The organism is Streptomyces fildesensis (assembly GCF_016107395.1).
In the GTDB taxonomy this organism is placed as follows: Bacteria; Actinomycetota; Actinomycetes; order Streptomycetales; family Streptomycetaceae; genus Actinacidiphila; species Actinacidiphila fildesensis.
In genome coordinates this window covers 228,443-286,113 of sequence record NZ_JAAIKO010000002.1, presented here as the reverse complement: position 1 = coordinate 286,113, position 57,671 = coordinate 228,443, and the positions used below count along the sequence as shown (strand labels likewise).

Here is a 57,671-nt window from a genome sequence, read left to right as displayed (position 1 = left end):
GCAGGACCGGTGCGCCGCGGCCGAAGAACCCGACCAGGAAGACACCGGCGCCGACCACCGCGATGGCCACTCCGAGGCTCAGGAAGGTGATCGACTTGTTGTAGTTGATCTCCACCTGGTCGACGGTGAACCCCATCATGGCGATGAAGTGCATCGTCCAGATGCCCGAGCCGATGGAGACCGCGCCCAGGGCGAGCCAGCCGGCCCGCCGGGACCGCTCCATCACGAGCGCCCGGACCGTGCAGCGCAGTCCGAGAGCGGCTCCCAGGCAAGCCATGACGTAGGCCACCACGGGGGTGATCCAGCCGTACGTGAATCCGTTGACCGTTCCGTACATGCCGTCCACGGCGGGCCCTTCCGGCGCATCGAGTTGGCACACGATAGGACGGCCAGGGGAACATCTGACCGAGTTTCAGATTCCCTTTACCGACCCGTGATCCGGGTGCACGGTGACGCGGTCCAGCGGTCCGTGCGGCCCGGAGCCGAGCGCCGCCCGCAGTGCCGCCACGACCTGCGCCGGACTCGCCGTCAGGGCCTCCGGAGGCACCCGGACGATCCGCAGGCCGCAGGTGTCCAACGGGTTGGGGCCGGCCGCCGGTCCGATCACCAGAGCCACCCCCTCGCGCGCCCAGTAGGCGTCCGGAGACGCCAAGAACACACCGTCCAGGCGGAGTTCGGGCCGCCACAGCGGTGGCCGCGACCCCGAGAGCGCGACGAGCGAACGCAGCTGGCCGCCCAGCGGGCGGCGGACCCGTCCCGGAAGCGCCAGCTCCCGCAGCGTCTCGTCGATCCCGGGCTTGCGGGACAGCGACGCGGTACGCAGCTCGCCCGCCAGCTCCGCCGGATCGACCCCGCGGTCCCACACCAGCTCGCGGAGCACGGCCCGCACCCAGTCCGGGTCGCACGACGCCCGGACGCCGTCCCCCGCGGCGCGCACCAGGGGCGCGACGGGCAGCTCGTCCACCAGCTCGGGGCCGGGGAGGGTGCGCGCGTGGTGGACCCGCACCCAGGTGTGCGTCCTGAGCGCGCGCCCGGCCGGCACCAGGACGTCGACCACCCGCACCTCGGCGGGCACCAGGACCTCGCGCATCCCGTGCAGGGCCAGCGCCGCGATCCCCGTCAGCTGCGCCTGCGCCGCCGGGTACCCGGCGTAGGCCAGGGCCGCCCGGCAGCGCTGCCAGGCGGACAGCGCACCCCGCCGCAGCACCACCACCCTCGGCAGCACCCGCTGCCAGGGGCCGCCCGGCCCGCAGCGCTTGCGCAGCGCCACCTCCGACACCCCGATGCCGGACAGCTGGCCGACCGTCACCACCTGCCGCTGGTCACGGGCGAGAATGCGCAGGGCCTGGGCGAAGTCGTTTCGTGTCATGACGGCCCCCTCCCCCACCGGAACCGCTCAACTACCCGCTGTGACAAGGCTGTCGAAGAGCGGCACCCGGGCGAGTGATCGCTGCGGCCCCGGCTGACGGGCCCGGCCGGCCGGTCCGGCCGAAGGACCGGCCCGGCGGATCCGGCTCGAGGAATCTGCTCCCGGGCCCGTTGTCAGTGGCCCGGCATACGCTGGCGGTATGACGAACACCGAGCGGCACGAGGTGGCGGACCGGACCGCCACGGTGGCCTGGACGCGGCTGGACACCCCGATCGGCCCGCTGCTGCTCGCCGCGACCGACCAGGGGCTGGTCAGCGTCGTCTTCCGGGCCGACGACGAGGTGACGGAGACCTTCCTGGAGCGGCTGGGGCGCCGGCTGGGCGCGGATCCGGTCGAGGAGTCCGGGGAGTCGGGGCGGCTCGCCCCCGCCGTCCGCCAGCTGCGGGCGTACTTCGACGGGGAGCTGCGCGACTTCACCCTCGATCTGGACTGGTCGCTGACCGCCGGCTTCAACCGCCGCGTCCAGCGGGAGCTCGCCACCGGCGTGCCGTACGGCTCGGTCGTCGGCTACCAGGACCTCGCCGACCGCGTCGGCGAGCCGGGCGCCGCCCGCGCCGTCGGCACCGCCATGGGAGCCAATCCGCTGCCGCTCGTCGTCCCGTGCCACCGCGTCGTGGAGAGCAACGGGGGCATAGGCGGCTTCGGCGGCGGCCTGGAGATCAAGCGGACGCTGCTGGCCCTGGAGGGCGTGCTCCCGCCGCCCCTGTTCTGACGGGGCGGCCGGGGCCACCGGGCGACGGCGGCGCCGTCACCCGGTCAGTAGTGGTGGCAGCCCGGGTCGGGGGCGTCGACCGACAGCGCGTCGCCCTCGGGCAGGAGGTACGTGACGTACAGGACGACCGGCACCGTGCCGAGGTTCTGCCCGTTGTGCACCTTGCGGGCGCCGTCCGGCTCGATGAACGACTGGCCTGCGCTGCTGCGCACCACCGAGCAGTCGGCCAGCGTCCTGGTCAGCGTGCCCGACTGGACGACGGCGATCAGCGGCCCCTGGTGGTAGTGCCAGCCGGTCTCACCGCCCGGCGCGATGGTGACCGTGCGCACCACGACGTCCGTACGCCCCTGGGTCCTGACCTTCAGCCCCTCGGCGGAGGTGCCCTTGGCCAGGACCGTCGCCGTCACCCCGCTGCCCGGTGTCGCCAGGGCGCCCGACGGCACCAGTCCCAGCGCCACCACACATCCGGCCACCGCCGCCGCTCTGCGGATCCGGCTCCAGCGCCTGCTGCTGTCCATGTGCGGGGTCCCTCCGGAACGGTTCAGGGAGCGTCGAAACGAGCCGCCTCAACATAGTCCGGCCGCGGGTCCAGAGCGGCGGCCAGCCGGAAGTGTCGCAGCGCTTCATCCGGACGGTTGGCACGCTGCAGCGTCCGGGCGAGCGCGAAGTGCGCGAACGCGTTGTCGGGTTCCCGTTCCAGCACTATCTGGAACTCGAGCTCGGCCGGGCGCAGTTGGGCGGCGGCGAAGAAGGACCGGGCCCGCAGCAGGCGCGCGGCGGTGTTCTCCGGGTGGGCGGCGATGACCGAGTCCAGCAGCTTCACCGCTCCGCGCGGGTCGCGGGCTTCCAGCAACTGCTCCGCGGCACGGAAATCGATGACGTGGGTCTCGGGGGTCTGCTCGGGCACGGCCGCCTCCCTTCCATGGCTCGGGTGACGACTGATCGTCGGCACAGACATACCCAACGCGGCCCCCGGCAATCACATTCCGGGCGGTCCCGCCCGGGGCCGCACTAGGGCGCGAGGCGGTCGCGCAGCTGCTGCCAGACCCGTTTGACCTGGGGTTCGAGCGCCTCCAGGGGGCCGTCGTTGTCCAGCACGACATCGGCGACGGCGAGCCGCTGCTCGCGGGTGGCCTGGGCCGCCATCCGCGACCGGGCCTCGCCCTCGTCCATGCCGCGCAGCCGCACCAGGCGGTCGAGTTGGGTGGCGGGGGACGCGTCCACCACCACGACGAGGTCGTAGAGCTCGGCGAGGGCGTTCTCGGTGAGCAGCGGGACGTCATGGATCACGATGTCGTCCGGGCCGACGGCGCCCTCCAGCTCGGCCGACCGGCGTCCGACGAGCGGATGCACGATCGCGTTCAACGCCTGCAGCCTGGCGGGGTCGGCGAAGACGATCGAGCCCAGCCTGGGGCGGTCGAGCGCACCGTCAGGAGTGAGGACCTCCGTGCCGAACTCGGCGACCACGGCGGCCAGCCCCGGCGATCCGGGCTCCACGACCTCCCGGGCGATCTTGTCCGCGTCCACCACGACCGCCCCGTACGACGCGAGCAGCCGTGACACTTCGCTCTTGCCGGCGCCGATTCCGCCGGTCAGGCCCACCTTCAGCATGGCGACAGCCTAGGGCCTGCCCGGACGGACAGGCCCTGGGTCGTGTCGTCAGTTTCCGTCGTCCTCCCGGTCCGCGAGGAACCGTTCGAACTCGGCCCCGAGGTCGTCGGCCGACGGCAGGTCGACCGGCTCGGCGATGAGGTTCTCCCGGGTCATCGAACCGGCGACCGCGTCGTACTGGCTCTCCAGCCCGCGGACGACCGAGACCAGCTCGCCGTCGCCCTCGGCGACCTGGCGGTCGATCTCGCCGCGGACCGTGTGCGCCTCGGCACGCAGTGCGTGCGCCACCTCGGGCAGCACCAGGCCGGTGGCGGCGGTGATCGCCTCGAGTACGGCGAGCGCCGCGTCCGGGTACGGGGAACGCGACAGATAGTGCGGCACGTGGGCGGCGACGCCCAGGACGTCACGGCCGGCCTCCGCGAGCCGCAGCTCGATGAGGGACTCGGCGCTGCCGGGCACCGTCGCCTCGTCGAACCAGCTGCGGTGGCCTGGCATCAGGTCCACCCGGTTGCCGTGCGGGGTCAGCCCGACCGGGCGGGTGTGCGGAACGCCCATCGGAATGCCGTGGAAGTTGATGGCCAGCCGCACCCCGAGCCGTTCGACGACCTGCAGCACGGCCGCGGCGAAGCGCTCCCACTCCACGTCCGGCTCGGAGCCGGTCAGCAGCAGGAAGGGCGTCTCCGTGGTGTCACGGACCAGATAGAGGGCGATCTCCGGTGCCTCGTACCCCGACCAGTGGTCGCGTTCGAAGAGCATCAGGGGCCGGCGCGCGCGGTAGTCGACCAGCCGGTCGGCGTCGAACCTGGCCACCAACTGGTTGTCGAGGCGGTCCAGCAGCTGCTCCGAGATCTGCTCGCCGGTGTCACCCGCGTCGATGTACCCCTCCAGGTGGTACAGCAGAACGGGGCCGGTCTCCCCGACCGCCTCGTCCACGGCCTCGGCACCGCCCGGCACGAATTCGTACAGCCCCTGCGGATCCAGCACTGTGATCGTTCCTCCTCGTTCTTCCTCCTCGGAAACGTGCGAGGAGCTGGGAGCATTCCCGCATCCGGGCCCGCTTCACCCCCTGACAACGCGGAAGGCCCGCTCCCCTCTCGGGGAACGGGCCTTCCGTCCGTACGGCTACCTGCAGGTCAGAGCGTCAGCTCTGGCCGCCGGCCAGCTTCTCGCGGAGCGCGGCCAGTGCCTCGTCCGACGCCAGGGCGCCGGAGTTGTCGTCCGACTCCGAGGAGTACGAACCGCCGCCACCGAGACCGGCGGAGCTGGCGGCACCGGCGGGAGCCGCAGCACCCTCGGCCTCCGCCTTCTCGTCGGCCTCGCGGGACTTGATGACCTGGGCCTGGTGCTGCTCGAAGCGGGTCTGGGCCGTGGCGTACTGGCCTTCCCACGCCTCGCGCTGGGTCTCGAAGCCCTCGAGCCAGTCGTTGGTCTCGGGGTCGAAGCCCTCGGGGTAGATGTAGTTGCCCGCGTCGTCGTACGAGGCAGCCATACCGTAGAGGGTCGGGTCGAACTCGACCGTGGCCGGGTCGGCACCGAAGGCCTCGTTGGCCTGCTTCAGCGAGAGGCTGATGCGGCGGCGCTCGAGGTCGATGTCGATGACCTTGACGAAGATCTCGTCGTTGACCTGGACGACCTGCTCCGGGATCTCCACGTGGCGCTCGGCCAGCTCGGAGATGTGGACCAGGCCCTCGATGCCCTCGTCGACGCGCACGAACGCACCGAACGGAACGAGCTTGGTGACCTTACCGGGAACGACCTGGCCGATCTGGTGCGTCCGGGCGAACTGCTGCCACGGGTCTTCCTGCGTCGCCTTCAGCGACAGGGAGACACGCTCGCGGTCCATGTCCACGTCGAGAACCTCGACGGTGACTTCCTGGCCGACCTCGACAACCTCGGAGGGGTGGTCGATGTGCTTCCAGGACAGCTCGGAGACGTGCACGAGACCGTCGACGCCGCCGAGGTCCACGAACGCACCGAAGTTGACGATCGAGGAAACGACGCCGGAGCGGACCTGGCCCTTCTGCAGGGTCGTGAGGAAGGTCTGGCGGACCTCGCTCTGGGTCTGCTCGAGCCAGGCACGGCGGGACAGGACCACGTTGTTGCGGTTCTTGTCCAGCTCGATGATCTTGGCTTCGAGCTCCTTGCCCACGTACGGCTGGAGGTCGCGGACGCGACGCATCTCGACGAGCGAGGCGGGCAGGAAGCCGCGGAGGCCGATGTCGAGGATGAGACCACCCTTGACGACCTCGATGACGGTACCGGTGACGATCCCGTCTTCTTCCTTGATCTTCTCGATGGTGCCCCAGGCACGCTCGTACTGAGCGCGCTTCTTCGAGAGGATCAGGCGGCCTTCCTTGTCCTCCTTCTGGAGAACAAGGGCTTCGATCTCGTCGCCGACCTTGACGACCTCATTGGGGTCGACGTCGTGCTTGATCGAAAGCTCGCGGGACGGGATGACGCCCTCGGTCTTGTAACCGATGTCGAGCAGGACCTCGTCCCGGTCGACCTTTACGATCACGCCTTCGACGATGTCGCCGTCGTTGAAGTACTTGATCGTCGCATCGATCGCTGCGAGGAAGTCTTCCTCGGAGCCGATGTCGTTGACCGCCACCTGCGGGGTGGTGCGCGTTGCCTCGGTGCTGCTCGTCATATGGGGAAGGACTCCGGTACGGACAGAAGTTGTAGGTACTGCTACGCCAGGACCCGTTATCGCACAGCCGAAGCCGGACAGCCTTGAGTCGGACCTTCCAAATGAATCGGAGAGTCGCCTCAAGGACCGAGGGGATACAAGCCAGTGCGAGCGCAACCTGCTACGTCTGAGGTGCGCAGGCCCGCAGCGCAACTTGTAGCATACGGGGGCAGCCGGACACGGTCAATGCGCGAAGGGCCCACCTGGGGCAGAACGGCCCATACCCGGCGCAAGTCCCCCCGTCACAGGTCCAACCAGAGAGTACGACGACAACCGCGATGAGCCAAGGACCCGAACCAGTAGCCACCCGGCGTACCGCAGGCGTCACGGAAAGCAGCCGGGCCAACCGGGGCTGGTGGGACCGGAACGCGGACGAGTACCAGGTCGAGCACGGAGCCTTCCTCGGCGACGGGAACTTCGTCTGGGGGCCGGAGGGACTGGACGAGTCCGACGCCGGACTGCTCGGCCCCGCCGCGGAACTCGCGGGCCTGTCGGTGCTCGAGATCGGCGCCGGCGCCGCGCAGTGTTCGCGCTGGCTGGCCGCGCGCGGCGCGCGCCCGGTCGCCCTCGACCTCTCCCACCGGCAGCTGCAGCACGCGCGCCGGATCGACGAGGAGTCGGCGGACGGCGGCTTCCCGCTCGTCCAGGCCGACGCGGGGACGCTGCCGTTCGCGGCCGCGTCGTTCGACCTGGCGTGCTCGGCGTACGGCGCGCTCCCCTTCGTCGCCGACCCCGAACGCGTGCAGCGCGAGGTGCACCGCGTGCTGCGGCCGGGCGGGCGCTGGGTCTTCTCCGTCACCCACCCGATCCGCTGGGCCTTCCCCGACGAGCCGGGCCCCGAGGGGCTGACCGCCGTCTCCTCCTACTTCGACCGCACCCCGTACGTCGAGCAGGACGGGCGCGGGCTCGCCGAGTACGTCGAGCACCACCGGACCCTCGGCGACCGCGTGCGGGAGATCGCCGCGGCCGGCTTCCGGCTGGTCGACCTCGTCGAGCCGCAGTGGCCGGAGTGGAACACCCAGGAATGGGGCGGCTGGTCGCCGCTGCGCGGCGGGATCCTGCCCGGGACGGCGATCTTCGTGTGCGTGCGGGACTGACGGCGGCGCCCGCCGCCGGACCGACGGGCACACTGGGCGGGTGATCCGCGCCAGTTCCCTCGACCTGCCCGTACAGACCGTCGTGCCCGCACTGCTGCGGGCGCTCGACGAACGGGGCTGCGCCGTACTCGCCGCGCCGCCGGGAACGGGGAAGACCACCCTCGTACCGCTCGCGCTGGCCGGGCTGCTCCCCCAGTACGGGGAGGTCCCCCGCCGGGTGCTGGTGGCCGAGCCGCGCCGGATGGCGGCGCGGGCCGCCGCCCGCCGGATGGCGTGGCTGCTCGGCGAGGGCGTCGGCGCCCGGATCGGCTTCACGGTGCGCGGCGAGCGGAAGGTCTCGGCGGAGACGGTCGTCGAAGTGGTGACGACCGGTGTGCTGCTGCAGCGGCTGCAGCGTGATCCGGAGCTGGCCGGTGTGGACACCGTCGTACTGGACGAATGCCATGAGCGGCATCTGGACGCCGACACCTCGATGGCCTTCCTGCTGGACGTACGGGCCGCCCTGCGCCCGGAGCTGCGGGTGGTCGCGGCCTCCGCCACCACGGACACCGCCGCCTGGGCCGCGCTGGTCGGGGGCGAGGACGGTGCCGCCCCGGTGGTCGAGGCGCAGGGCATCCTGCATCCGGTCGCCGTGGAGTGGGCCCCGCCGGTCCGCCCGGTGCGCCCGCCGCACGGGATGCGGGTCGATCCGGCGCTGCTGGAGCACGTGGCGGCGGTGGTACGGCGGGCCCTGCGCGAGAAGGAGGGGGACGTGCTGTGCTTCCTGCCGGGCGTCGGGGAGATCGCGCGGGTCGCCGGGATGCTGAGCGGGCTCGACGTGGAAGTGCTGCAGCTGCACGGGCGGGCGCCGGCCGCCGTGCAGGACGCGGCGCTCGCGCCGGGAACCGGCCGCCGGGTGCTGCTGGCCACGTCGGTGGCCGAGTCGAGCCTCACCGTCCCCGGGGTGCGCATCGTGGTGGACGGCGGGCTGGCGCGTGAGCCGCGGGTGGACCACGCACGCGGCCTCGACGCGCTGACGACGGTGCGGGTCTCGCACGCGGCGGCCCGCCAGCGGGCCGGGCGCGCCGGGCGCGAGGGTCCCGGCACGGTGTACCGCTGCTGGTCGGAGGCGGACAACGCCGGGCATCCGCGCTGGCCGGCACCGGAGATCTCCGTCGCCGACCTCGCCGCGTTCGCTCTGCAGACGGCCTGCTGGGGCGACCCGGACGCCGCCGGCCTCGCCCTGCTCGACGCCCCGCCGGCCGGCGCGATGGGCGCGGCCCGCGAGGTGCTCCTCGCGGTCGGCGCGGTGGCCGCCGACGGCCGCGCCACCGACCGGGGCAAGCGGCTCAGCCGGCTGGGCGTGCACCCGCGGCTCGCCCGCGCGCTCCTCGACGGGGCACGTGCGGTCGGTGCGCGGCGCGCGGCCGAGGTCGTGGCGCTGCTCAGCGAGGAGCCGCCGCGCGACTACGGCGACGACCTGGCCGCCGCCTGGCGGCAGGCCCGGCGCGGCGGCGACGGTTACGCGGCCCGCTGGCGCGCCGAGGCCGGCCGGCTGGAGTCGTCGCTGCGGCAGGCCGGGACCTCCGGCGGACCGGACGGGCCGCGCGGGTCCGGGGCCGCCGTCTCCGCTGGTGACGACGCGGCGGCCGGGCTGGTGGCCGCGCTCGCGTTCCCCGAGCGGGTGGCCAGGGCCCGCGGCGCCGGTACGTATCTGATGGCGTCGGGAACGGCGGCGGAGCTGGGCACCGGCTCCCGGCTCGGGACGCCGGGCTGGCTGGCCGTCGCGGTCGCGGACCGGCCGGTGACGGCGGTCTCGGCGCGGGTGCGGCTGGCCGCGGTGATCGACGAGGCCACCGCCCGTACGGCGGCGGCCCCGCTGCTGGCATCGGGCGAGGAGGTGCGCTGGTCGGACGGCGACGTGGTGGCGCGCAGCGTGGAACGGCTGGGCGCCGTGGAGCTCACGGCGCGGCCGCTGCGGTCGCCGGACCGGGCGCTGCTGCGGGCCGCCGTCGCCGAGGGGCTGCGGCGGGAGGGCACGGGGCTGCTGCGCTGGTCGCGCGACGCGCAGGACACCCGCCGCCGGCTGGCTTTTCTGCACCGGGAGTTGGGCGAGCCGTGGCCGGACGTCTCGGAGCAGGCGCTGCTGGACGGGATGGACGACTGGCTCGGCCCTGAGCTGTCCGCGGCCCGCCGGCGCGCCGATCTGGAACGGACCGACGCCGGCGGCCCGCTCAACCGGCTGCTGCCCTGGGCGTCCGGTGCCGCCGCCCGGTTCGGCGAGCTCGCTCCGGAGCGGATCGAGGTGCCCAGCGGTTCACGGATCCGGGTGGACTACGAGGGGGACCAGCCGGTGCTCGCGGCCAAGCTCCAGGAGCTGTTCGGCTGGCAGGAGACACCGCGGATCGCGGGTGGCCGGGTGCCGCTCCTCGTCCATCTGCTGTCCCCCGCCGGCCGGCCCGCCGCCGTCACCGCCGACCTCGCCTCGTTCTGGCGGGGCGGCTACCGCTCGGTCCGTGCCGAGTTGCGCGGCCGCTACCCCAAGCACCCGTGGCCGGAGGATCCGGCCGCCGCCGCGCCCACCCGCCGGACGAACCAGCGGCGTTGACCCCTCCAGGACGGCGCGGCGGCGGGCTCAGACGGCGATCGGACGCGGGTCGGGATCCGGGTCGCGCACCGTGTCGTCGGGGGCGGGGTCGGCCGGGCGGCGGCCGCGCGCCTCCAGGAACAGGGAGAGTGCGAGCAGGACGACGCCCAGGATCAGGAATCCCCAGGGAAGGTAGCTGGTCAGCAGCAGGATGAGCTGGCGCTGGGACTTCACCAGTTCGACGGTGGAGTCGATGTAGTCCTCGCGCATCTTCACATCACCGGCGAAGACGGTCACCGGCTTGGTGTCGGGTGTCTGCGGGAACCGCAGCTCCTCCTGGTGGACCTCCTCGCCGTTGACCGGGGCGCCGGTGGTGGGGTCGACCCAGAACATCCGCTTGGTGGTGTACCAGCGCTCCACCGAGCCGCCGAGTGCCGCCGGGGTGATGCCGCCCGGCATCGTCTTGGGCAGCGGGACCTTGACCCAGGGCACGATCTGCTCGAAGTAGTAGACCTTGAGGCCGCGGAAGTTCTGCGTCGCCTTGTAGTGGATGGGCGCGGTCGTCCGTGCCTGCGCGTCGTAGTAGAAGTAGTCGCGCTTCTCGGTGAGGAACGGGAACTTGAACTCGATGCCCTCCCGGTGCACGGGGTCGCCGTCGACGCTCTCGCTCGCGGTGTGCACCGGGTCCTGGGAGTGCGCGTCGAAGATGTAGCGCTCGGGGACCTGGCTGACCATCTTGCCGTCCGGGCCGACGATGTAGGACAGCGAGTCCCAGACCACGACGTCCCGGCCGGTGTCGGCCTTGACCTTCTTGGACTCCTCGACGTTGCCCTTCAGCGTCTGGATGACGCTGAGCTTGGGGACGACCTTGGGGACCAGCGACGTGTCGGTGAGCAGGGTGGCGTTCTTGGCCTCCAGAACCACCACCTGGTACTGGTTGGCCGGAACCTTGGCCAGCCGCGGGAAGGCGTACCAGCGCATCAGGGGCGACAGGGCCGCGAAGAAGACGGCGAAGGCGAGCAGCACCAGGCTGGACTTGCGGCGCATCGGGACGCTTCCCCTCCTTTGTAGCTACGGACGTCCTGTGTGGCGGTGGACGACGACCGGCCGGGAACGACCGGCTACGGGTGGCTGGGGACCGTGGTCACCAGCGGCTTGGGCGAGGTCTTTCCGGCGGGTGCGCCGACCGCGGTCATGGTGAGGACGAGCGCGAGAGCGGCGGCGAGTCCGATGGCTGCGGCGATCAGGGCACGCATGGCCGGACCTCCCTTGTGGACGACGACGTCGGCTGGGCCGGGGCACCGTAGCAATCGGGGGATCAGATGAGAACAGGTTCTACCGATCGAATGCGGCCACCGCGCGAACGAGCCCGGCCCCGCCGTGGAGGGCGGGGCCGGGCTCGATGGGTGCGGGGTACGTCAGTCGGCGGGGTGCGTCAGTAGGCGACGGCCGCCGGGCTGGTCGACGGGGACGCGCTCGGACTCGCGGCCGCGGTCGTGGCGTCCGTCGCGGTCGGTGACGGCGTCGGGGACGTGGTGGGCGTGGGGGTGGGGCAGGAGCCGTCGGTCGGCGTGGGAGTCGGCGTCGGCGTCGGCGTGCCGGTCGGGGTGGGCGTCGGCGAGGCGGATCCCGTCGGGGTGGGCGTCGGCGTCGGGCAGCCCGGGGTGGGGCTCCCGCTGTCCGTGGGCGTCGGCGTGGGCGACGGCGAGGCGGTGCCGGTCGGCGTTCCGGTGGGCGTCCCCGGGCCGGTGGTCGGCGGCGTCGGCCGGCCGGTGGTGGTCGGCGCCGGCGAGACGGTGCCGGTGGCCGTCGCGGACGGGCTGGCGCCCGGCTTCGGCACGCCGGTGGCCGGCGGCGAGGTCCTCGGGCCGACGCCGGCGCCGGGTGTGCGGCCGCTGTCCGGGACCGCGACGGCTCCCTGGTCCTTGAAGTGCTGGAACCAGGCCCGGACGGTGTGCAGGTACTCCTGCGAGTGGTTGTAGCCGAGGATCGCGCGGTCGATGTCCGCGGAGACCGAAAGGTCGCGGTTGTCGGCGCACAGGTAGTGGCCGGCGGCGAGGGCGGCGTCGTAGATGTTGTTCGGGTCCTTCACGCCGTCCGCGTTGCCGTCGGCTCCCCAACTGGCCCAGGTCGACGGGATGAACTGCATCGGTCCCACCGCGCGGTCGTGGACGGTGTCCCCGTCGTAGGTGCCGCCGTCGGTGTCCGAGATGTTCGCGAAACCGGCGCCGTTCAGCACCGGTCCCAGGATCGGCTTGTACGTGGTGCCCTTCGCGTCGACGGCACCGCCGCCGGCCTGACCGGATTCGACCTGCCCGATCGCGGCGAGCAGTTCCCAGGGCAGTTTGCAGCCCTGGTCGGAGGTGGCGATGGCCAGCTGCGCCCTGCGGTAGGCGTCCAGCACCGTGCCGGGCAGGCCCGTGCCGCCGGTGTCGATGCCCGTGCCGGTGCCGCCGGTGGGCGTGGGGGCCGAAGTGCCGCCGACGGCCAGGCCGCTGGAGCCGTCCTCGGGCGGCAGCGCGCTGTAGAACGGCGACCCGCCGTCGATCTGCGGGCCGGGCGGCGGCTTGGGGACGGCATTGCGGGCCCGCTCCGCCTGGGCGAAACCGGGTGCCTGCGAGGCGCTGAGCGCCGCGACCGCCAGGGCCGCGACCGCCGTGCCCGCCGCCCCCCTGCGCATCGCGCGTATCCGCCGTCCGTATCGCGCTGCCATGTCCGCGGTCCCTCCCACGTGCGAGCTGAGCGCGTTACCGCGCCGCAACCCCACGGACCCTACGGGAACTTCCGGCGCGCATCCACCGTGCGGTACTCCGCATACTGGTCGGAAAGGATCACTTCACGAGGGGGTTTGATGCCGTTCACCCTGAGCCACGCGGCAGCGGTCCTGCCGGGGCTGCGCCGGGACGGATCCGCCCGCGGGCCGCTGGTCGCGGCGGCGCTCGTCGCGGGTTCCTTCGCCCCCGACATCCCGTACTTCGCCGCGTCGGTGGTGTCCGGTGTCTTCCGGTTCGGTCACGTCACGCACTCGCCGGCGGCGGTCCCGACCCTCGATCCGCTGATCGCCGCGGGCCTGGTGGGCGGCTGGCTGTTCCTGCGCGATCCGCTGCTGGCGCTGCTGCCCGAGGGGTGGCAGGGGCGCACCGCGACGCTGTTCAGCGGGGACCGGCGGCCGTGGTCGGCGCGCACGGCGGGCTGGTTCTGGCTCTCCGCGACGATCGGCGCGACCACCCACGTCGGATGGGACACTTTCACCCATTACGGGCGCTGGGGGGTGCGGATGCTGCCGGTGCTGAACACCGTGGTGCACGGGCAGCAGCTGTACCAGTGGCTGCAGTACGGCAGTTCGGCGACGGCGCTGCTGGTGCTGGCCGCGTTCACCGCCCGCGCGCTGCGCGCCGCCCCGAAGGAGCCGCCGCCCGCCCGGCTGCCGCGGCTGACGCCCCGCGGGCGCGGCGGCGTGGTCACACTGCTGGCCGGCTGCGCGGTGGCCGGCTCCGTCGTCCGCTGTCTGCGGGAGTACGCCGTCAGGGCCCCGTCATCGCTCGGCGACGTCGTGCCCACGGCGGCCTTCGGCGCGGGGGCCGGGCTGGCGGGCGGCGCGCTGCTGTACGCGGCCGCCGCCCGTCTGCGCCGCAGGCGGCGCCGTCAGTGGGCCGCGGACTCCCAGTCCTTGCCGACGCCCACCGAGACATCGAGCGGGGCCCGCAGCGGGTAGGCGCCGGCCATCTCGCGCCGCACCAGCTCCTCGACGCGCTTGCGCTCGCCGGGCGCGATCTCCACCACGATTTCGTCGTGCACCTGCAGGAGCATCCGCGAGGCCAGCTTCTCCTCGGTGAGCGCCTCGCCGACCCGGAGCATCGCGAGCTTGACGATGTCGGCGGCCGAGCCCTGGATCGGCGCGTTCAGCGCCATCCGCTCCGCCATCTCGCGGCGCTGCCGGTTGTCGCTGTTGAGGTCGGGCAGATAGCGGCGGCGGCCGAGCAGCGTCTCGGTGTAGCCGGTGCCGCGGGCCTCCTCCACAACGCGCTGCAGATAGTCCCGCACCCCGCCGAACCGCTCGAAATAGGTGTCCATCAGCGCGCCCGCCTCACCCGGGGAGATCCCCAGCTGCTGCGACAGGCCGAACGCGGACAGCCCGTAGGCCAGGCCGTACGACATGGCCTTGATCTTGCGGCGCATCTCGGCGTCCACCGCGTCCTTGGGGACGCTGAACACGTGCGAGCCGACGGTGGTGTGCAGGTCCTCGCCGGTGTTGAACGCGTCGATCAGGCCCGCGTCCTCCGACAGGTGGGCCATCACCCGCAGTTCGATCTGGCTGTAGTCCGCCGTCAACAGCGACTCGAAGCCCTCGCCGACGACGAAGCCCCGCCGGATCTCCCGGCCCTCGTCGGTGCGGACCGGCACGTTCTGCAGATTGGGGTCGGTGGACGACAGCCGGCCGGTGGCGGCCACGGTCTGGCTGAACGTGGTGTGGATGCGTCCGTCGGGCGCGATCGTCTTGATCAGGCCCTCGACCGTCACCCGCAGCTTGGCCTGCTCCCGGTGGCGCAGCATGATCACCGGCAGCTCGTGGTCGGTCTGCGCGGCCAGCCACGCCAGGGCGTCGGCGTCCGTGGTGAACCCGGTCTTGGTCTTCTTGGTCTTCGGCAGGCCCAGCTCCCCGAACAGCACCTCCTGGAGCTGCTTGGGCGAGCCGAGGTTGAACTCGTGGCCCACCGCGGCGTGCGCCTCGGCCACCGCCTGCTGCACGGCGTCGGCGAAGCGCTGCTCCAGGCCCTCGAGGTGCTCGCGGTCGGCCGCGATCCCGGACCGCTCCATCCGGGCGAGCAGCGCCGACGTCGGCAGCTCCACGTCCCGCAGCAGCCCCGTCGCGCCGTCCTGCTCCAGCCGGCCGGTGAACGCCGTGCCGAGGTCCAGGACGGTGCGCGCCTGCGCCATCAGGGCGTCCAGCGCGGCGGAGTCCTCCTGCTCCTCGCCGAACGCCAGCTGCCCACTCTCGGCGCCGGCCGGTGCCAGCTCACGGCCCAGGTACTCCACCGACAGCGCGTCCAGGGCGAAGGAACGGCGGCCGGGCTTGATCAGATAGGCCGCGAGGGCGGTGTCCATGCTGACGCCGGCCACCGTCCAGCCGTGCTCGGCGAAGACCCGCATCACGTTCTTCGCGTTGTGCAGCACCTTGGGGCGGGCGGCGTCCGCGATCCAGGCCGCGAACACCTTCTCGTCCGCCTCGCCCAGCTGCGCGGGGTCGAACCACACCGCGGGGCCCTCGGCCCCGGCCAGCGCGACCTGGGTGACGGTGCCGCCGCCCAGCGCCCACGTGTCGACGGTGGCCATGCCGAGCGGCGCGCTGCCGTGCCCCTCCAGCCACTCCTGCAGGCCGCCCTCGGCGAGCTGCGCGCCCTCCACGGCGACGCCCTCGGCGACCTGGGCCTCTTCCTCCCGCGCGCCCGGATCCACCGCGAACAGCCGGTCCCGGAAGTTCTGGTTACGGAACTCCAGGGTGTCCAGCACGATGTGCAGCGCGTCCCGGTCGTACGCCGCGCGCTCCAGCTCCACCGGGCCGCACGGCAGCTCCACGTCGCGCACCATCTCGGTCAGCCGGCGGTTGAGCTTGACCGCGTCCAGGTGCGCGCGCAGGTTCTCCCCCGCCTTGCCCTTGACCTCGTCGGCCCGCTCCATCAGCGCCGCGAACGACCCGAACTGGGTGATCCACTTGGTGGCGGTCTTCTCCCCCACCCCGGGGATCCCCGGCAGGTTGTCCGACGGGTCGCCGCGCAGCGCCGCGAAGTCCGGGTACTGCGACGGCGACAGGCCGTACTTCTCCTCGACCTTCGCCGGGGTGAACCGCGTCAGCTCCGAGACGCCCTTGGTCGGGTACAGCACCGTCGTGTGCTCGCTGACGAGCTGGAACGCGTCCCGGTCACCGGTCACGATGAGGACGTCGAACCCCGCGGCCTCCGCCTGGGTGGCCAGCGTGGCGATGATGTCGTCCGCCTCGTACTTCTCCACCGCGAACCGCTTGACGCCCATCGCGTCCAGCAGCTCGCCGATCAGCTCCACCTGGCTGCGGAACTCGTCGGGGGTCTTCGAACGGGTCGCCTTGTACTCGGGGAACTCGTCGAACCGCCACGTCTTGCGCGAGACGTCGAAGGCGACGCCCAGATGCGTCGGCTTCTCGTCACGCAACGTGTTCGCCAGCATCGACGTGAAGCCGTACACGGCGTTCGTCGGCTGGCCGGTGGCGGTGTTGAAGTTCTCCACCGGCAGGGCGTAGAACGCCCGGTACGCCAGGGAGTGTCCGTCGAGCAGGAGCAGCCGCGGCCGGTCTCCCGCCGTGGATGCCGTGCCGGTCGCTGCGCTCGTCTTCGATGCCTTTGCTGCCACGTTCTCGATACTCCCATGCCCCACTGACAACCCCGGCCAACCCCCGCCAACGCCCGGCGGCCGACCGGGACGCGCCGGAGCGGCCGCCCCTCCCGCGTGGCAGGATCGGAGACATGGCAGCGAAACCCCCCGCGGGCGACCCCGTACAGGACGCACCCGACGTCACAGCCCCGCAGCACGCCGCCGCAGGGCTTCCCGCGGTCGCGCACAGCCTGCGCATGGCCCAGCAGCAGATGGGAGTGCGCCGCACCGCGCTCACCCTGCTCAAGGTCAACCAGAAGGACGGCTTCGACTGCCCCGGCTGCGCCTGGCCCGAGCCCGAGCACCGTCACAAGGCGGAGTTCTGCGAGAACGGCGCCAAGGCCGTCGCCGAGGAGGCGACGCTGCGCCGGGTCACACCCGACTTCTTCGCCGAGCACCCGGTCTCCGACCTGGCACGGCGCAGCGGCTACTGGCTGGGCCAGCAGGGCCGGCTCACCCAGCCGATGTATCTGGCGGAAGGCGCCGACCACTACGTGCCGGTGCCCTGGGAGCGGGCCTTCGACATCGTCGCGCAGGAGCTGCACGCGCTCGCGTCGCCCGACGAGGCGGTGTTCTACACCTCGGGGCGCACCAGCAACGAAGCCGCCTTCCTGTACCAGCTCTTCGCCCGCCGGCTGGGCACCAACAACCTGCCGGACTGCTCCAACATGTGCCACGAGTCCTCGGGCTCCGCGCTCACCGAGACCATCGGCGTCGGCAAGGGCAGCGTGCTGCTGGAGGACCTGTACCGCGCCGACCTGATCATCGTCGCCGGGCAGAACCCGGGCACCAACCACCCCCGGATGCTCTCCGCCCTGGAGAAGGCCAAGCAGCAGGGCGCGCGGATCGTCACCGTCAACCCGCTGCCCGAAGCGGGCCTGGAGCGCTTCAAGAACCCGCAGAACGCCCGCGGCCTGGCCGGCTCCGGCACCGCGCTGACCGATCTGTTCCTGCAGATCCGGCTCGGCGGGGACCAGGCGCTCTTCCGCGCCCTGAACCGGCTGCTGGTCGAGGCCGACGCCGTCGACCGGCCCTTCATCGACGAGCACACGCACGGCTACGAGGAGTTCGCCGCCGCCGCGCGCACCACCGACTGGGACGAGGTGCTGCGCGCCACCGGCCTGGAGCGCGCGGAGATCGACCGGCTGCTCGCCATGGTCCTGGACGCGAAGAGCGTCGTGGTGTGCTGGGCGATGGGCCTGACCCAGCACAAGCACGCCGTCCCCACCATCAAGGAAGTCGTCAACTTCCTGCTGCTGCGCGGCAACATCGGCCGCCCCGGCGCCGGGGTGTGCCCGGTGCGCGGCCACAGCAACGTGCAGGGCGACCGCACCATGGGCATCTTCGAACGCCCCGCCCCCGCCTTCATCGACGCCCTGGAGAAGGAGTTCGGGTTCGCCCCGCCGCGCGAGCACGGCCTCGACGTCGTACGCGCCATCCGCGCGCTGCGCGACGGCACCGCGAAGGTCTTCTTCGCCATGGGCGGCAACTTCGTGGCCGCCTCCCCCGACACCGCCGTCACCGAGGCCGCGATGCGCAACGCGGCACTGACCGTGCACGTGTCGACGAAGCTCAACCGTTCGCACGTCATCACCGGATCGCGCGCCCTGATCCTGCCCACCCTGGGACGCACCGAGAAGGACACCCAGGCGGGCGGCGACCAGTTCGTCACCGTCGAGGACTCCATGGGCATGGTGCACGCCTCGCACGGCGCCCTGCGGCCCGCCTCCCCGCACCTGCTGTCGGAGACCGCGATCGTCTGCCGGCTGGCCCGCGCCGTCTTCGGCGACGACACCGCCGTCCCGTGGGCCGCGCTCGAAGCCGACTACGACCTGGTGCGCGACCGGATCTCCCGCGTCGTGCCCGGCTTCGACGACTTCAACACCAAGGTCCGGCACCCCGGCGGCTTCACCCTGCCGCACGCCCCGCGCGACAGCCGCACCTTCCCCACCGCCACCGGCAAGGCCAACTTCACCGCGTCGCCGGTCGAGTACCCGGCCGTCCCCGAGGGCCGGCTGCTGCTGCAGACACTGCGCTCGCACGACCAGTACAACACCACGATCTACGGCCTCGACGACCGCTACCGGGGCATCAAGGGCGGCCGCCGCGTCGTCATGGTCAACCCCGCGGACGCGGAAGCCCTCGGCCTGCCCGACGGCTCCTACGCCGACCTCGTCGGCGAGTGGACCGACGGCACGGAACGCCGCGCCGACGGCTTCCGGGTGGTGCACTACCCGACCCCGCGCGGCTGCGCCGCCGCCTACTACCCGGAGACGAACGTCCTCGTTCCGCTCGACCACACGGCGGACACCAGCAACACCCCGGCGTCGAAGTCGGTGGTCGTCCGCCTGGAGCGGACGGCCCCGGTGCACGGATCGTGACTACCGTCAGGTAGAAAGCTGACCAGTACACCGATTCACTGATCCACCGACACCACCGAACGATGACGATCGGAGCCGGCCGCATGGGCGAGCAGACGAGCACGCAGTTCCCGCAGGAGATCCTGGCGCAGTGGTCCGGCCTCGGCCTCGACCTGCCCGCCCTGTTCTCGGCCGGCCACCTCGGTGACCGTATGAGCATCCAGATCACCGAGGCGTCCCCCGAGCGGGTGGTCGGCACCATGCCCGTCGAGGGCAACACCCAGCCCTACGGCCTGCTGCACGGCGGCGCCTCCGCCGTCCTCGCCGAGACGCTGGGCTCCGTCGGCGCCATGCTGCACGGCGGTCCCGGCAAGCTCGCCGTCGGCGTGGACCTGAACGCCACGCACCACCGCGGCATCCGCTCCGGCAACGTCACCGGCGTCGCCACCCCGGTCCACCGCGGCCGCTCCTCGGCCACCTACGAGGTCGTCATCACCGACGAGAACGGCAAGCGGGTCTGTACCGCCCGCCTCACCTGCATGCTGCGCCCCGCCAGCCCCGGCGCCACCACGGTCTGACCCACCGGCCGGGCCCGCACCGTTGTCGCGCGGGCCCGGAGGCCCTAGCGTTTTCGGCAGGGGGGCGGCCATGGCAGCAGCACGGATCCGGCACGTGCGGCGCCTCTGCGCGCCCGCCCACGCCCCCACTCCCGTCCACCGGCCCGACCCCGCTCCGCCCGGCCGCACCGGGGTCCTGGCGCGGTGAGCGGCATCGGCCCGGTGGAGGGTCCCGCCGGCGGAACACCCAGCGTCAACTCCCTCCACCCGCCGGTCCATTGGACCGACCGCTGGACCGACGGCCGGGTCGGACGCTGGGCCGGCCGCTGGCAGGTGCGCCGGGCCGCACTGTCCGACCGGGGGCGCCGTACGGTCCTGGCCGCCACCGCGGCCCTCGCCACCGTCGCGGTCCTCTGCCTGGGCCACGCGATGCGCACCCCGGAGCCGGTGCCGGACCCCGGCCCGTGGCCTGCACAGGTCACCTACATCGCCTACGAGTCGGGACATCTGCAGCCCATGTCCGCACCCGCGTCGGGGGTGTTCGGATTCGTGGTCAGCGTGCGGGACGGAACTCCGGTGACGATTCTCCGCGTTACTCCCTCATTCGAGGGACTCGGTGCCGAAATCGACCCCTCGACACCATTAACGGTGAAGCAGGGAACTACCCGGCACATCACGATAAAGATGATCGTGCGCAAATGCGCGGGACTGCCACTCGACGTCGATCTGCCCGTGATCGACGTAACGCTGCGTAACACGCGCGCAATACAGAATCAGAGCTTCATCTTCGGCGGCGGCTACCCCCGCGACCTCTCGGCTTTCCTGCACCGAATCTGCCGCCCAACCCCCACCAGCAGCTCTTCCACCCCGTAGCGGAAGTGCGGGTTCTCGCTATCCGGACATCGCCATAAAACATGCGGACAGGGTGACAAATCTACGCAAATACCTCACTGAACCTCAACAAAACCTCAAGAGTTTCCATCCGGCATAACAAGACAGTCACACTCTTCCCGCACCGCTGCCCGAGTTCCCCACACAGGCCTAGAGTCACGGCCAGTCACCGCGCCACCGGATTTGTCAGTTCGGGTTCCAGCGCACGACTCGGCCTCTCACCAGAGCAGGCCGCGCCAGGGGAAAGGACTGATCGTGCGACACCGTTCCTTGCTGATACTGACCTCCGTGCTCACCACTGGGGCCCTCACACTTACCGCCTGCGGGTCCCGCAGCGACGACGGCAAGAAGGACGACGGCGCGACCACCACCGTCGTCATCGGAGTCGACGCCCCGCTCACCGGCGCGAACTCGGCGACCGGCCTCGGCATCCAGTACGGCGTGCAGATCGCGGTCGACGACGCCAACGCCAAGAAGCTCGTGCCCGGCGTGACGTTCAAGGTCAAGGCCCTCGACGACAAGGCCCTGCCCGCCTCCGGCCAGCAGAACGCCACCGCGCTCGTCGCCGACAAGAGCGTCATCGGCGTGGTCGGCCCCCTGAACTCCGGCGTCGCCCAGTCGATGCAGCAGGTGTTCAGCACGGCGAACATGGTCGAGATCTCGCCGTCCAACACCAACCCCACGCTGACGCAGGGCAAGACCTGGGCGACCGGCGACAAGGTCCGCCCGTTCAAGACGTACTTCCGTACCGCCACCACGGACGCCCTGCAGGGCGGCTTCGCCGCCGACTACGCCTTCAACACGCTGCACAAGCAGAAGGCGTACATCGTCGACGACAAGCAGACCTACGGAGCCGGCCTCGCCGGCATCTTCAAGGGCAAGTTCACCGCGCTCGGCGGCAAGTCCGCGGGCGAGGACCACGTCAACACCGGTGACACGGACTTCTCCACCCTCGTCACCAAGATCAAGAACTCCGGCGCCGACATCCTCTACTACGGCGGCCAGTACGACGAGTCCGAGCTGATCACCAAGCAGCTCAAGGCCGCCGACGTCAAGATCCCGCTGATGGGCGGTGACGGAATGTTCTCCGACACCTACATCAAGACCGCCGGCGCAGCCGCCGAGGGCGACCTGTCCACCTCCGTCGGTGTCCCGGTCACCACCCTCCAGGGCGCCAAGGACTTCATCGCCACGTACAAGTCCAAGGGCTACCCGGGCGACTACGGCACCTACGGCGGCTACTCCTACGACGCCGCGACCGCCATCATCAAGGGCGTCAAGGCCGTCATGGACGCCAACGGCGGCAAGCTCCCCGCCATGGACGACGCCCGCGGCAAGCTCGTCGAAGCCGTCCAGAAGACCGACTTCGACGGCATCGCCGGACACGTGTCCTTCGACCAGTTCGGCGACACCACCAACAAGCAGCTCACCGTGTACCAGGTCAAGAGCGGCAAGTGGGAGCCCGTGAAGAGCGGCACCTACACCGGCTGACCGTCTCTCGCACCACCCGGGCCGCGCGGCTGGTCACCACCGACCGCGCGGCCCGCGCATACCCGGACCCACCTTCTGTTATCCCCCTGCTCCCCTCAGCGACATGGAGGCCATGCGGTGAACACCCTGCCGCAACAGCTGGCCAACGGGCTGTTCCTCGGCTCGATGTACGGGCTCATCGCCATCGGTTACACGATGGTGTACGGCATCGTCCAGCTCATCAACTTCGCCCACGGCGAGATCTTCATGACCGGCGGGTTCGGCGCCCTCACGGTCTACACGAGCCTCCCCGACGGCACATCCATCTGGGTCGCGCTGCCACTGATGGTGATCGGCGGCTCCCTCGTCGCCGTCCTCATCGCCATCGGCGCGGAACGCTTCGCCTACCGACCGCTGCGCGGAGCCCCACGACTCGCACCACTGATCACCGCCATCGGACTCTCCCTCGCACTCCAGCAGGCAGTCTTCAACTGGTACCCGAAGGCCGACAACGCCCTGTCCTTCCCCCAGCTGCCCGGCGGCCCGTTCCACGTCGGCTCCATCAGCATCCAGAGCGGTGACATCTTCCTCGTCGTCGTCGCCGTGATCTGCATGTCCGGCCTCGCCGCCTTCGTCCGCACCAGCCGCACCGGCCGCGCCATGCAGGCCACCGCGCAGGACCCGGACACCGCGCAGCTCATGGGCATCGACACCAACCGCATCATCGTCATCGCCTTCGCGATCGGCGGACTCTTCGCCGCCGTCGCAGCCGTCGCCTCCGGCCTCAAGTACGGCCAGGTCAAGTACGACATGGGCTTCCAGGCCGGCCTCAAGGCGTTCACCGCGGCCGTCCTCGGCGGCATCGGCAACATCTACGGCGCCATGCTCGGCGGACTCGTCCTCGGCATCGCCGAATCCTGCGCCTCCGCCTACATCTCCAACATCCCCGGAATGGAACAGCTCGGCGGCGGCAGCTGGGCCAACGTCTGGGCCTTCGTCCTCCTCATCGTCGTGCTGCTCGTCCGTCCCCAGGGCCTGCTCGGCGAACGCGTCGCGGACAGGGCGTGATCGTATGACCGACATCTCCCTCACCGCCGTGGACACCCTCCCGGCCGCGAAATCCAGGACCGCCCGGCTCATCCCGCTCCCCCTCGGCGCGGCACGAGCCGTCACCCTGGCCGGCGCCGTCATCAGCGCCGTCTCCACCTTCCTGTCCTGGACCTACACCACCGCCTTCCCCGGCGACCTCACCGTCACCGGCTACCCCGGCGGACTCCAGGTGCTCACCCTCGCCGGAGCCCTGCTCACCACGCTCTTCGCACTCTCCGCGTTCGGCGTCAAGGGCCTCGGCTGGCTGAACCCCAGCCACTCGCAGAACTCCGTACTGCTCCTCGCGCTCGGCACCTTCGTCACCACCTGGTACACGGTGATCGCCATCGCCTACGAGCTGAAGGGCCTCGCCAACCTCGACCCCGGCGGCGTCATCGCCGCCGTCGGCACCCTGGTGCTCGTGATCGGCGCCCTCGGCCTGCCCCTCGACCGGCAGCCCGCGCTGCCCGCCGACGGCGAGTTCTACGAACTGGGCCGGTTCGCCGAGAACGCGTCTGTCCGCCGCGGCTACCGGGCCCTGCGCGACCTGCGCCTCGCCCACAGCGACCGCCCCGTCAACGACCCGCGCACCCTCCCCGGCTGGGTCCAGCGCCTCATCATCACCCTCGCCGCGGCCATCGGCCTCAGCCTGCTCACCTTCGCCATCGGCACCGAGTACTCCGAGATCTTCATCGGCCTCCTCATCCTCATCGCCTTCGGCGCCTGGGGCCTGGGCGCCTCCGGACTCGTCCGGCAGTTCTCGCAGCTCACCGCCGAACACCGCAGCTTCGCCTCCGCGATGGGCTTCACCGCCGCCCTGGCCTACCCGTTCGTCCAGAACGACGAGCACTACGCCAACCTCGGCGTCAACATCCTCATCTTCGGCACCGTCGCCCTCGGCCTGAACATCGTCGTCGGCCTCACCGGCCTCCTCGACCTCGGCTACGTCGCCTTCCTCGGCGTCGGCGCCTACGCCGCGGCACTCGTCTCCGGCTCCCAGTTCTCCATCTGGTCCGGCGTCCAGTTCCCGTTCTGGGCCGCCGCCCTCACCGGCATGGCAGCCTCACTCGTCTTCGGCGTCCTCATCGGCGCACCAACCCTGCGACTGCGCGGCGACTACCTGGCCATCGTCACCCTCGGCTTCGGTGAAATCTTCCGCCTCGCCGTCAACAGCCTCGACGGTGTCTCAGGACCGAAGATCACCAACGGCCCCAACGGCATCGCCCAGATCCCCGATCTGGAGCTGTTCGGCTACAACCTCGGCGACGCCCACGACATCGGCGGCTTCACCCTCGGCCGGTACGCCAACTACTACCTGCTGATGCTCCTGATCACCGTCATCGTGGTCCTCGTCTTCACCCGCTCCGCCAACTCCCGGATCGGCCGCGCCTGGGTCGCCATCCGCGAGGACGAGACCGCCGCCACCGCCATGGGCATCAACGGCTTCCGCGTCAAGCTCATCGCCTTCGCCCTCGGCGCCTCACTCGCCGGCCTCGCCGGAACGGTCAGCGCACACGTCACCTACAACGTCGTGCCCAGCCCGTACCAGTTCGCCGGCGCCGCACCCCCCAACTCCGCCTTCCTCCTCGCCGCCGTCGTCCTCGGCGGCATGGGTACCGTCAGCGGCCCGATCCTCGGCGCCTCACTGCTCTACCTCATCCCCGAGAAGCTCGGCTTCCTGCAGAACTACGAGCTGTTCGCGTTCGGCATCGCCCTGATCCTCCTCATGCGATTCCGCCCCGAGGGCCTCATCGCCAACCGGCGCCGCCAGCTCGAATTCCACGCGGACGACGCACTGGTCCTCCCCGGCAAGGCAGGGGCGTGAAAGACACCATGACCACGACCACCCAAGCCCCCGCCGGGACCCCGCTCCTCGAAGCCAGCGGCGTCATCATGCGCTTCGGCGGCCTCACCGCCGTACGCGACGTCGACCTCACCGTCAACACCGGTGAGATCGTCGGCCTCATCGGCCCCAACGGCGCCGGCAAGACCACCTTCTTCAACTGCCTCACCGGTCTCTACGTGCCCACCGAAGGCACGGTGAAGTACCAGGGCAACGTCCTGCCGCCCAAGCCCCACCTCGTCACCAAGGCCGGCATCGCCCGCACCTTCCAGAACATCCGGCTCTTCGCCAACATGACCGTCCTGGAGAACGTGCTCGTCGGCCGCCACACCCGCACCAAGGAAGGCCTGCTCTCCGCCCTCATCCGCGGACCCGGCTACCACCGCGCCGAAGCGAAATCCCGCGCACGCGCCATGGAACTCCTCGAGTTCACCGGACTCGCCGACAAGGCCGAGCACCTCGCCCGCAACCTGCCCTACGGCGAACAGCGCAAGCTCGAAATCGCCCGCGCCCTCGCCAGCGAACCCGGACTGCTGCTCCTCGACGAACCCACCGCGGGCATGAACCCCCAGGAGACCCGGGCGACCGAAGAACTCGTCTTCGCCGTCCGCGACCAGGGCATCTCCGTACTCGTCATCGAGCACGACATGCGCTTCATCTTCAACCTCTGCGACCGCGTCTCCGTCCTCGTCCAGGGCGAGAAACTCGTCGAAGGCACCAGCGAGGTCGTCCAGCGCGACGACCGCGTCATCGCCGCGTACCTCGGCGAACCCTTCGAAGGCGCACCCGAGGACGAAGCCGGCGCCGAGATCGAAGCCGCGGAAGCGCGCAACATCAGCAAGACGGAGGACGACCAATGACCGCACTTCTCGAAGTCGAGGACCTGCGCGTCGCCTACGGCAAGATCGAGGCCGTCAAGGGCATCTCGTTCAGCGTCGAGGCCGGCCAGATCGTCACCCTGATCGGCACCAACGGCGCGGGCAAGACCACCACGCTCCGGACCCTGTCGGGGCTGATCAAGCCCGTCGCCGGCCGTATCGTCTTCGACGGCCAGCCGCTCGCCCGGGTACCGGCGCACAAGATCGTCTCCCTCGGGCTCGCACACTCCCCCGAAGGCCGGCACATCTTCCCGCGCCTCACCATCGAGCAGAACCTGCAACTCGGCGCGTTCCTCCGCAAGGACTCCGCCGGCATCACCAAGGACATCCAGCGCGCCTACGAGCTCTTCCCCATCCTCGGGGAACGGCAGAAGCAGGCCGCCGGCACCCTCTCCGGCGGTGAACAGCAGATGCTCGCCATGGGCCGGGCCCTGATGTGCCAGCCCAAGCTGCTCATGCTCGACGAGCCCTCCATGGGCCTCTCCCCGATCATGATGCAGAAGATCATGCACACCATCGTGGAACTCAAGGCCCAGGGCACCACGATCCTGCTCGTCGAACAGAACGCGCAGGCCGCGCTCTCGCTCGCCGACCAGGGCCACGTCATGGAGATCGGCAAGATCGTCCTGTCGGGCACCGGCTCCAACCTCCTGCACGACGAATCCGTGCGGAAGGCGTACCTCGGCGAGGACTGACCCGCCACGACGAAGGGCCCGCACCGGGAAACGGTGCGGGCCCTTCGCCATGTCCAGCGCGCGCTACTTCTCCGGAACCTCGTCGATCACGGCCTGCGCGACCTGCTGCATCGACATCCGGCGGTCCATCGACGTCTTCTGGATCCAGCGGAACGCCGCCGGCTCGGACAGCCCGTACTTCGTCTGCAGCACACTCTTCGCCCGGTCCACCAGCTTCCGGGTCTCCAGCCGCAACGACAGATCCGCGACCTCGAGCTCCAGCGCCCGCAGCTCCTGGAAGCGGCTCACCGCCATCTCTATGGCCGGCACCAGATCGCTCTTGCTGAACGGCTTCACGAGATACGCCATCGCCCCGGCATCCCGGGCCCGCTCCACGAGCTCCCGCTGGGAGAACGCGGTCAGCATCAGCACCGGCGCGATCTTCGCCTTCGCGATCAGCTCGGCGGCGGAGATCCCGTCCAGGACGGGCATCTTCACATCCAGGATCACCAGATCCGGCCGGTGCTCCTCGGCCAGCTTGACGGCGGTCTCACCGTCGCCGCAGTCGCCGACGACGGAGTAGCCCTCTTCCTCCAGCATCTCCTTGAGATCGAGCCGGATCAGTGCCTCGTCCTCGGCGATGACGACGCGCGTCGTCATCGGCGGTACGTGCGACTGCTCGTCTATGGGCTCGGCGGCGCTCAACGGGACTCCTCGATCATGGCGGGGGGTACTGCCCCCTGAGCCTACCTAGCTCCTGTATCTTTGGAGCACGGAGGGATTCCGCTACCCTTTGTTTCGAAGGGGGCCCCGGTAGCCCAGCGGTAGAGGCCATGGATTCAAAACCCATCCAGCGTCGGTTCGAATCCGACTCGGGGCACTTTCCCTTCAATTCCAAGGCCTTCGCGGCTTGGCGATCTTCACCAGTCGGAGTGAACAAGGCTTCGATTCGGCTTGCTGGCACAAATGCCAGGCCAAGATCGCCCGTGTGTACGACATCGAAACCAGGCATCGAGTGCTCGCCCTGGTCGCCGAAGGGCGCAGCCTCAACTCCATCAGCGGCCTGACCGGGATATCCCGCGCCACGATCCGCGATTGGCACGTCTGCGTTGAGCCGATCCAGCGGAAGGCCGAATGCTTTCGCTGCACCACATCTACCGCTCTCCGACGCCCTGCCTACACCTATCTTCTGGGCCTTTACCTCGGCGACGGATGCCTCAGCGCCCAGCCGCGCGGCGTCTTCGCCCTCCGGATCGCCTGCGCGGACTCATGGCCGGGTCTCATCGAGTCCTGCGAAGCGGCGATCCGCGCGATTCACCCGGACAACGCCGTCTGCCGCGTACGCAGGGCGGGTTGCACCATGGTGACGTCCACCAGCAAGCACTGGCCGTGCCTCTTCCCGCAGCACGCCCCGGGCAAGAAGCACGAGCGGCGCATCGTCCTCGAACCCTGGCAGCAGGAGATCGTCGACGCCCACCCGTGGGAGTTCATCCGGGGGCTCATCCACTCCGACGGGTGCCGGATCGCCAACTGGACCACCCGGATCGTCGGCGGCGAGCCGAAGCGCTACGAGTACCCGCGGTACTTCTTCACCAACAAGTCGGACGACATCCGCGCCCTGTTCAGCGACACCCTCGACAAGGTCGGCGTCGAATGGAAAGTCACCCGTCGCGGCAAGGACCCGTACAACGTTTCCGTCGCGCGCCGCGCGTCCGTCGCGTTGATGGACCTGCATGTGGGGCCCAAGTACTGAGCCCCACGGAGTGGTCCGGCTACTTCGGGGAGTCGTCCTCGCCGATGTGGTGCACGCGCACCATGTTCGTCGTGCCGGGCACGCCCGGCGGGGAGCCGGCGGTGATGACCACGACGTCGCCCTTGCGGCACTTGCCGATGCGGAGCAGCGCTTCGTCGACCTGGTCCACCATCTCGTCGGTGGTCTGGACCATGGGGCCGAGGAGGGTTTCGACGCCCCAGGTGAGGTTGAGCTGGGAGCGGGTGGCGGGTTCGGGGGTGAAGGCGAGGAGGGGGATCGGGGAGCGGTAGCGGCTGAGGCGGCGGACGGTGTCGCCTGATTGGGTGAAGGCGACGAGGTACTTGGCGCCGAGGAAGTCACCCATTTCGGCGGCGGCGCGGGCGACGGCGCCGCCCTGGGTGCGGGGCTTGTTGCGTTCGGTGAGCGGGGGGAGGCCGGAGGAGAGGATCTCTTCCTCGGAGGCGCAGATGATGCGGCCCATGACCTTGACGGTTTCGATGGGGTGTTTGCCGACGCTGGTTTCGCCGGAGAGCATGACGGCGTCGGTGCCGTCCATGATGGCGTTGGCGACGTCGGAGGCTTCGGCGCGGGTGGGGCGGGATGCGTCGATCATGGAGTCGAGCATCTGGGTGGCGACGATGACCGGTTTGGCGTTGCGCTTGGCGAGTTTGATGGCGCGCTTCTGGACCATGGGGACGGCTTCGAGGGGCATTTCGACGCCGAGGTCGCCGCGGGCGACCATGATGCCGTCGAAGGCGTCGACGATCTCTTCGAGGTTGTCGACGGCCTGCGGCTTCTCGATCTTGGCGATGACGGGGACGCGGCGTCCCTCTTCCTTCATGATGCGGTGGACGTCGATGACGTCCTGGGCACTGCGGACGAAGGAGAGGGCGATGATGTCGGCGCCGATGCGCAGGGCCCAGCGGAGGTCTTCGATGTCTTTTTCGGAGAGGGCGGGGACGGAGACCGCGACGCCGGGGAGGTTGAGTCCCTTGTTGTCGGAGACCATGCCGCCTTCGATGACGATGGTGTGGACGCGGGAGCCCTGGACTTCGGTGACTTCGAGGGTGACGCGGCCGTCGTCGACGAGGATGCGTTCGCCTTTGGTGACGTCGGCGGCGAGTCCTTTGTAGGTGGTGCCGCAGCGCTGGCGGTCGCCTTCGACGTCTTCGACGGTGATGGTGAATTCGTCGCCGCGTTCAAGGAGTACGGGGCCTTCGGTGAAGCGGCCGAGGCGGATCTTCGGGCCCTGAAGGTCGGCGAGGACGCCGACGCTGCGTCCGGTCTCTTCCGAGGCTTTGCGTACGCGGTGGTAGCGGTCCTCGTGGTCGGGGTAGGAGCCGTGGCTCAGGTTGAGGCGGGCGACGTCCATTCCGGCTTCGACGAGTGCCTTGATCTGGTCGTAGCTGTCGGTGGCGGGGCCCAGGGTGCAGACAATTTTTGCTCGGCGCATGTTTCGAGCCTATGACTTACTGACGGGTAGGCAGATGGGTGGAGGCGACTGTCCAACGTCGGCTGGATTAACGGTTGTTGACAAGTGTCGAACGTGCATGGCAGTGCTCATGTGAGCAGCGTGGCGGGTCCCGGTGGGGGCCGGGTGGAGGGCCGCCGGGTCAGCCGAGCGGGGGCGGGGTCATGGTGAAGTGTGCGGTGACGTGTGCGGAGACGTTCTGCCGTTCGGGTTCGAGGTCGAGGGACTGCGGGGCGAAGTCGGCCATGCCGGGGCCGCCGGCGGCGCGGGAGCTCATGGCGCCGAAGGCCTGTCGGGGGTAGGGGGTGGCCTGCTGGACGCCTTCGTCGGCGAGTTCGATGAGGGCGGTGAGGGTGGAGCCGAGGGCTTCGGCGTATTCGCGGGCGCGTTGGACGGCGTCGTGGACGGCTTGCCTGCGGGCTTCGCGGTAGATGGTCGACTGGGGGCGCAGCGACCACCAGGGGCCGTCGACGGAGGTGAGTTCGAGGTCGGCGAGGCGGGTGGTGAGTTCGCCGAGGGCGGTGAAGTCGGTGAGGGTGGCGCCGATGCGTACGACGCCGTGGTAGGCGCGGATCTTCTCGCCGCGGTCGCGGCCTTTTTCGCGGAGTTCCGGAGTGAGGCCGAAGGTGCCGGTTTCGATCTTCTCGACGGCTTCGCCGTAGCTCTTGATGAGGTCGAGGGCCTGGGTGTTGCGGCGGGTGAGGTCGTCGAGGGTGTGGCGGCGGTCGGCGCCGCGGGATCTGACGGTGACGGCGATGCGGGCGAGTTCGGGTTCGACCTCGAGGGTGGCTTCGCCGCGGACGCCGACGTGCGGAGCTTCGGCGGTCGGGTGGGTCCTGTCCGTTTCTGTGGCCATGTGCCCCACTGTCGCAGGCGGGGCATTCTCCGGCGGGACATCTGATGGAAATGCCTGGGGGGTGTTGCGGGGTGGTGTTCCTGCGCCAGAATCTACGCGCGTTACATCACCGGACAGACCAGGAGCCGACATGCCGCTCAACCGAAGGACCTTCCTCAACCGTTCCGCCGCCACGGGTGCGGGGGTGGCGCTCGCGGGCGCCACGGGGGCCGTTGCCGGCGCCGCGCCGGCGCAGGCGCACGACGAGGGGCGTGGGCACGGACACGGCCCGAAGACGTACTCGCTGCGGGTGCTGGGCACGACGGATCTGCACGGCCATGTCTTCAACTGGGACTACTTCACGGACAAGGAGTACGACGACAGCACCCACAACGACGTGGGTCTGGCGAAGATCTCCACGCTGGTGGAGCAGGCGCGTGCAGAGAAGGGCTGCGACCGCACCCTGTTGATCGACGCGGGCGACATCATCCAGGGCACGCAGTTGTCGTACTACTACGCGCGGGTGGACCCGATCACCGGCACCGCCGGCAAGCGCGCACCGGTGCACCCGATGGCGCTGGCGATGAACCACATGCGGTACGACGCGGCGGCGCTGGGCAACCATGAGTTCAACTACGGCATTCCGGTGCTGCGCAAATTCCAGGAGCAGTGCGACTTCCCGCTGCTGGCGGCGAACGCGGTGGACGCGAAGACGCTGAAGCCGGCGTTCCCCCCGTACACGATCAAGCGGATCAGGGTGCACGGCGGGCAGGACATCAAGGTCGGGATCCTGGGGCTGACGAATCCGGGGATCGCGATCTGGGACAAGGCCAATGTGCAGGGGAAGATGGCGTTCCCGGGTCTGGTGGAGCAGGCGAAGATCTATGTGCCGAAGCTGCGGGCGCTGGGCTGTGACGTGGTGATCTGTACGGATCACTCGGGTCTTGACGGCAGTACGTCGTACGGGGACGCGCTGCCGTATCCGGAGAACGCGTCGTCGCTGGTGGCGGAGCAGGTGCCGGGGATCGACGCGATCCTGGTGGGGCACACGCACAAGGAGGTCGCGTCGCGCACGGTCGTCAACACGGTGTCCGGCAAGAACGTGGTGCTGTCGGAGCCGCTGATGTGGGGGATGCGGCTGAGTGTCTTCGACATCGGGCTGGAGTTCTCGCGGGGCCGCTGGTCGGTGACGTCGGTGGTGGCGGAGGTCCGCAACGCGAACGCGGTGGCGGAGGACCCGCATGTGGTGAAGCTGGTGAAGGCGGAGCACGACAAGGTCGTGGCGTATGTGAACCAGGTGGTCGGTACGTGCACGGTCGCGATGGCGGCGACCGAGGCACCGTACAAGGACACGCCGATCATCGACTTCATCAACGCGGTGCAGAGCCAGACGGTGAAGGCTGCGTTGGCGGGGACGGCGTACGCGGCGCTGCCGGTGCTGTCGCAGGCGGCGTGTTTCTCGCGGACGGCGGCGATTCCGGCGGGTCAGGTGTCGTTGCGGGATGTGGCGGGTCTGTATGTGTACGAGAACACGCTGGACGCGCGGGTGCTCACGGGTGCGCAGGTGAAGGACTATCTGGAGTTCTCGGCGAAGTACTTCGTGCAGACCGCGGCGGGTGCGGTGGTGGATGTGTCGAAGCTGACGAACGCGGACAGCACTCCGGACTACAACTACGACGTGGTGGGCGGGGTGTCGTACGAGATCGACATCGCGAAGCCGGTGGGTTCGCGGATCACCAATCTGACGTTCCAGGGCGCGCCGCTGGATCCGTCGGCGAAGTTCGTGCTGGCGGTGAACAACTACCGGGCGAACGGTGGCGGCAATTTCCCGCATGTGGCGGCGACGCCGTCGGTGTGGGCGAATTCGGACGAGATCCGGAACACGATCATCGCGTGGGTGAAGGCGAACGGTTCGATCGATCCGTCCGCCTTCGGCGGTGACAGCTGGAAGCTCACCCGCGACGGAGTGCCGCTGTTCTAGTCGGCACGTTGGAGGCGGCCGTCCCGTCGAGGCCGAAGGTGGTGAACGACGTTCTGGCCGGCAGGGGGTAGGGCTCCTTGCCGGTCAGTGCGTTGAGGATGACGGCGGAGCGCCAGGCGACGAGGCCGAGGTCGGGGGCGCCGACGCCGTGGGTGTGGCGGTTGGCGTTCTGGATGTGGACGGCGCCGCTGATGGACGGGTCGAGGGCGAGCCGGTGGTCGGCGTCGATGCGGGGCCGGCCGGCGGCGTCGCGGCGCAGGTAGGGGTGGAGCGGGGCGAGCAGTTGGTCGACGGAGCGTTCGCGGTAGCCGGTGGCGAGGATGACGGCGCTGGTCTGCAGGCGGCTGCGGGTGCCTTGTTGTTCGTGTTCGAGGTGGAGTTCGATGCCGGTGCTGCCGAGGCGTCCCGCGGTGCGGACGGTGACGCCGGGGGTGAGGGTGGCGTCGGGCCAGCCGCCGTCGAGGGTGCGGCGGTAGAGCTCGTCGTGGATGGCGTTGATGGTGTCGTGGTCGATGCCTTTGTGGAGTTGCCACTGCTGGGGGACGAGCTGGTCGCGGACGGGTTCGGCGAGGCCGTGGAAGTAGCGGGTGTAGTCGGGGGTGAACTGTTCGAGGCCGAGTTTGCTGTATTCCATGGGTGCGAAGGCGGGGGTGCGGGCGATCCAGGTGAGGCGTTCGCGGCCGGCGGGGCGGGCGCGCAGCAGGTCGAGGAAGACTTCGGCGCCGGACTGTCCTGATCCGACGACGGTGATGTGGTCGGTGGCGAGGAGCCGGGCGCGCTGGTTGACGTAGTCGCTGGAGTGGATGACGGGGACGGTGGGGGCTTCGGCGAGGGGGCGCAGGGGTTCGGGGACGTAGGGGCTGGTGCCGATGCCGATGACGAGGTTGCGGGCGTGGGTGCGGCCGAGGGCTTCGGCTTCGCCGTTGCGGTCGAGGTGGGTGTGGTCGACCTCGAACAGGGCGCGGCCGGGGTTCCAGCGGACGGTGTCGACCTGTTGGCCGAAGTGGGTGGTGGTGAGGGTGTCGGCGACCCAGCGGCAGTAGGCGTCGTATTCGGCGCGGTGGATGTGGAAGCGCTCGGCGAAGTAGAAGGGGAAGAGGCGTTCGCGGGTTTTGAGGTAGGAGAGGAACGACCAGCGGCTGGTGGGGTCGGCGAGGGTGACGAGGTCGGCGAGGAACGGGACCTGGAGGGTGGCGCCGTCGATGAGCAGGCCGGGGTGCCATTGGAAGGAGGGCCGTTGGTCGTAGAAGGCGGCGGTGAGGTGGGGGATGCCGTCGGCGAGGGCGGCGAGGGAGAGGTTGAAGGGGCCGATGCCGATGCCGAGGAGGTCGAGGGGTTCTTCGGGGGTGGCGGGTTCGGTGGGTTCCGGGGTGGGGGGCGCTGTCGTCATCGGGCCGTGGTGCCTTCCGTGGTGAGGTGCAGGAGCGCTGTGAGGTCGGCGGGCCGGGTGTGCGGGTTGAGCAGGGTGGCTTTGAGCCAGAGGCGTCCGTCGGCGTGGGCGCGGCCGAGTACGGCGTGGCCTTCGTGCAGGAGGCGGCGGCGGAGGGCGGCGACGTGGGTGTCGTCGGCGTGGGTGGGGCGGAACAGGACGGTGCTGATCTCGGGGCGGCCGCGCAGGGTGAGGGCGGGGTGGGCGTCGATGAGGTCGGCGAGGTGCTGGGCCTGGTCGCAGACGGTGTCGACGAGGGCGCCGAGTCCTTCGCGGCCCAGTGCGCGGAGGGTGACGGCGATCTTGAACACGTCGGGGCGGCGGGTGGTGCGCAGGGAGCGGCCGAGGAGGTCGGGGAGGCCCGCTTCGGTGTCGTCGTCGGCGTTGAGGTAGTCGGCCTGGTGGGCGAGCGGCCGCAGGGCGGTGGTGTCGCGTACGGCGAGCAGGCCGGCGGCGATGGGCTGCCAGCCGAGTTTGTGCAGGTCGAGGGTGACGGAGTCGGCGAACGGCAGGCCGTCGAGGCGGTGTGCCGCGCGGTCGCTGAACAGCAGGGGTCCGCCGTAGGCGGCGTCGATGTGGAGTTCGGCGCCGTGGGCGGCGGTGTGGTGGGCGATCTCGGGGAGCGGGTCGATGGCGCCGGTGTCGGTGGTTCCGGCGGTCGCGACGACGAGGACGGGGCCGGGGTCGCGGAGCTCGCCGAGGGCGGTGTGGAGGGTGGCCGGATCGAGGGTGCCGGCGGGGGTGGGCAGGACGTGGGCCGGTGGCAGGCCCAGGAGCCAGATGGCGCGCTGGATGCTGTGGTGGGCGTTGGCTCCGCACACGACCCGCAGGGCCGGTCCGCCGGGGTGGCGTTCGCGGGCGAGCAGCAGGGCGAGGTGGTTGGACTCGGTGCCGCCGCTGGTGACGAGGGCGTCGGGGGCGCGGTGGCCGGGGTAGACGAGGGCGGCGAGGGCGGCGGTGGTCTCGGCTTCGAGGGCGCTGGCGGCGGGTGCCTGGTCCCAGGAGTCGAGGGACTGGTTGAGGGCGCTCGCGGCGAGGTCCGCGGCGACGGCGAGGGCCAGCGGCGGGCAGTGCAGATGGGCGACGCAGCGCGGGTGCGCGGGGTCGGCGGCTCCGGCGGCGAGGGCGTGGACGAGGGTGCGCAGCGCGTGTTCCGCGCCGGTTCCGGTGTGTGGGATGACGGGGGCGCACGCGTCGCGTACGTGCCGGGCGACGGTGTCGGGGCCGCCGGCGGGGAGGGGTCCGCCGCGGGCGGTGGCGCCGGCGGTCAGTGCGTCGAGGACGGTGTCCAGCAGGGGGCGCAGGTGGCCGGGTCCTGTGATCCCTCCGGCGAGCTGGGGTGGCATGGGGTGGCCCCTTCGCGGTCGCTGCCTGTCGGGCGGGCGGTTCCGCCCGGTGTGCTCAACGAGAGCCACCGGTCAGGGGTATTGCGGGGCCGGTGCGGAGGATCGGATTCCGGCCGTGCGGGGGGGTGGTCAGGGCGGTGTGATCGGGCAGGTCGGACGCTTCGTGGCAGGGTTTGGCGCAGGGTGCCCGCCCGGCCGGCGGGCACCCTGGTGGAACGGTCCTGGGCCGTGGCGTCGCCGTGGCCTAGCCGCGGACGGTGTCGTCGGCCGGCTCGGGGTATGTCGCCCGGATCTTCAACGCCCTTTGCAGGTCGTGGAGTTGGTCGGCGAGCTGGCGGCGCAGGGCCGGCAGCGGGTTCGCGTCGCGCAGGCATTCGCCGCCGAGCCGCAGGGTGGACATGTCGGTGGCCGTGGTGGGGAAGGCGTGCCGGCCGGCGGCGGTGGCGAGCGCGGGTCCGCGGCGGGCGGCGACGGCGGTGGCCGCCGCGAAGTAGTGCGGTACGTACCCGTGCAGCAGATGGTGCTGTTCCGGCTGCCAGAAGCCCTGGGCAGTGGCGGTGAACAGATAGACCGACAGGGAGTCGTCGCCGAACATCGAGGTCCAGGCGGCGTGTTTGGCCTGCGGGTCGGGGAGGGCGGCGCGGCAGCGGGCCGCGCCCTCCTCGCCGGAGGCGCTGGGGTCGCGGGCGAGTTCCGCGGCGATGTCCCCAGGGGTGGCGGCGCCGAGGACGGTGAGGCGGAGCAGCAGCTGCCAGCGCAGTTCGGGGTCGAGGGCGGGTCCGTCGGTGATCCGGCCGGCGGTGAGCCAGTCGCGCAGCCGTGCGGTGTCGGATCCGGTGACGGCGCAGTCGATGAGGGTGCGGGCAGCGCTGAGGTGCAGGGCGGTGTCGGCTCCGTACAGAAAGGTGCGGCAGACACCGGCGAGCAGGGTGAGGTCGGCGGTGCGGCGGGCGGGGCCGCGGTAGCGGTCGATGAGCTGGCCGCGGGTGAAGGCGAGGACGCCCTGGACGATGGCGGGGTCGGTCTCGGCGGGCAGGTGCCGCAGCACGAGCTCGAAGTAGTCGCCGGGCGGCAGTTCGCCGTCGCGTACCAGGTCGCGGGCGGCGTTCCAGACCACGGCGCGGGAGAGCGGGTCGGGCAGGCCGCTGAGGCATTCGGTGACGGTGGTCCACGACTGGTCGTCGAAGCGGATCTTGGTGTAGCTGAGGTCGCCGTCGTTGAGCAGCACCAGGTCGGGGCGGACGGGGCGGCCTTCGGGCAGCAGCGGGACGCGGGGGGCGGCGAGGTCCGCTGCGAGGCGTTCGCGCAGGACGAGCCGGCACGGGTCGGTCACGGCGCGGTCGTACAGGCCGACGCCGATGCGGTGCGGGCGGCTGCCGGTACGGGCGATGAACGGTGCGGCGGGGCCGTCGAAGTGCGGCTGGAGGGTGTCGACGCCGGTGGTGCGCAGCCACTGCGCGGCCCATTTGCGGACGTCGCGGTCGGTGGCGCCGGCGAGGGACTCGATGAAGTCGTCGAGGGTGGCGTTGCCGAAGCGGTGCCGGGCCATGTGGTCGTTGACGCCCGCGAGGAAGTCCCTGGTGCCGAGCCAGGCGACGAGCTGCCGCAGTGCGGAGGCGCCCTTCGCGTAGGAGATGCCGTCGAAGTTCAGCATCGCGGAGGCGGTGTCGGGGACGGCTTCCGGGGCGACGGGATGGGTGGAGGGGCGCTGGTCGGCGTCGTAGCCGTAGATCTTGCGGGCGATGGCGAAGTCGGTCCAGGTGCTGGTGAAGCCGGTGGCTTCGGCGAGCACCTGGTAGCCGAGGTACTCCGCGAAGGACTCGTTGAGCCAGATGTCGTCCCACCAGCGCAGGGTGACGAGGTCGCCGAACCACATGTGGGCCATTTCGTGGGCGATGACGACGGCCCGGCTCTGGCGTTCGGTGTGGGTGACGGCGGAGCGGTAGACGTATTCGTCGCGGAGGGTGACGAGGCCGGGGTTCTCCATGGCGCCCCAGTTGAGCTCCGGGACGAACGCCTGGTCGTAGGAGTCGAAGGCGTAGGGCTCGTCGAAGATCTCGTGGTAACGGTCGAAGCAGCGGCGGGTGGTGTCGAGGAGCTCGGCCGCGTTGCTCTCCAGGTGCGGTCCCAGGCTCTTGCGGGCGTGCAGGCCGAAGGGCAGTCCGGCGTGTTCGGTGCGGATGCTGTACCAGGGGCCCGCGGCGACCGCGAGGAGGTAGGTGCTGATGGGCGGTGTCTTGGCGAGCTGCCAGTGCCCTTCGCCGGCGCGGGTGCGCTGCGCTATGCCGTTGCCGAGGACGGTCCAGGCGGGCGGGGCGGTGACGGTGACGTCGAAGACGGCCTTGAGGTCGGGCTGGTCGAACGTGGCGGCGAACGCGGGGCTGTGGTCGAGGCCGAGCTGGGAGTACGTGTAGACCTCGCCGTCGGCGGGGTCGGTGAAGCGGTGCATGCCTTCGCCGGTGCGGGAGTAGTGCATGTCCGCGTCGATCCGCAGTTCGTTGTCGGCCCGCAGCCCGGTGAGCGGGAGCCGGCCGTCGTCCAGGGTGCCGGGGTCGAGCGCGTGGCCGTTGAGTGCGGCGCTGTGCAGTGCGGCGGGCCTGAGGTCGATGAAGGTGGCGGCGCCGGCTTCACGCGCGCTGAAGCGGATCACCGTGGTGGAGCGGAAGGTCGCGTCGCCGCGGGTGAGGTCCAGGTGGATCGCGTAATGGTGAACGTCGATCAGGCGGGCGCGGGTCTCGGCCTCGGCGCGAGTCAGGGCTGGCATGCCGGACATGCTGCCGTACGAGGTGGTCCAGGTCACGGCCCGGGGTGATCTGCGGCCTGCCGGGTGATCTTCCGGGGGTCGAGGTGGTCGGTGGACCAGCCGCCGGGGACGGTGCGGTACTGCTGTTCGCGGAAGCGTACGGGGGCGGCGCCGACCCGGCGGGTGAACAGCCGGCTGAAGTAGGCGGGGTCCTCGTAGCCGACGCGGCGGGCGACGGCGGCGACCGGCAGGTCGGTGGCGGCGAGGAGTTCCTTGGCGCGGCCGAGCCGGATGCCGAGCAGGTAGTCCTTGGGGCTGCAGCCGGCGCTGCGGCGGACCGCGGCGCGCAGTTCGGCCAGCGTCATGCCGTGCCGGGCGGCGTGTTCCGCGATGGTCAGCGGCAGGAACGCGTCGCGGGCGAGGGCGTCGAGCACCCGGTCGCCGTCGCCGGTGGTGTCGGCGCGGGCGCGGCGCAGGGCGACGAGGAGTTCATGGACGGCGGCGGAGCTCTCGACTTCCAGGAGCGGGTTTCCGGGGCGGGCCGCGCGGGCGATGCGGGCGATGACGGCGCGCGGTCCCGTGGTGTCGCTGAGCGGGACGATGGGCCGGTCGGGCTCGATGTAGCCGAGTTCGGTGTAGGTGGCGGCGGCCGGTCCGGTGAAGTCGACGAAGCTCTCGTCCCAGCCGCTGCCGGGGTGCGGCGCGTAGTGGTGTTCGGCGTCGGGGGTGAGCCACAGCAGGGTGGGCGCGGTGATCTCCACGGCGTCGCCGCCGCGGTGCCGGAACCAGCCGGAGCCGGCGCTGATGACGACGGCGACGTGGTGGTCGATGGTGCGCGGCCCGACGGTGGGCAGCGCTCCGTGCTGCATGCCGACGCCGAGGCATACCAGGCCGAGCCGGTGGTGGACCGGGTTCGGGGAGAAGTAGCGCATCCATGTGTGGAACATCGAGGACTGATCTTGGCTCATGGAGTGCGGTGCTGGCCAGGGGGTCGGGGCCACGCCCCCGGCCCCCTGGCGGTTTGGGGTGTTATGCAGGACCGAGGTCCGTGACGGTGAAGGTGTCGAGGGAGAACTCGGCGGTGCCGCTGTCGCCGGCCTTGCGCAGCCCCACCCAGGCGTCGCCGTCGGCGGGGGCGGTGAACTCATAGCTGTGGGTGGCGGGCGTCCGGGCGGCGGGCAGCAGCGTCCGGGACAGTTCGGTGGTTTCCGGGCGGTCGGTGGCGGTGATCCAGGCGTACTGGCCGGCTTCCTCGTTCTCGTAGCGGAACGTGACGCGGTAGCGGCGGCCGGGGGCGAAGCGGGCGGTGTGCGGGACGGTCCGGTAGATCAGCCCGTCGTTCTCGCCGCGGGACTTGAGGGACTGGGTGCCGTCGATGATGTCGTCGATCACCTTGCCGTTCCAGCCGGCCTGGGTGAACGGGGAGTGCCGCTGCGCGATGTGGGTGCGGGGGTCGGTGACGTCGCCTGCGTCGCCCTTGACGAAGGCGCCCCAGCCCTGGGGGACGTTCTCGAAGTCCTCGTGGACGAGGGCGCCGGGGCTGCGGGTGGGGAGGGCGGCGACGACACGGACGTTGTCGAAGGTGACGCGGGCCGCTCCCTCGTCGGCGCGCAGGGCGAGGGTGACCGGGCCGCCGCCTTCGGGGACGGTGAACCAGGTGAACATCCGCTGCATGCGGGAGCCGTGCTTGCGGTCGGCGGCGACGTAGTTGCCCGCGGTGGAGGTGTCGGTCCAGTTGACGGCGGTGACGCCGTCGGCGGTACGGACCTCCAGGGCCGCCCTGCGCCGCTCCCCCGCGGTGGCGCCGACCTCGACCTGGACGGAGGCCGCGTAGCTGCCGGGCCGCAGCCGCGTCAGGCGCTGGCCGACGAAGGCGGCGGGGCCGGCGCCGATGACGAGTTCGTAGTCGCCGATGGGGTTGCGGACGACGGTCGCCGGCCCGTTGACGTGCCAGTCGTCGAGCCGGCCGGAGTGGAAGCCGGGGTCGTGGATCACGGTGCCCTCGCCCCAGCCGGGGGCGGCCTGGCGGGGCGCCCGGTCGCGGTACACGACGTAGGGCTGTCCGGCCTCGGCGGGCACGGTGACGGAGCCGGACCGGACCGGCAGGTCGCCTTCGAAGCGGCGGCCCTGGTCGGTGAGGCGGTAGAGGCTGACGGTGCGGGCCGCCGCCCAGCCGGCCGGCAGCCGCCAGGTGGAGGCGCCGCCCGCCGGGTTGTAGTGGTAGAGCTTCGGCGGGTTTTTGGCCTGCCGCGGCTCCCAGGGCAGCAGGTAGCTGCCGCCGCGGTAGACGGTGCGGCCGTCGGTGGTGATGGTCTTCGTGCCGTCGGCGTCGGTCACCGAGGTGGCGGTGGGTCCGGAGAAGGTGATCTCGTGGTCGGTCCAGGTGCTGATCGGGTACGCCTGGAGGTACTTGGCGGGCAGGTTCTCCGTCCAGACGGTGCGGTAGAAGGCGTTCCAGTCGGTCTTGCCGACCCAGCCCTCGAAGGTGCCGAGCTTGGCGGTGCCCAGCAGCGGCCACTTGTCGGCGAAGACGTCCTTCTGATGGTGCCGCACCATGCGGATGAGCTGCGAGTTGATGCCGCGCGAGGTGTCGCCGCCGTAGTCGGTCTCGTTCGCCCAGTGCGACCACAGGGAGGAGCGCTCCAGGCCGTGGCCCCATTCGCTGGTGACGTTCCAGCCCTGGGCGCGCAGATGGCGCTGGAGCCGGTCGGAGGTCCAGCCCGACTCGCGGAACACGTCGAGGTAGATCGTGTTGAGCGCCGGGTGGGTCTCGTCGCGCAGCTGCTGGAAGCGGGCGGCGATGTCGCCGCTGATCAGGTCGCGGCGGGCGTTGATCCGATAGGACTGGTCGAGCCAGTCCCACTGCTGGTCGGTCTTGTCGACGAGCTGGTCGGAGAAGGCGTTGGCCACCGGGTAGGACTCGGTGGCGTTGACGTGGACGGCGAAGTCGCTGTTCCAGCGGGCGCCGCGGGCGACGAGGGTGTTGAGGTCGGCGAGGCCGCCCGCACGCCGGTTGTAGTTGCCGCCGTAGTCGGGGTGCGCGGAGTCGTGGCCCTCGGACTGGTAGCCCTTGAGGAGGGTGAACTGCCGCAGCCCGTCGGTGGCCAGGGAGATCCGCTTGACGTTGTCGAGGGTGGCCAGGAACGGGTTGGTGGCCTGGCTGGCGAAGTTGAACGGGATGTGCGGGACGACCCGCAGGTGCTGGGTGTCGGCGCCGAGCGGGGTGACGGCGATGTCCCGCAGTGCGATCGCCGCGTCCTGCCAGTCGGCCTTCCCGTCGCCGTTGCGGTCCCGGGTGACGATGACCTTGGCGTACGGCAGCGGCTCGGTGTCGGTGGTGGCGGCGCCGGCGGCCCGGTACGTCCACTGGCCGGGCGCCAGCCCGGATTCGATCCAGCCGTCGCCGGCCAGGGTCTGCCGCCAGAAGCGGCCGTTCTCCCAGGTGGTGCCCTGCGCGCCGACCGGCTTGTCGTAGACGGTGTTGCTCTCGATCGCGGCGCCGAGCGCGTCGGTGGCGACGACCGCGTACGCGCAGCCGGTGGCCGCCGCCTCGGCGGGTGTGGTGGCGGTGACGCGGACCAGGGTGTCGCCGCTGGTGGCCTTGTCGAGCTGCAGCTTCGCGGCGAGCAGGGTGGCCCCCGGCTGGTCGCTGCGCACGCTCAGCAGCCGCAGTCCGGGGATCTGCAGGGTGCCCACGCGCAGGCTGTCGGTGTCGGCGATGGCGGTGACACGGAATTCGGCGGTCCAGCCGTCGACGGCGATCTGCGCTTCGATGCGCGTCCCGCCGTCGAAAGTGAGGGTGTACGCGATGCGGTGGGCGCGGACCGCGCTGGTGACCTGCGGGGTGTGGACGGCGCCGTCGATGAGGACGGTGCTCGCGGGGGCGGGCGCGCCGTGGATGACGGCGCCGGTGCCGCGGTCGGTGTAGGAGGCGATGCCGGGGAAGGCGGTGTGGACGCGGACGTCCAGCTGCGCCGAGCGGATCACCGCTCGGCCCGCGGCGGCCGTCGCGGCGGCGGCGCTGCCCTGTCCGGGGACGAGCGCCGCGGCCAGTCCGGCGGCTGCGGTGGAGAGCACCACCGCGCGGCGGCTGGGACCGGCTTCCATGCTGGTGTCGGGGGCGGACATCGCACTCCTCACTACGGCATAACTACGGCATCGCCACGGCATGGCGGTGCTGCTGGACGCACCGCCGGTTGCCGTGGGCGGCACAGCCGGTGACCACCGGCTGTACAGCTGCTTCACAGGTCGATCGCCCTACACCTTGCGTCGCGGGGACCCGGCGCGCCCATGGACAAAGGTGGGCCGCTGTTGGACTCATGGGTCGGGCCGGAATCGACTGCCCGCGCATCCGCCGGGTGCACGCTTCCGGCCGGGTCCGCGCGGCCGGCGGGTTCACGCGTCGAGTGACAGCGTCGCCAGGATCTGCCAGCCGCCCTCGGGGGCCGGGCCCGCGGTGAGTTCGCCGCCCAGCGCCTCGGCACGCTCCTGGAGCCCGACCAGGCCGTAGCCGCCGCCGAACGCCTGCGCGGAGAGGCGGGCGGCGCCGGTGCCGTCGTCGGTGATGCGCAGTTCGAGCCCCGCGGGCACGGAGCGCAGGCCGATGCGGACGGCGGTGGCGTCGGCGGCGTGCTTGCGGATGTTGGTGAGCGCCTCGCGGACGATGCGGTGCACTCCGGCGGCGACGTCCGAGGGGATCCGTTCGTCCAGACCCCGCTCCACGTACAGCACGACGGGCGGCCCGACCTCGGAGAAGGCCTCGGCCAGCTCCCTGACCTGGACGATGCCGGCGACCGGCGTGGTCTCGGCGGCGCCTTCGCGCAGCACCCGCACCAGCCGCCGCATCGCCGCGAGCGCCTCGCCCGAGGAGTTCTCGATACGGGCGAAGGTGGCGTCCGCCTGCTCGCCCGACACCCCCGTGTAGCGGGCGGCGCGCGCCTGGACGGCGATGCCGGTGACGTGGTGCGCGACGAGGTCGTGCAGTTCGCGGGCGAGTTCCAGGCGCTCGGCTGAGCGGACGGCGGCGAGGTCGTTGACGCGCTGGCCGGCCTGCTGGCGCTGGATGAGGGAGTACGCGGTGACGAGGACGGTCAGCACCCCGTACAGGACGGTGAAGGCGCCGGGGCTGACGTCCCGCATGGGGGCGGTGACGCAGGCGACGCCCAGCATCGGTCCGAGGATCGCCGCCGTGCGGGCGGGGCAGCGCTGCACCACGGCGGCGAGCAGCACGAGCAGGGCGATGCCCTCGCCCAGGCCCCAGGTGACCTCCGGGTGCTCCCCCGCCATGAGGATGATCGAGGCGGTCCAGGAGACGGCGACGGCCACGCAGGCCCGGGGGACGAGCGGGACGCGGGTGTAGGGCACGACGCACAGGCAGACGATGATGCCCGCGGCCCAGACGATCGCGTGCGGGCGGCTCGGCTGCTGGGCGAGGACCACGCCCTCGAAGCTGACCAGGAACAGCAGCACCGCGCAGAGCGTGATCTTGGCCGCGACGGCCAGCCCCGGGTGCCGGACCGCCCACCCGGGCAGATTGTTCACGCGGGCCCGCCTCCCGGCCCGGCGGCCAGCCCGCTCTCCCACGCCCAGGCCGCGATCTCGACCCGGTTGCGGGCCTCGAGCTTGATCTGCACATGGCCCAGGTGGGTCTTGACGGTGGAGAGGGACACGAACAGCTCGGAGGCGATCTCCGCGTTCGTCATACCGCGGGCCAGGCACCGCACGACGTCCTGCTCGCGTTCGGTGAGCGGCTCGGCGGGCTGCCGTACGGGACCGGCCCCCGGCGAGCCGGCGGCCGGTGCCATGTCGCGCAGCAGCCGCACGGTGATGGCGGGCGAGATCAGCGAGTCGCCGACCGCGGCGGCCCGCACCGCCTCGACGAGCATGGCGGGGCTGGAGTCCTTGAGCAGGAAGCCGCAGGCGCCGTTGCGCAGCGCGGTGTGCACGTATTCGTCCAGGTCGAAGGTGGTGACGATGACGACGCGGGGCGGCCGGACCACCTCGGGGGCGCACAGCAGCCGGGTCACTTCCAGGCCGTCGAGTCCCGGCATCCGGATGTCGAGGAGGCAGACGTCGGGGTGCAGCCGGCGGGCGGCGTCGAGGGCGGCCTCACCGTCGACGACATCGGCGACGACGTCGATGTCCGGCTCGCTGTCCAGGATCATCCGGAAACCGGTCCTGACCATCTCCTGGTCATCGGCGATGACCACGCTGATCGTCATGCGTTCCCTTCGGGCCGGTCCCGGGTTCCCGTGTTCCTCCATGGGACCGGGGGTCCTCGGCCCCCGCAACCGCAGAGCGGGCACACCGTACGGTCCCGCGATCTTTGTGCCCCCGCACGGAGGCACCACCAGTGGTTTCCGCGTCTCCCCCGGTGCGGACGCGTAATCTCGAAAGGCCACCGGTCCGCACGGTGGCCGGCGGGGGGAGATGGCTGTGACCGAGATCGAGCACGGGTTCCCGCACCTGGCCACGATCCAGAGCTCGCTCACCGCGCTGTACCGGCGGCTGTCCGCCGACACGGTCGAGCAGTACCCGGCGAGCGTGCGCCCGGAGTCGGTGGAGTTCCCGCCGGACGAGGACCCGTATCTGGGGGCGCAGCGCGTGGCGCGTGTGATGCTGCAGCACTTCCGGCTGCCGGACGCCCGGATGGTGGTGGGGTTCCGCGACATGGTGCACGCGGGCAGTGTCGAACTGGCGGCGGGCCCCGAGTACTTCGTCGAGCTGCACTCCCGCTTCAAGACGGACCGCCGCGATGTGGGCGCGGCGCTGGCGCACGAGGTCATGCACGTCTACCTGCACCGGCTCGGTCTGGAACTGCCCGGCACCCGCGACAACGAGATCCTGACCGACACCGCGACGGCGTTCCTCGGGGCGGGCTGGCTGCTGCTGGACTCGTACCGGGAGGAGCCGGCGATCCGGGAGGACCGGCTGATGATGTCCGCGTACAAGCTGGGCTATCTGACGCCGGAGGAGTACGGCTATGTGCTCGCGAAGCGGGCGCTGGTCTTCGGCGACGACATCGAGCCGTGGTTCAGCAGCCCGCTGGCGCGTGACGCCTACCGGGCCGGGCTGGTCCTCGCCGAGCAGGAGCGGCGGCAGCCGCCGCTGCTCGCCGCCGGCTGGACGGCCCGGCGGCGCTACGCCAGGGACCGGCGCGCGGGCACCGCGCAGCCCGCGGCACCGCTGGGCGGCTACTCCTTCGAGGCGACGAACCCGCCGCGGGTCTCCTTCCCCTGCCCCACCTGCCATCAGCGGATCCGGGTCCCGGTGCGCGGCCGCGTCACCGCCCGCTGCACGCTCTGCCGGACGGTGCTGGAGTGCGACACCTGAGATCGGCCGGCGGGTCCGGAAAAGGTGCGCGGCGCCTGCCCCCGTGGTCGGGGTGGGCAGGCGCCGCGTCATGTTCCGCACTTCGTTGTGCGGGACAGCTCGGGGTGGTGCGGATCAGACGGAGACCGGGCGGTCCGTAGGGCGGACCGGGGACGGCAGGGTGCTGGCGCCGGTCAGGAAGCGGTCCACCGCGCTGGCGGCCGAGCGGCCCTCGGCGATGGCCCACACGATGAGCGACTGGCCGCGGCCCGCGTCACCGGCGACGAACACGCCGCCGACGTTGGTCGCGTAGTCCTGGTCGCGGGCGATGTTGCCGCGCGCGTCCAGTTCCAGGCCGAGCTGGTCGATCAGGCCGTTCTTCTGGTCGGTGCCGGTGAAGCCCATGGCCAGCGTGACGAGCTGGGCCGGGATGGAGCGCTCGGTGCCCGGCTGCGGCACGAACTTCCCGTCCTGGAACACCACCTCGACCAGGTGCAGCGACTGGACGTTGCCGTCCTCGTCGCCCTCGAACTTCACGGTGTTGACGGCGTAGACGCGCTCGCCGCCCTCCTCGTGCGCCGAGGTGACCTTGTACGTCATCGGCATCGTCGGCCAGGGCTGGTTCTCCGGGCGGTCGTCGGACGGCCGCGGCATGATCTCCAGCTGGGTGACCGAGGCCGCGCCCTGGCGGTGGGCGGTGCCGACGCAGTCGGCACCGGTGTCGCCGCCGCCGATGACGACCACGTGCTTGCCCTCGGCGGTGATCGGCGGAGCGACGAAGTCGCCCTCCTGCACCTTGTTGGCGAGCGGCAGGTACTCCATCGCCTGGTGGATGCCGCCGAGCTCACGGCCGGGCACCGGCAGATCGCGGGCCTGGGTGGCGCCGGCGGCGATGACGACGGCGTCATAACGCTTCTTGAGCTTGTCGCCCAGCAGGTCGGTGCCGATCTGGACACCGGTGCGGAACTTGGTGCCCTCGGCGCGCATCTGCTCGATACGGCGGTTGATGTGCCGCTTTTCCATCTTGAACTCGGGGATGCCGTAGCGCAGCAGGCCGCCGATGCGGTCGGCGCGCTCGTACACCGCGACCGTGTGGCCGGCGCGGGTCAGCTGCTGGGCGGCGGCCAGACCGGCCGGGCCCGAGCCGATGACGGCGACGGTCTTGCCGGACAGCCGCTCCGGCGGCTGCGGCGTCACGTCACCGCTGTCCCAGGCCTTGTCGATGATGGTGACTTCGACATTCTTGATGGTGACGGCGTCCTGGTTGATGCCCAGCACACAGGCGGACTCGCAGGGCGCGGGGCACAGCCGCCCGGTGAACTCCGGGAAGTTGTTGGTCGCGTGCAGCCGCTCGCTGGCCGCGGTCCAGTCCTCGCGGTAGGCGTAGTCGTTCCACTCGGGGATGAGGTTTCCGAGCGGACAGCCGTTATGGCAGAACGGGATACCGCAGTCCATGCAGCGGCCGGCCTGCTTGCTGATGATCGGCAACAGCCCGCCGGGGATGTAGACCTCGTTCCAGTCCTGCTTGCGCTCCTCGACGGGACGCCGGTCGCACAGCTGGCGGGGCGTGGTGAGGAAGCCCTTGGGGTCAGCCATTAGCCGCCTCCATCATCTTCGCGGTGGTCTCGGACTCGGAGAGTCCGGCCTGCTCGGCGGCGTTCTTGGCGGCGAGCACTGCCTTGTAGTCCCTCGGCATGACCTTGCCGAAGCGGGTGAGGGTGGTTCCCCAGTCGCCGAGCAGCTTCTCGGCGACGGTGGAGCCGGTCTCCTCCTGGTGGCGGCGCACGACATCGTGCAGCCACGTGATGTCCTCGGCGTCGAGCGCCTCGACATTGACCATGCCGGTGTTGACGTTGTCCGGGTCGAGGTCCAGGACGTACGCGATACCGCCGGACATGCCGGCCGCGAAGTTGCGGCCCGTCTCGCCCAGGACGACGGCCCGGCCGCCGGTCATGTACTCGCAGCCGTGGTCGCCCACGCCCTCCGAGACGACGGTGGCACCGGAGTTGCGGACGCAGAACCGTTCGCCGGTCCGGCCGCGCAGGAACAGCTCGCCGCCGGTCGCACCGTACGCGATGGTGTTGCCCGCGATGGTGGAGAACTCGGCGAGGTGGTCGGCACCGCGGTCCGGGCGGACGATGACGCGGCCACCGGACAGGCCCTTGCCGACGTAGTCGTTGGCGTCGCCCTCCAGGCGGAGCGTGATGCCCCGGGGGAGGAAGGCGCCGAACGACTGGCCGGCGGAGCCGGTCAGGGTGACGTCGATGGTGTCCTCGGGCAGGCCCGCGCCACCGTACTTCTTCGTCACCTCGTGGCCGAGCATGGTGCCGACCGTGCGGTTGACGTTGCGGATCGGGAGCTGGATACGGACCGGGGCGCCGGTGGCCAGCGCCTCCTCGGCGAGCTGGATCAGCGTGTTGTCGAGCGCCTTCTCCAGACCGTGGTCCTGCACCGTTACCTGGTGCCGGACCGCGCCGTCGGGCAGCTCCGGCACGTACAGCAGCGGGGCCAGGTCCAGGCCCTGCGCCTTCCAGTGGTCGACGGCGCGGCCGGCGTCGATGAGCTCGGCGTGGCCGACGGCCTCCTCGATGGTGCGGAAGCCCAGCTCGGCGAGGATCTCGCGGACCTCTTCGGCGATGAACTCGAAGAAGTTGACGATGTACTCGGCCTTGCCGCTGAAGCGCTCGCGCAGCACCGGGTTCTGGGTGGCGACGCCGACCGGGCAGGTGTCCAGGTGGCAGACGCGCATCATGATGCAGCCCGAGACGACCAGCGGTGCGGTCGCGAAGCCGAACTCCTCGGCGCCCAGCAGGGCGGCGATGACGACGTCACGGCCGGTCTTGAGCTGGCCGTCGGTCTGCACGACGATACGGTCGCGCAACCCGTTGAGCAGCAGCGTCTGCTGGGTCTCGGCCAGGCCGAGCTCCCAGGGGCCGCCCGCGTGCTTGAGCGAGGTGAGCGGCGAGGCGCCCGTTCCGCCGTCGTGGCCGGAGATCAGGACGACGTCCGCGTGTGCCTTGGAGACACCGGCGGCGACGGTGCCGACGCCGACCTCGGAGACCAGCTTGACGTGAATGCGCGCCTTGGGGTTGGCGTTCTTCAGGTCGTGGATCAGCTGGGCGAGGTCCTCGATCGAGTAGATGTCGTGGTGCGGCGGCGGCGAGATCAGGCCGACGCCGGGCGTGCTGTGCCGGGTCTTGGCGACCCAGGGGTAGACCTTGTGGCCGGGCAGCTGGCCGCCCTCGCCGGGCTTGGCGCCCTGCGCCATCTTGATCTGGATGTCGTCGGAGTTCACCAGGTATTCGCTGGTCACGCCGAAGCGGCCGGAGGCGACCTGCTTGATGGCGCTGCGCCGGGCCGGGTCGTAGAGCCGCTCGGCGTCCTCGCCGCCCTCACCGGTGTTGGACTTGCCGCCCAGCTGGTTCATTGCGATGGCGAGGGTCTCGTGCGCCTCCATGGAGATGGAGCCGTACGACATGGCGCCGGTGGAGAAGCGCCGGACGATCGAGGAGACCGGCTCGACCTCGTCGATGGAGATCGGGGTACGGCCCTCCTTGAAGTTGAACAGCCCGCGCAGCGTCATCAAACGCTCCGACTGCTCGTCGACGCGGCTGGTGTACTGCTTGAAGATGTCGTAGCGGCGGGTGCGCGTGGAATGCTGCAGCCGGAAGACCGTGTCCGGGTCGAACAGGTGCGGCTCGCCCTCGCGGCGCCACTGGTACTCGCCGCCGATGTCGAGGCGGCGGTGCGCGGCGGCGATGCCGGAGACCGGGTAGGCCTTGGCGTGCCGGGCGGCGACCTCCTGGGCGACCACGTCGAGGCCGGAGCCGCCGAGCTTGGTGTCGGTGCCGTGGAAGTAGGTGTCCACGAACTCGGTGTCCAGGCCGATGGCCTCGAAGACCTGAGCGCCGCGGTAGGAGGCGACGGTGGAGATGCCCATCTTGGACATGACCTTCAGGACGCCCTTGCCGAGCGCCTTGATGAGGTTGCGGATCGCGTCCTCGGCCTCGATGCCCTGCAGGAAGGTGTCCGCGCGCGCCAGGTCCTCGACGGACTCCATGGCCAGGTACGGGTTGACGGCCGCGGCACCGTAGCCGATGAGCAGCGCGACGTGGTGCACCTCGCGCACATCGCCCGCCTCGACGATCAGGCCGACCTGGGTGCGCTGCTTGGTACGGATCAGGTGGTGGTGGACGGCCGAGGTGAGCAGCAGCGACGGGATCGGCGCGTGCTCGGCGTCGGAGTGCCGGTCGGACAGCACGATGAGGCGCGCGCCGTCCTCCATCGCGGTGTCGACCTCGGCGCAGATCTCGCTGAGGCGCGCCGCGAGGGACGCGCCGCCGCCCGCGACCCGGTACAGGCCGGACAGGGTCGCGGCGCCGAGGCCGGGCAGGTCGCCGTCGGCGTTGATGTGGATGAGCTTGGCCAGCTCGTCGTTGTCTATCACCGGGAAGGGCAGCACGACGTTGCGACAGGAGGCCGGTGACGGCTCCAGCAGGTTGCCGCCGGGGCCGACCGTGGAGATCAGCGAGGTGACGAGCTCCTCGCGGATGGCGTCCAGCGGCGGGTTGGTGACCTGCGCGAAGAGCTGGGTGAAGTAGTCGAAGAGCAGCCGGGGGCGGTCGGACAGCGCCGCGATCGGCGAGTCGGTGCCCATGGAGCCGAGCGGCTCGCCGCCGGTCTTGGCCATCGGGGCGAGGATGACGCGCAGCTCTTCCTCGGTGTAGCCGAAGGTCTGCTGGCGGCGGGTGACCGAGGCGTGGGTGTGCACGATGTGCTCACGCTCGGGCAGGTCCTCCAGGGCGATCAGCCCGGCGTCGAGCCACTCCGCGTACGGGTGCTCGGCGGCCAGCGCCGTCTTGATCTCGTCGTCCTCGATGATGCGGTGCTCGGCGGTGTCGACGAGGAACATCTTGCCGGGCTGCAGCCGTCCCTTGCGGACGATCTTGCCGGGCTCGATGTCCAGGACGCCGGACTCCGAGGCGAGCACGACGAGGCCGTCGTCGGTCACCCAGTAGCGGCCGGGGCGCAGACCGTTGCGGTCCAGGACCGCGCCGACCTGGGTGCCGTCGGTGAAGGTGACACAGGCCGGCCCGTCCCAGGGCTCCATGATCGTGGAGTGGTACTGGTAGAACGCGCGGCGGGCGGGCTCCATCGAGGCGTGGTTCTCCCATGCCTCGGGGATCATCATCAGCACGCTGTGCGGCAGCGAGCGGCCGCCGAGGTGCAGCAGTTCCAGCACCTCGTCGAAGGACGCGGTGTCCGAGGCGCCCGGGGTGCAGACCGGGAAGACCCGCTCCAGGCTGCCGTCGAACAGGTCGCTGTCGAGCTGCGACTCGCGGGCCCGCATCCAGTTGCGGTTGCCCTTGACGGTGTTGATCTCACCGTTGTGCGCCACGAACCGGTACGGGTGGGCCAGCGGCCAGCTCGGGAAGGTGTTGGTGGAGAAGCGGGAGTGCACCAGGGCGATCGCGGTGGCGGTCCGCCGGTCCGACAGGTCCGGGAAGAACGGCTCCAGCTGCCCGGTGGTGAGCATGCCCTTGTAGATGATCGTGCGCGCGGACAGCGACGGGAAGTAGACGTCGGCCTCGCGCTCGGCGCGCTTGCGCAGCACGAAGGCGGGCCGGTCCAGCGCCAGGCCGGACCTGGTGCCCGAGGCGTCGGCGACGAAGAGCTGGGCGAAGTGCGGCATCGTCGAGCGGGCCGTGGCACCCAGCAGCTGCGGCGCGACGGGGACCTCGCGCCAGCCGAGGACGCTGAGGCCCTCTTCGACGGCGATCCTCTCGATCGCGTCGACGGCCTTGGTGCGGTCCTCGGTGTCGACGGGCAGGAATCCGATGCCTACGGCGTAGTGGCCGGCCCCGGGGAGGGCGAACCCGGCGGCTTCGCGCAGAAACGCGTCCGGGACCTGGAGGAGGATGCCCGCGCCGTCACCCGAGTCGGGTTCGGAACCGGTGGCACCGCGGTGCTCCAGATTGCGCAGAACGGTCAGTGCCTGCTCGACCAGCGCGTGGCTGGCCTCGCCCGTCAGGGTGGCCACGAAGCCGACGCCACAGGCGTCGTGCTCGTTGCGGGGGTCGTACATTCCCTGCGGGGCGGGTCGCCCGTCCATGAACGCGGAACGCATCGGCTCTCCCGTCGTCGTCATTGGCATATATGCAGTGCCTGTCATAGGCATGCGCAATAGGGACGACGTTGGCCCTCTGCGATTTCGTGCAGGTTACATGATGACCGAGTGTTCGAGAAGCGGATACTCAGTTCCATCATGTGGACAAGGTGCGGTGTATGCAGGGAGTACGCAGTACCTACGGACCATGTCGTTACAGAGTTGCCCGGGGCGGATCCCGCCCGGCGCCACGGTCTGATGCCCGGTGGCGCGGTACCTGAAACGAGAGGGAAACAACAGGAGGCTTGTGGCCTCGATCACGCGGCTCAGCCGACGGCGGTACCGATGAATGAACCCAGTACGAAGGTAACCCCGGCAGCCGCTCCGCCCAACAGGAGCTGCCGGATTCCGCTGAACCACCACGAGCGGGCCGTCACCCGGGCCACCGCGGCACCGCAGCCGAACAGCCCGATCAGCGCCAGCACCAGCGCGGGCCACAGCGCCGTGGCGCCCAGCAGATAGGGCAGCACCGGCAGCAGCGCGCCGAGCGCGAAGGACACGAACGAGGAGCCGGCCGCCACCAGCGGCGACGGCAGGTCCGCCGGGTCGATGCCCAGTTCCTCGCGGGCGTGTATCTCCAGCGCCTGCTCGGGGTCGGCCGACATCTGCCGGGCCACCTCCATCGCCAGCTCGGGCTCCACACCGCGGGACACGTACAGCGCGGCCAGCTCCCGCAGCTCGTCCTTGGGGTGCCGGCTCAGCTCCAGCCGTTCGATGGCCAGCTCCGCCTCGACCAGCTCGCGCTGCGAGGCCACCGAGGTGTACTCCCCCGCCGCCATCGAGAACGCGCCGGCCGCCAGCCCCGCCAGCCCGGTGACCACGATCACCTTCGTGTCGACGTCACCGCCGGCGACACCGGTCATCAGCGCGAGGTTCGACACCAGTCCGTCCATCGCCCCGAACACCGCGGGCCGCAGCCAGCCACCGCTGACGTCCCGGTGGGTGTGGTGCGCGACGTGGTACGGCGCGGGCTTCTCGTCGGTCTCGACGGCCGTCGACATGTGGCGGTACTCCCTCCGACCGGAGCACGCGCCCCGGTCCCCTCCCTGCGAACACCCCGAAGGTACGCGCGAATTCCGCCGCATTCCAGCTAGGAAAGGCTGTCCTACCTGCGAAAACACCGCGGCCGCCGGACTCGGAAGAGCCGGCGGCCGCGGGAGGAGCGAGGGGGTTCAGGAGGATTTGGACGCCTCTGCGCCGTCGTTCTCCGACACCTTCGCGCCAGAGTTCGAGGCTTCGGAATCCTCGGCGTCGGAGCCCTGGGAATCGGCGTCCTTGCCGTTCTTCCCGGCGTCCGCGTCCGCGGTGCCCTTGTCCAGGCTCACGTCGCCGCCCGCCGCCGCCGGCTCCACGACCGTCTCGACGCCCGGGTGCCACCGCGCCGACAGCACCATGTAGACCACGGCGCCGATGAAGACGACGATCGAGGTCCAGTCGTTCAGCCGCAGACCCAGGATGTGGTGGGCGTCGTCGACGCGCATGTACTCGATCCAGAAGCGGCCCACACAGTACGACGCGACGTACAGCGCGAAGGCCCGGCCGTGGCCGAGGCCGTACTTGCGGTCCGCCCAGATCACCAGCAGCGCGACACCGACGCACCACAGCGACTCGTACAGGAACGTCGGGTGGTAGGTGCCGCCCGGGTGGCTGTCGGTGGCGCTGATCTTCAGCGCCCACGGCAGGTCGGTGGCGCGCCCGTAGAGCTCCTGGTTGAACCAGTTGCCCCAGCGGCCGCAGGCCTGCGCCAGCGCGATGCCCGGGGCGAGGGCGTCCGCCCAGGCCGGCAGCGGGATGCCCCGGCGGCGGCAGCCGATCCAGGCGCCGACCGCACCGAGCGCGATCGCGCCCCAGATGCCGAGGCCGCCCTCCCAGATCTTGAACGCGTTGACCCAGTCCTTGCCGTCACCGAAGTACAGCTCGTAGTCGGTGATGACGTGGTAGAGCCGGCCGCCGACGAGTCCGAAGGGCACCGCCCACACGGCGATGTCCGCGACGGTCCCCTTCTGGCCACCGCGGGCCACCCACCGCTTGTTTCCGAGCCAGACGGCTACGAAGACGCCGATGATGATGCAGAACGCGTAGCCGCGGAGCGGGATGGGTCCGAGGTACACCACACCGCTGGACGGACTGGGAATGAAAGCGAGGATCTCCATAGCAGGGCCGACGCTACCGTGCCGGGCGGGTGGAGTGGCAACCAGCCCGGCTACGGACGCGTAACGGCCCTGCCGTCGTGATGCGGTCGTGATGCGGTCGGGACGGGTGTCAGGACGTGGGGGTCGGCGTGACGGTGCCCGCCTTCTTGCCCTTGTTGGCCGCCTCGACCTGCTGCTTGAGCTTGTCCGGGGTCAGCGGGTCGGTCTGGTTTCCGTAGACGCTCTTGCCGTTGAGCAGCACGGTCGGGGTGGAACTGAAGCCGGAGCCGCCGAAGGCGGCGGCCGACTTCTTGATCCAGCTGTCGTACGTGCCGTTGTTCACACACGCGGTGAAGGTGTCGGTCTTCAGCCCCGGCACCTTGTCGGCGAGCTCCAGCAGATACGCCTTGTCCCCGAACTTGTCCTCCCGCTCGTCCGGCTGGTTCTCGTAGAGAACGTCGTGGAACGCCCGGAACTTGCCCGCGTCCTGCGCGCAGACGGCGGCGTTGCCCGCGTTCAGCGAGCCGGTACCGCCCATGTTGCCGTCGATGATCGTCACCAGGTGGTAGTCGGCCTTCAGCGCGCCGCTGTCCTCCAGGGAGTGCACGGTGTCGCGGAAGGTCTTCTCGAACATGCCGCAGCCGGGGCAGCGGAAGTCCTCGTAGACGGTCAGGGTGGACGGCGCGTCGGCCGCGCCGGTGGGAATGACGAGGTTGTCGTTGCCGGTCGCGCCCTTGGGGGACGCCACCGGTTTGGCCGGTTCGCTCTTGTGGTTGGCCAGCACCCCGGCCACCACCCCGGCAATCGCCAGGACCACGACGACGGCACCGCCGACGATCAGTGTCCTCTTGCGTTTGTCGCGCGCCTTGTCCTTCTCGCGCTGTCCATGCATCGCCTCACGGGCGGTGCGCTTTCCCTCACGGTTCTTCTGGCTCACACCCCTGGACAACGAACCGGGGAGGCGCCGCTGCGCCTCCCCGGTCCTGATTCGCCCTAATGAGGGACTAAAACGATCTGTCCTACCGGCTCTGCCGGACCGCCCCGGTGCGCTTGCGGACGCCCGCCGCCAGCTCGCCGGCCAGCTCCCGCACCCCGGCCAGACCCGCTTCCAGGTCGGGCGCGTCCAGAAGCCGCTTGACGAACGCGGAGCCGACGATGACGCCGTCCGCGAAGGCGGCGACCTCGGCGGCCTGCTCGGGGTTGGAGACGCCCAGGCCGACACAGACCGGCAGGTCCGTGGTGGCGCGGGTGCGCAGGACGAGGTCGGCCGCCTGCTCGCCGACGCTCACCCGGGTGCCGGTGACGCCCATCAGCGACGCCGCGTAGACGAAACCGGTGCCCACCGCGGTGATCTTGGCGAGCCGCGCGTCGCGGCTGCTCGGCGCGACCACGAAGACGGTGGCCAGACCGTGCAGCTCCGCGGCCTTGCGCCACACCTCGGACTCCTCGACCGGCAGGTCGGGCAGGATGCAGCCGGCGCCGCCCGCCTCGGCGAGGTCGGCGGCGAACCGATCGGCGCCGTACCGGTCGACGGGATTCCAGTACGTCATGACCAGCACCGGCGCTCCGGTGGCGGCGTGCGCCTCGCGGACGGTGCGCAGCACGTCCTTGATCCGGACGCCGCCGCGCAGCGCGATGTCGTCGGCGGTCTGGATGACCGGTCCGTCGAGCACCGGGTCGCTGTGCGGCAGGCCGATCTCGACGACGTCGCAGCCGCCTTCGAGCATCGCCTTGACGGCTTCGATGCCGCCGTCGACGGTGGGGAATCCGGCCGGGAGGTAGCCGACCAGCGCGGCCCGGTTCTCGGCCTTCGCCGCAGCCAGGGCCGCGTTCAACAGCGCGATGTTGCCGCTCACTTGGCTTCCCCCTGCTCGTTCTCGTTCTCGTACAGACCGAAGTAGCGGGCCGCGGTGTCCATGTCCTTGTCGCCGCGTCCGGAGAGGTTCACCAGGAGCAGGGCGTCCGGGCCCAGTTCGCGGCCGATCTCCAGCGCTCCGGCGAGCGCGTGCGCGCTCTCGATCGCGGGGATGATGCCCTCGGTGCGCGACAGCAGGCGCAGTGCCTGCATCGCGTCGTCGTCGGTGACCGCGCGGTACTCGGCGCGGCCGGTGTCCTTGAGGTAGGAGTGCTCCGGGCCGACGCCCGGGTAGTCCAGTCCCGCCGAGATCGAGTACGGCTCGGTGATCTGCCCCTCGTCGTCCTGCAGGACGTAGGAGCGGGAGCCGTGCAGGATGCCGGGCTCGCCCTGGCTGAGGGTCGCGGCGTGCTCGCCGGTCTCCACGCCGTGGCCTGCGGGCTCGCAGCCGACGAGGCGTACGCCCGCGTCGGGGAGGAAGGCGTGGAAGAGCCCGATGGCGTTCGAGCCACCGCCGACGCAGGCGACGGCGACGTCCGGGAGCCGTCCGGTGCGCTCCAGGATCTGCCGGCGGGCCTCGACGCCGATGACCCGGTGGAAGTCACGGACCAGCGCCGGGAAGGGGTGCGGTCCGGCCACCGTGCCGAAGAGGTAGTGGGTGCGGTCGACGTTGGCGACCCAGTCGCGGAACGCCTCGTTGATGGCGTCCTTGAGGGTGCGGCTGCCGGACGTCACGGAGACGACCTCGGCGCCGAGCATCCGCATCCGTGCGACGTTCAGCGCCTGGCGCTTGGTGTCGACCTCGCCCATGTAGATGGTGCACTCGAGGCCGAAGAGCGCGCACGCGGTGGCGGTGGCGACGCCGTGCTGGCCGGCGCCGGTCTCGGCGATGACGCGGGTCTTGCCCATCCGCTTGGTGAGCAGCGCCTGGCCCAGCACGTTGTTGATCTTGTGCGAGCCGGTGTGGTTGAGGTCCTCGCGCTTGAGGAACACCCGGGCGCCGCCCGCGTGCTCGGCGAACCGCGCGACCTCGGTGAGCGCGCTCGGCCGGCCGGTGTAGTTGACCATCAGGTCGTTCAGCTCGGCGGCGAAGGCCGGATCGGCCTTGGCCTTCTCGTACTCCGCGGCGACCTCGTCCACGGCGGCGACCAGCGCCTCCGGGATGAACTTGCCGCCGAACGCGCCGAAGTAGCCTTCGGCGCTCGGGATCCGACCCTCAGGATCGGGAATGAAGAATTCTGACATGGCAGACACAGGAGTCCCCTGACAGTGAAATGCGATGGCTGATGGAAGTGTCGCGGCTCAGCCGCGACGCCATCGCATTCCGTTGACCTGTCCGGGCTCGCCGCCGATCACATAACGCACCCGACGGCCCAATACGCGACGCGCCGGCGCCCGGCAGCCGCGGGGGCGGCAACCGGGGGCGAGGCGCGTCGAGATCGACATGGGGGTTACTTCCGCCCGAACCGCAGGGCGGGGTGGGCGCCGGCGGCCACGAGGTCGGCGACGGCCGCCCGCGGGTCCTTGCCGGTCACCAGGGACTCGCCGACGAGCACGGCGTCGGCGCCGTCGTTGGCGTACGCGATGAGGTCGTGCGGGCCGCGGACACCGGACTCGGCGATCTTCACGATCTCGTCCGGGATCTCGGGCGCGATGCGCGCGAAGTTGCCGCGGTCGACCTCGAGGGTCTTGAGGTTCCTGGCGTTGACGCCGATGATCCGGGCGCCGGCGTCGACCGCGCGGGCGACCTCCTCCTCGTCGTGCACCTCGACGATCGGGGTGAGCCCGATCGAGGTCGCACGCTCGATGAGCGAGACCAGCGCGTCCTGCTCCAGGGCGGCGACGATCAGCAGGGCGAGGTCGGCACCGTAGGCGCGGGCCTCCCACAGCTGGTACGCGGTGACGATGAAGTCCTTGCGGAGCACCGGGATGTCGACCTTGGCGCGGACCGCTTCGAGGTCGGCGAGGGAGCCGCCGAACTTGCGCTGTTCGGTGAGGACGCTGATGACCGCGGCGCCGCCCGCCTCGTAGTCGGCGGCGAGCCCGGCCGGGTCGGCGATGGCGGCCAGCGCGCCCTTGGAGGGGCTGGAGCGCTTGACCTCGCAGATGACCTTGACGCTGTCACCGCGCAGCGCGGCGACTCCGTCCATCGCTTCGCGTGCCTTGGCGGCCCGCTCCTTGAGCTCGTCGATGGAGACCTGAGCCTGCCGGTCGGCGAGGTCGGCGCGGACTCCGTCGATGATCTCGTCGAGCACACTCACGCGAGCGGTCCCCTTCCGGGCTGGGTGGTGGAGCACGGTCCGTACACCGAAACGATCAAGCCAGTCAACGATCAAGCCGGCAAATGCCTGCTTCGGCTCACTGATGGTATCCGGCCG

General features: G+C 70.9%; 45 protein-coding genes and 1 tRNA gene (1 of these 46 cut by a window edge). 16 read left to right on the top strand and 30 right to left on the bottom strand.

What is annotated here, in order from left to right:
• Together C6N31_RS05045 and C6N31_RS05040 are read right to left on the bottom strand one after the other, a co-directional pair.
• Positions 1-337, bottom strand: the beginning of a protein-coding gene (locus C6N31_RS05045; RefSeq protein WP_198357198.1) for an MHYT domain-containing protein. 449 nt of this gene lie to the left of the window's left edge; only the first 337 of its 786 coding nucleotides appear in the window; it begins with the start codon at positions 335-337; its stop codon lies beyond the left edge, outside the window.
• Positions 338-412: 75 nt separating this feature from the next.
• Positions 413-1,369, bottom strand: coding sequence for a hypothetical protein (locus tag C6N31_RS05040; RefSeq protein WP_138356307.1), 957 nt, complete (start codon positions 1,367-1,369; stop codon positions 413-415).
• 199 nt (positions 1,370-1,568) lie between these two features.
• On the opposite strand from C6N31_RS05040, the gene C6N31_RS05035 reads away from it, so the two are divergent.
• A complete protein-coding gene (locus C6N31_RS05035) occupies positions 1,569-2,141 on the top strand; it encodes a methylated-DNA--[protein]-cysteine S-methyltransferase (protein WP_138356306.1) in 573 nt (190 codons plus the stop codon).
• A 44-nt stretch (positions 2,142-2,185) separates the two neighbouring features.
• Here C6N31_RS05035 and C6N31_RS05030 read toward each other — a convergent pair whose 3' ends face one another.
• The 5 genes from C6N31_RS05030 to rpsA all read right to left on the bottom strand — a co-directional run bounded on the left by C6N31_RS05030 (position 2,186) and on the right by rpsA (position 6,402).
• On the bottom strand, positions 2,186-2,659 hold the full coding sequence (locus C6N31_RS05030; RefSeq protein WP_138356305.1) for a cupin domain-containing protein: 474 nt from the start codon (positions 2,657-2,659) through the stop codon (positions 2,186-2,188).
• 23 nt (positions 2,660-2,682) lie between these two features.
• The gene (locus tag C6N31_RS05025; protein ID WP_138356304.1) at positions 2,683-3,048 is read right to left on the bottom strand and encodes a tetratricopeptide repeat protein; all 366 of its coding nucleotides are present in this window, start codon (positions 3,046-3,048) and stop codon (positions 2,683-2,685) included.
• A 104-nt stretch (positions 3,049-3,152) separates the two neighbouring features.
• Positions 3,153-3,752, bottom strand: a complete 600-nt coding sequence (gene coaE / locus C6N31_RS05020) for a dephospho-CoA kinase (RefSeq protein ID WP_138356303.1) — start codon at positions 3,750-3,752, stop codon at positions 3,153-3,155.
• A gap of 48 nt (positions 3,753-3,800) precedes the next feature.
• The gene (locus C6N31_RS05015; protein WP_138356302.1) at positions 3,801-4,736 is read right to left on the bottom strand and encodes a PAC2 family protein; all 936 of its coding nucleotides are present in this window, start codon (positions 4,734-4,736) and stop codon (positions 3,801-3,803) included.
• Between the two features lie 157 nt (positions 4,737-4,893).
• On the bottom strand, positions 4,894-6,402 hold the full coding sequence (rpsA, locus tag C6N31_RS05010) for a 30S ribosomal protein S1 (RefSeq protein ID WP_138356301.1): 1,509 nt from the start codon (positions 6,400-6,402) through the stop codon (positions 4,894-4,896).
• A gap of 317 nt (positions 6,403-6,719) precedes the next feature.
• Between rpsA and C6N31_RS05005 the strand changes: the two genes are divergently transcribed.
• Together C6N31_RS05005 and hrpB are read left to right on the top strand one after the other, a co-directional pair.
• Positions 6,720-7,538: a class I SAM-dependent methyltransferase gene (locus tag C6N31_RS05005; protein ID WP_138356300.1), complete on the top strand. Its 819-nt coding sequence runs from the start codon at positions 6,720-6,722 to the stop codon at positions 7,536-7,538.
• 40 nt (positions 7,539-7,578) lie between these two features.
• Complete coding sequence (hrpB, locus tag C6N31_RS05000; RefSeq protein WP_138356299.1) at positions 7,579-10,125, top strand: ATP-dependent helicase HrpB; 2,547 nt, start codon at positions 7,579-7,581, stop codon at positions 10,123-10,125.
• Positions 10,126-10,152: 27 nt separating this feature from the next.
• Here hrpB and pgfA read toward each other — a convergent pair whose 3' ends face one another.
• From pgfA to C6N31_RS04985, 3 genes are all read right to left on the bottom strand, one after another.
• A complete protein-coding gene (gene pgfA / locus C6N31_RS04995) occupies positions 10,153-11,151 on the bottom strand; it encodes a cell envelope lipid trafficking protein PgfA (RefSeq protein ID WP_138356298.1) in 999 nt (332 codons plus the stop codon).
• A gap of 74 nt (positions 11,152-11,225) precedes the next feature.
• The gene (locus tag C6N31_RS04990; RefSeq protein ID WP_138356297.1) at positions 11,226-11,360 is read right to left on the bottom strand and encodes an SPW_0924 family protein; all 135 of its coding nucleotides are present in this window, start codon (positions 11,358-11,360) and stop codon (positions 11,226-11,228) included.
• Between the two features lie 179 nt (positions 11,361-11,539).
• The gene (locus C6N31_RS04985) at positions 11,540-12,817 is read right to left on the bottom strand and encodes a lytic transglycosylase domain-containing protein (RefSeq protein ID WP_198357168.1); all 1,278 of its coding nucleotides are present in this window, start codon (positions 12,815-12,817) and stop codon (positions 11,540-11,542) included.
• Positions 12,818-12,955: 138 nt separating this feature from the next.
• Between C6N31_RS04985 and C6N31_RS04980 the strand changes: the two genes are divergently transcribed.
• A complete protein-coding gene (locus tag C6N31_RS04980; RefSeq protein ID WP_138359383.1) occupies positions 12,956-13,819 on the top strand; it encodes a DUF4184 family protein in 864 nt (287 codons plus the stop codon).
• Here C6N31_RS04980 and polA read toward each other — a convergent pair.
• Positions 13,750-16,488 carry a DNA polymerase I gene (polA, locus tag C6N31_RS04975; protein WP_138359382.1) on the bottom strand — a complete coding sequence of 913 codons (2,739 nt, stop codon included), beginning with the start codon at positions 16,486-16,488 and terminating at the stop codon, positions 13,750-13,752. The genes C6N31_RS04980 and polA overlap by 70 nt on opposite strands.
• Before the next feature lie 113 nt (positions 16,489-16,601).
• On the opposite strand from polA, the gene C6N31_RS04970 reads away from it, so the two are divergent.
• The 8 genes from C6N31_RS04970 to C6N31_RS04935 all read left to right on the top strand — a co-directional run bounded on the left by C6N31_RS04970 (position 16,602) and on the right by C6N31_RS04935 (position 26,292).
• The gene (locus C6N31_RS04970; protein ID WP_138359381.1) at positions 16,602-18,890 is read left to right on the top strand and encodes an FdhF/YdeP family oxidoreductase; all 2,289 of its coding nucleotides are present in this window, start codon (positions 16,602-16,604) and stop codon (positions 18,888-18,890) included.
• Between the two features lie 83 nt (positions 18,891-18,973).
• Complete coding sequence (locus C6N31_RS04965) at positions 18,974-19,447, top strand: PaaI family thioesterase (RefSeq protein ID WP_138359385.1); 474 nt, start codon at positions 18,974-18,976, stop codon at positions 19,445-19,447.
• A 183-nt stretch (positions 19,448-19,630) separates the two neighbouring features.
• Positions 19,631-20,299: a hypothetical protein gene (locus C6N31_RS04960; protein WP_138359059.1), complete on the top strand. Its 669-nt coding sequence runs from the start codon at positions 19,631-19,633 to the stop codon at positions 20,297-20,299.
• 273 nt (positions 20,300-20,572) lie between these two features.
• The gene (locus C6N31_RS04955) at positions 20,573-21,808 is read left to right on the top strand and encodes a branched-chain amino acid ABC transporter substrate-binding protein (RefSeq protein ID WP_138359061.1); all 1,236 of its coding nucleotides are present in this window, start codon (positions 20,573-20,575) and stop codon (positions 21,806-21,808) included.
• Between the two features lie 117 nt (positions 21,809-21,925).
• Positions 21,926-22,855, top strand: a complete 930-nt coding sequence (locus C6N31_RS04950) for a branched-chain amino acid ABC transporter permease (RefSeq protein ID WP_138359063.1) — start codon at positions 21,926-21,928, stop codon at positions 22,853-22,855.
• Between the two features lie 4 nt (positions 22,856-22,859).
• A complete protein-coding gene (locus C6N31_RS04945) occupies positions 22,860-24,701 on the top strand; it encodes a branched-chain amino acid ABC transporter permease (protein WP_138359065.1) in 1,842 nt (613 codons plus the stop codon).
• Positions 24,702-24,709: 8 nt separating this feature from the next.
• Positions 24,710-25,579 carry an ABC transporter ATP-binding protein gene (locus C6N31_RS04940; protein ID WP_138359067.1) on the top strand — a complete coding sequence of 290 codons (870 nt, stop codon included), beginning with the start codon at positions 24,710-24,712 and terminating at the stop codon, positions 25,577-25,579.
• The gene (locus C6N31_RS04935; RefSeq protein ID WP_138359069.1) at positions 25,576-26,292 is read left to right on the top strand and encodes an ABC transporter ATP-binding protein; all 717 of its coding nucleotides are present in this window, start codon (positions 25,576-25,578) and stop codon (positions 26,290-26,292) included. Before C6N31_RS04940 ends, C6N31_RS04935 begins: the two co-directional genes overlap by 4 nt.
• Before the next feature lie 63 nt (positions 26,293-26,355).
• Here the strand turns inward: C6N31_RS04935 and C6N31_RS04930 are convergent, their stop codons facing one another.
• Complete coding sequence (locus C6N31_RS04930; protein ID WP_232484844.1) at positions 26,356-26,931, bottom strand: ANTAR domain-containing response regulator; 576 nt, start codon at positions 26,929-26,931, stop codon at positions 26,356-26,358.
• A gap of 147 nt (positions 26,932-27,078) precedes the next feature.
• Between C6N31_RS04930 and C6N31_RS04925 the strand changes: the two genes are divergently transcribed.
• Together C6N31_RS04925 and C6N31_RS04920 are read left to right on the top strand one after the other, a co-directional pair.
• Positions 27,079-27,151, top strand: a tRNA-Leu gene (locus C6N31_RS04925).
• A 108-nt stretch (positions 27,152-27,259) separates the two neighbouring features.
• Positions 27,260-28,024, top strand: coding sequence for a helix-turn-helix domain-containing protein (locus tag C6N31_RS04920; RefSeq protein ID WP_198357167.1), 765 nt, complete (start codon positions 27,260-27,262; stop codon positions 28,022-28,024).
• A gap of 19 nt (positions 28,025-28,043) precedes the next feature.
• On the opposite strand, the gene pyk is transcribed toward C6N31_RS04920, so the two are convergent.
• Both pyk and C6N31_RS04910 read right to left on the bottom strand, forming a co-directional pair.
• Positions 28,044-29,477: a pyruvate kinase gene (gene pyk, locus C6N31_RS04915; protein ID WP_138359075.1), complete on the bottom strand. Its 1,434-nt coding sequence runs from the start codon at positions 29,475-29,477 to the stop codon at positions 28,044-28,046.
• Positions 29,478-29,637: 160 nt separating this feature from the next.
• Positions 29,638-30,351, bottom strand: coding sequence for an SIMPL domain-containing protein (locus C6N31_RS04910; RefSeq protein ID WP_138359077.1), 714 nt, complete (start codon positions 30,349-30,351; stop codon positions 29,638-29,640).
• Between the two features lie 130 nt (positions 30,352-30,481).
• Between C6N31_RS04910 and C6N31_RS04905 the strand changes: the two genes are divergently transcribed.
• A complete protein-coding gene (locus tag C6N31_RS04905) occupies positions 30,482-32,311 on the top strand; it encodes a bifunctional metallophosphatase/5'-nucleotidase (protein WP_138359079.1) in 1,830 nt (609 codons plus the stop codon).
• On the opposite strand, the gene C6N31_RS04900 is transcribed toward C6N31_RS04905, so the two are convergent.
• The 7 genes from C6N31_RS04900 to C6N31_RS04870 form a co-directional block, all read right to left on the bottom strand.
• Positions 32,283-33,701, bottom strand: coding sequence for a lysine N(6)-hydroxylase/L-ornithine N(5)-oxygenase family protein (locus C6N31_RS04900; RefSeq protein WP_138359081.1), 1,419 nt, complete (start codon positions 33,699-33,701; stop codon positions 32,283-32,285). The genes C6N31_RS04905 and C6N31_RS04900 overlap by 29 nt on opposite strands.
• A complete protein-coding gene (locus tag C6N31_RS04895) occupies positions 33,698-35,086 on the bottom strand; it encodes a pyridoxal phosphate-dependent decarboxylase family protein (protein ID WP_198357166.1) in 1,389 nt (462 codons plus the stop codon). The genes C6N31_RS04900 and C6N31_RS04895 overlap by 4 nt, the downstream gene beginning before the upstream one ends.
• A gap of 244 nt (positions 35,087-35,330) precedes the next feature.
• On the bottom strand, positions 35,331-37,850 hold the full coding sequence (gene pepN, locus C6N31_RS04890) for an aminopeptidase N (protein ID WP_187144831.1): 2,520 nt from the start codon (positions 37,848-37,850) through the stop codon (positions 35,331-35,333).
• 32 nt (positions 37,851-37,882) lie between these two features.
• Positions 37,883-38,776, bottom strand: coding sequence for a helix-turn-helix domain-containing protein (locus C6N31_RS04885; RefSeq protein WP_138358684.1), 894 nt, complete (start codon positions 38,774-38,776; stop codon positions 37,883-37,885).
• Positions 38,777-38,858: 82 nt separating this feature from the next.
• Positions 38,859-41,957, bottom strand: coding sequence for an endo-alpha-N-acetylgalactosaminidase family protein (locus tag C6N31_RS04880; RefSeq protein ID WP_138358663.1), 3,099 nt, complete (start codon positions 41,955-41,957; stop codon positions 38,859-38,861).
• Positions 41,958-42,224: 267 nt separating this feature from the next.
• Positions 42,225-43,370, bottom strand: a complete 1,146-nt coding sequence (locus tag C6N31_RS04875; protein ID WP_307811231.1) for a sensor histidine kinase — start codon at positions 43,368-43,370, stop codon at positions 42,225-42,227.
• Positions 43,367-44,050 carry a response regulator gene (locus C6N31_RS04870; protein WP_138358665.1) on the bottom strand — a complete coding sequence of 228 codons (684 nt, stop codon included), beginning with the start codon at positions 44,048-44,050 and terminating at the stop codon, positions 43,367-43,369. Before C6N31_RS04870 ends, C6N31_RS04875 begins: the two co-directional genes overlap by 4 nt.
• 214 nt (positions 44,051-44,264) lie before the next feature.
• Here C6N31_RS04870 and C6N31_RS04865 point away from each other — a divergent pair, with 214 nt between their 5' ends.
• Positions 44,265-45,161 carry a hypothetical protein gene (locus tag C6N31_RS04865; RefSeq protein ID WP_381587666.1) on the top strand — a complete coding sequence of 299 codons (897 nt, stop codon included), beginning with the start codon at positions 44,265-44,267 and terminating at the stop codon, positions 45,159-45,161.
• A 114-nt stretch (positions 45,162-45,275) separates the two neighbouring features.
• On the opposite strand, the gene C6N31_RS04860 is transcribed toward C6N31_RS04865, so the two are convergent.
• The 9 genes from C6N31_RS04860 to trpC form a co-directional block, all read right to left on the bottom strand.
• Positions 45,276-46,736 carry a glutamate synthase subunit beta gene (locus C6N31_RS04860; protein ID WP_138358668.1) on the bottom strand — a complete coding sequence of 487 codons (1,461 nt, stop codon included), beginning with the start codon at positions 46,734-46,736 and terminating at the stop codon, positions 45,276-45,278.
• On the bottom strand, positions 46,729-51,267 hold the full coding sequence (gltB, locus tag C6N31_RS04855; RefSeq protein ID WP_138358669.1) for a glutamate synthase large subunit: 4,539 nt from the start codon (positions 51,265-51,267) through the stop codon (positions 46,729-46,731). The genes C6N31_RS04860 and gltB overlap by 8 nt, the downstream gene beginning before the upstream one ends.
• A gap of 305 nt (positions 51,268-51,572) precedes the next feature.
• The gene (locus tag C6N31_RS04850) at positions 51,573-52,307 is read right to left on the bottom strand and encodes a VIT1/CCC1 transporter family protein (protein WP_138358671.1); all 735 of its coding nucleotides are present in this window, start codon (positions 52,305-52,307) and stop codon (positions 51,573-51,575) included.
• A 171-nt stretch (positions 52,308-52,478) separates the two neighbouring features.
• Positions 52,479-53,459 (bottom strand): prolipoprotein diacylglyceryl transferase, encoded by a 981-nt coding sequence (gene lgt, locus C6N31_RS04845; RefSeq protein WP_138358672.1) that lies wholly within the window; start codon positions 53,457-53,459, stop codon positions 52,479-52,481.
• Positions 53,460-53,568: 109 nt separating this feature from the next.
• A complete protein-coding gene (locus C6N31_RS04840; protein ID WP_138358674.1) occupies positions 53,569-54,375 on the bottom strand; it encodes a DsbA family protein in 807 nt (268 codons plus the stop codon).
• A gap of 82 nt (positions 54,376-54,457) precedes the next feature.
• Positions 54,458-55,294, bottom strand: a complete 837-nt coding sequence (gene trpA / locus C6N31_RS04835) for a tryptophan synthase subunit alpha (RefSeq protein WP_138358675.1) — start codon at positions 55,292-55,294, stop codon at positions 54,458-54,460.
• Positions 55,291-56,538 (bottom strand): tryptophan synthase subunit beta, encoded by a 1,248-nt coding sequence (trpB, locus tag C6N31_RS04830; RefSeq protein WP_138358677.1) that lies wholly within the window; start codon positions 56,536-56,538, stop codon positions 55,291-55,293. The genes trpA and trpB overlap by 4 nt, the downstream gene beginning before the upstream one ends.
• 57 nt (positions 56,539-56,595) lie before the next feature.
• Positions 56,596-56,739 carry a tryptophan biosynthesis modulator TrpM gene (gene trpM, locus C6N31_RS46035; RefSeq protein ID WP_368860168.1) on the bottom strand — a complete coding sequence of 48 codons (144 nt, stop codon included), beginning with the start codon at positions 56,737-56,739 and terminating at the stop codon, positions 56,596-56,598.
• 5 nt (positions 56,740-56,744) lie between these two features.
• Positions 56,745-57,554 carry an indole-3-glycerol phosphate synthase TrpC gene (trpC, locus tag C6N31_RS04825; RefSeq protein WP_138358678.1) on the bottom strand — a complete coding sequence of 270 codons (810 nt, stop codon included), beginning with the start codon at positions 57,552-57,554 and terminating at the stop codon, positions 56,745-56,747.
• Positions 57,555-57,671: the final 117 nt, after the last annotated feature.

Excerpts from the sequence above, each read along its gene's own strand:
- C6N31_RS05040 (WP_138356307.1), bottom strand. The coding sequence starts at position 1,369 with ATGACACGAAACGACTTCGCCCAGGCCCTGCGCATTCTCGCCCGTGAC.
- C6N31_RS05035 (WP_138356306.1), top strand. The coding sequence starts at position 1,569 with ATGACGAACACCGAGCGGCACGAGGTGGCGGACCGGACCGCCACGGTG.
- C6N31_RS05030 (WP_138356305.1), bottom strand. The coding sequence starts at position 2,659 with ATGGACAGCAGCAGGCGCTGGAGCCGGATCCGCAGAGCGGCGGCGGTG.
- coaE (WP_138356303.1), bottom strand. The coding sequence starts at position 3,752 with ATGCTGAAGGTGGGCCTGACCGGCGGAATCGGCGCCGGCAAGAGCGAA.
- rpsA (WP_138356301.1), bottom strand. The coding sequence starts at position 6,402 with ATGACGAGCAGCACCGAGGCAACGCGCACCACCCCGCAGGTGGCGGTC.
- C6N31_RS05005 (WP_138356300.1), top strand. The coding sequence starts at position 6,720 with ATGAGCCAAGGACCCGAACCAGTAGCCACCCGGCGTACCGCAGGCGTC.
- pgfA (WP_138356298.1), bottom strand. The coding sequence starts at position 11,151 with ATGCGCCGCAAGTCCAGCCTGGTGCTGCTCGCCTTCGCCGTCTTCTTC.
- C6N31_RS04990 (WP_138356297.1), bottom strand. The coding sequence starts at position 11,360 with ATGCGTGCCCTGATCGCCGCAGCCATCGGACTCGCCGCCGCTCTCGCG.
- C6N31_RS04985 (WP_198357168.1), bottom strand. The coding sequence starts at position 12,817 with ATGGCAGCGCGATACGGACGGCGGATACGCGCGATGCGCAGGGGGGCG.
- C6N31_RS04980 (WP_138359383.1), top strand. The coding sequence starts at position 12,956 with ATGCCGTTCACCCTGAGCCACGCGGCAGCGGTCCTGCCGGGGCTGCGC.
- C6N31_RS04970 (WP_138359381.1), top strand. The coding sequence starts at position 16,602 with ATGGCAGCGAAACCCCCCGCGGGCGACCCCGTACAGGACGCACCCGAC.
- C6N31_RS04965 (WP_138359385.1), top strand. The coding sequence starts at position 18,974 with ATGGGCGAGCAGACGAGCACGCAGTTCCCGCAGGAGATCCTGGCGCAG.
- C6N31_RS04945 (WP_138359065.1), top strand. The coding sequence starts at position 22,860 with ATGACCGACATCTCCCTCACCGCCGTGGACACCCTCCCGGCCGCGAAA.
- C6N31_RS04940 (WP_138359067.1), top strand. The coding sequence starts at position 24,710 with ATGACCACGACCACCCAAGCCCCCGCCGGGACCCCGCTCCTCGAAGCC.
- C6N31_RS04935 (WP_138359069.1), top strand. The coding sequence starts at position 25,576 with ATGACCGCACTTCTCGAAGTCGAGGACCTGCGCGTCGCCTACGGCAAG.
- C6N31_RS04930 (WP_232484844.1), bottom strand. The coding sequence starts at position 26,931 with ATGACGACGCGCGTCGTCATCGCCGAGGACGAGGCACTGATCCGGCTC.
- pyk (WP_138359075.1), bottom strand. The coding sequence starts at position 29,477 with ATGCGCCGAGCAAAAATTGTCTGCACCCTGGGCCCCGCCACCGACAGC.
- C6N31_RS04910 (WP_138359077.1), bottom strand. The coding sequence starts at position 30,351 with ATGGCCACAGAAACGGACAGGACCCACCCGACCGCCGAAGCTCCGCAC.
- C6N31_RS04905 (WP_138359079.1), top strand. The coding sequence starts at position 30,482 with ATGCCGCTCAACCGAAGGACCTTCCTCAACCGTTCCGCCGCCACGGGT.
- C6N31_RS04900 (WP_138359081.1), bottom strand. The coding sequence starts at position 33,701 with ATGACGACAGCGCCCCCCACCCCGGAACCCACCGAACCCGCCACCCCC.
- C6N31_RS04895 (WP_198357166.1), bottom strand. The coding sequence starts at position 35,086 with ATGCCACCCCAGCTCGCCGGAGGGATCACAGGACCCGGCCACCTGCGC.
- pepN (WP_187144831.1), bottom strand. The coding sequence starts at position 37,850 with ATGCCAGCCCTGACTCGCGCCGAGGCCGAGACCCGCGCCCGCCTGATC.
- C6N31_RS04885 (WP_138358684.1), bottom strand. The coding sequence starts at position 38,776 with ATGTTCCACACATGGATGCGCTACTTCTCCCCGAACCCGGTCCACCAC.
- C6N31_RS04880 (WP_138358663.1), bottom strand. The coding sequence starts at position 41,957 with ATGTCCGCCCCCGACACCAGCATGGAAGCCGGTCCCAGCCGCCGCGCG.
- C6N31_RS04870 (WP_138358665.1), bottom strand. The coding sequence starts at position 44,050 with ATGACGATCAGCGTGGTCATCGCCGATGACCAGGAGATGGTCAGGACC.
- C6N31_RS04860 (WP_138358668.1), bottom strand. The coding sequence starts at position 46,736 with ATGGCTGACCCCAAGGGCTTCCTCACCACGCCCCGCCAGCTGTGCGAC.
- gltB (WP_138358669.1), bottom strand. The coding sequence starts at position 51,267 with ATGCGTTCCGCGTTCATGGACGGGCGACCCGCCCCGCAGGGAATGTAC.
- C6N31_RS04850 (WP_138358671.1), bottom strand. The coding sequence starts at position 52,307 with ATGTCGACGGCCGTCGAGACCGACGAGAAGCCCGCGCCGTACCACGTC.
- lgt (WP_138358672.1), bottom strand. The coding sequence starts at position 53,459 with ATGGAGATCCTCGCTTTCATTCCCAGTCCGTCCAGCGGTGTGGTGTAC.
- trpB (WP_138358677.1), bottom strand. The coding sequence starts at position 56,538 with ATGTCAGAATTCTTCATTCCCGATCCTGAGGGTCGGATCCCGAGCGCC.
- trpM (WP_368860168.1), bottom strand. The coding sequence starts at position 56,739 with ATGTCGATCTCGACGCGCCTCGCCCCCGGTTGCCGCCCCCGCGGCTGC.